The organism is Vibrio satsumensis (assembly GCF_050337435.1).
Taxonomy (GTDB): Bacteria; Pseudomonadota; Gammaproteobacteria; order Enterobacterales; family Vibrionaceae; genus Vibrio; species Vibrio satsumensis.
In genome coordinates this window covers 1-57,671 of the sequence record NZ_JAKJSX010000010.1, presented here as the reverse complement: position 1 = coordinate 57,671, position 57,671 = coordinate 1, and the positions used below count along the sequence as shown (strand labels likewise).

Below are 57,671 nucleotides of genomic sequence, written 5' to 3'. Positions count from 1 at the left end.
TTCGTGTCGGCAGTTGTGGTGCAGTGAGCGAAGATATCAAAGTGCGTGATGTGGTAATCGGCATGGGCGCATGTACTGACTCTAAAGTGAACCGTATTCGCTTTAAAGGTCATGACTTTGCAGCTATTGCGGATTACAAGATGGTGCGCGCGGCAGAAGATGCAGCCAAAGCTCGCGGTGTCGGCGTAAAAGTCGGTAACCTGTTCTCGGCTGAGTTGTTCTACACGCCAGATCCAGAGATGTTCGAAGTAATGGACAAATACGGCATTGTTGGCGTAGAGATGGAAGCTGCAGGTATCTATGGTGTATGTGCTGAATATGGCGCCAAAGCTCTAACGATTTGTACTGTTTCTGATCACATCAAGACCGGTGAGCAAACCACATCAGATGAACGTCAAACGACTTTCAACGACATGATGGTTATCGCATTAGACTCAGTGTTGCTTGGTGACCAAGAATAATATTTATTTGTCTTAGCTTGGTAAGTTAACAGATAAAAAAAAGCCCCGTTGCTGCCTGAGCTTCGGGGCTTTTTATTGTATTTAGCACTAACGTCATTGGCTGTTGTTAACTCAACCGAGAACTCCGTCGAATTTCTCACATTGCTAGCAGCTTGCTATACAGAGTCCTTTTTCTGCTGAATCGAGATGTCTATGAGCTAGCATTTTTGAGCAGCAAATTCTCACCAGTTTTAGTCTTCCTTCTACGAATGAGCATGACAAACAGCACACCACTTACAAAACCCATCAGCACCATACCGATCATGTAGCGATCACTTTTGCGATAATGGTGATCAGAAATTGCAGTCATCTTACCCGTTTCGAAGGTCACTCGAATAAAGCCAATGATCGTCTTCTCTGGTGAATAAATAGGTTCAACTAATTGTTGTCTACCGATACTTGCTGTTGAAAGTGGCGTATCTAAGCCAAGAACCTCGCGTACGGAGAGAGCTTTTTCGCTCGAAGCCAGTCGAATACCCTCTGCATCATAGATGGTGGTATCAAACACCAGTCGGTCTTGAGATAGCTGATTAGTAAGATCAAGCAATCGCTCTTGGTCTTGTTGCGTGATCATCTTGCTGGCTGAAAGTGATGCCTGAGAGATAAGCAGCTTGGTAAGAGTTTCCAACTGTTTCGCTTGGATCTTCTCGTTACCTTTACTGATCACGACCGTATTTTTAATCGTTACAACGAACATGGTAGCCAGCAAAATGAGGGCTAGCATTCGTAAAGCGTTACGTATTGAGAACAATGATTCATTCATGTTTCACGAAGCCTGAAATAAACAAATGTTATGATTAAGACATATTGAGACTTGCGTTTTCAAATTGCAATAGGTTAACGTTTAGCATAGTTAATTAGGAATCATACACATGGACGCTCAGAAATATCTGCCGATAAAAAGGCATACCACATTATTAACTCGACTCCCTGAGACTCGTTTCGCTTCTCAACTCGCTAAATCCAAAGCCAATTGGATTGTGTTCGGTGAGTATCTATCTCCACAATCATTCGATGACATCGACTTCTTCACTGGCACTTACAACACCATCCTCGATACGTGGAAGGTAGGGCATTATGAAGTGGCTCTGATGTCAGGCAATCTAACACCAGCACACGAAGAAATCCTCCAAGCGTTAAAGCTTGATTATGCTTGCCTTAGCGAGGTCCCAGACTTATCTAAGCCAGGTTTGATCGTCATGGATATGGATTCTACAGCGATTCAAATTGAATGCATCGATGAGATTGCCAAGCTGGCTGGAGTGGGAGAGTTAGTCTCTGAAATCACAGAACGAGCAATGCAAGGCGAGCTCGATTTTGAACAGAGCCTACGCCAACGAGTAGGAGCACTCAAAGGTGCGGATGAGTCGATATTAGAGCAAGTGCGTCAGTCATTGCCATTCATGCCAGATTTGGTCGGGCTGGTGAATACTCTGAATAAACTTGGCTGGAAAACAGCGATTGCATCAGGCGGTTTTACTTACTTCTCTGATTACCTGAAAGATACCCTTGATCTTGACCATGCTCAGTCAAACACGCTTGAGATTGTCAATGGTAAGTTGACGGGTGAAGTCTTAGGAGATGTTGTTTCGGCGCAGACCAAAGCGGATATCTTGGTAGAGTTAGCTGAAGAATACGAATTGGAACTGCACAATACCGTTGCCGTTGGTGATGGTGCTAATGACTTGGTTATGATGGGTTCTGCAGGTTTAGGTATTGCCTATCACGCGAAACCGAAAGTAGAGCAACAAGCTCAAACCGCTGTGCGTTATGCAGGTTTAGGCGGGGTGCTGTGCATCTTGTCGGGTGTATTGGCTAAGCAGCAGAAGATCAGTTGGCAAGCGAAACCTTAGGGGTCCTATCTAAGTGCTATTGGCTATGTATCTTATTGGCAATAGTGACTCAGAAAAAAAGCAGGTGATGAGCCTGCTTTTTCTATTTTCAAACCCAGCAAATTGATGCTGACCTAACGAGTCAGCTCCAATCGAATCAACACTTCATCAGTAATATCTTCTATCTCGCCATAACCGATAAATGCAGTAACTTCATTCTCTAGCTTCTTAGCTTGATGCATACTGATGCGTGAAAGCTCTTCTAAATCCGACTGGAATAAACTCGTCAACGGATTAAAGATAGGTGCAGTCGTGACTCGTAATATATACACGTCACCTAAATGCTGCGCTTTCTTAATGAATAAGATGCGTTCCTTTGCTGAGGCGAAGTCTTTGACCAACTTGGTGTGTACCGATTGGATCTTGTCGCCAAACTTTACCGCGGCAATGTATACGTCATGGTGTTTCGGCTCTGCACCTTCAATTCTTTTCAGTGGCTCAGCTAACAGTGAATTAGAGTGCCCTTTGAAAATCGGCTCGAGTGAGAACTTTTGATTATGGCCAAGCTTAGCAAGTAACGTTAGGTGCTTATTTAATGGAAAATTCACACCAATGATCTTACAGCGCAGCGTTGAACCTGGCTTATCAATGAATATTGGGTTGCTGACCATCTTGCTTAACAAAATGTTGTGCAGAGATTCGAGCAGCGAATGTGTTGGCAGTATCTCTTGCTTCTTAATCAGCTTGCTTTGATTCTGATCGATAAGTCCATTAAGGAAAGCGATGGTACGCATCGTCTTGGCGTTCTCGGCAATAACCAGTTGCACGTTGCGGCCATTCGGGCTCACTCGAATCACCTGGTAAGGCACGGTGCTCAGTGGCAGGTTCTTGTCATAAAGCTGTAGTTCATTAAAGTTCACCAATACAGGATCATTAATCTTGAGGACCATTGGGTGTTCAAGGTTAATGCTCAGTCCACGCTTAGATATATCTAAGGTGTGTCCGTTCGCCGCTGCGCCATCTTGTGATGTAAGCTGCAGCGGTGACTTAAATTGGTATCTCGGCTCTTTACGACGGGTCTGAGAGTCAAAGTAGATGCTTTGAATATTGCCGACGACAGTACGTGGGTGACGGAAGCGGTTTAATTCACTGCTTGGAATACGTGGTTTTTCACTCAGAAGATAGTCAGCTGCACTTTCGTGATCGCCGATCTCTTGCAAGATTCCGCAATGCGTCAGTTGAGCTGAGCTTTGTGCCAGCGTATCCGAGTGCTTAGCTAATGCTTGTCGCTCGGTGTCTGAAAGTTCGAAAACCGAGAACTTGAACGCTTTCCAACTTTTACGTTTACCACCGATGTGCCAGAACAACTGTCTTTGTTCACGAGAGGCTTCAGGTAGCATCATTGAATAGAATAAGGTCTTGTTTTGGTGTTCATGGGTAAAAGAGTAGATAACGTTACTGGTTCCCTTCACTCCTGGCTTAGCCAGCAGGTTCATACGTTGCTCGTTGAACAGGGTGCCTAGCGCTTGTTGATTTCGCTCGTCGTGCCAGTATTGCCATAACGGATGGTTGTTATCCGTCAGTAGGGCAAGCTTTAATTCGCTGCCGCTGAAGAACAGCGGAAGGTTACAAGTATGCTTTAGATAGGTGTGTTCGATTCCTCGTGTACGAGTTCGAATGATCCTATCTTGGTTCTCATGGCTGGTTTTCTTACTGGTGCTATTTAAAGACTCATCGAGTAAGCGAGCCACAACATTGTTGTCGCTTACCTTGATGGTTCTTAGAAATTTGACCGCGTTGTTCTCATAGGATTCGTCGATACCCAAAACACGAAATTCAACCGCTTGGTTAACATCATTTTCTTGGGACTTTTCGATAAGCTCTGTGAACTTAACGCTGATGATCTCGCCGAGGTTATATCTAAAGGTGCTCGGCACCTTGAACTTTGCACCTGACGGAGAGATATCAACCGTTACACCATGTAGGCTTTGCCCTTTCGATGTGGTGATCTCAACCTGCGAGCTAATCTTGAGTCTGTTCTCTTGGCGCTTTAAGTCGTAACCTAGGTTAATCGCTTCCGCTTCATACGGACTGTTGGCGCTAGTAATGTCGTGGTTACCTTGAGAAGATGTTTTAACTACGCTCATTGGCTGAGTTCGCGGAGTCATTACTAACTCCCATGCGCCTTCTGTGTAACCTTTAAACTTTTTAGTGCCACGTTGATACGCGTTTAAGGCGATATCATCGAGCCAGTGCTTACGGCCGTCTAACGTGAACTGACGACATTCATTATCAATGCGCCCACGTAAATCAATGCTCTTTGTACACGGAGCCATGATACGATTCAGTTCCATTTTAACCAGCAGTTTTAGAGACGGAGATTCGCCTTCTGTCATTTGAGAAAGAAGGAATTCGAAATCTTCGGCGTGGTAGGCCGGGATAAGACGCTCTGCTACAGATAGAATTTCAGATTGCTGCATACTTTTCTTGTTAGAATGGACGGTGCATTTATGTTATCGACTAGTTTAAATCGATCTTTAAGTATAAGTGGTATGACTGCAACGTTTATTTTCACCCGTACGGTCAAATAAGTCACAAATTGACAACATCATTGTGTAACTGATTAAATTATTGAGGTTTTATGGCTAAGGCAAAGCGAGCTTATGTGTGTAATGACTGTGGTGCTGACTTTCCACGCTGGCAGGGGCAGTGCAACGCATGTGGTGCTTGGAACACGATTACAGAAGTTAGGTTAGCCGCTTCACCTCAGGTAGCGCGTAATGAACGATTGAGTGGTTATGCTGGTGGTGCAACCGAGTCATCAGTTCAAACGTTGTCGGAAATCGACTTACAAGAAGTGCCACGCTTTAGCAGTGGCTTCAAAGAACTCGACCGCGTACTCGGTGGCGGTGTTGTACCAGGCGCTGCAATCCTGATTGGTGGTAACCCAGGGGCTGGTAAATCAACCTTGTTGTTGCAAACCATGTGTCAGCTTTCTTCTCAATTACCGACACTCTATGTCACAGGTGAAGAATCGTTGCAGCAGGTTGCGATGCGCGCTTCTCGACTTGGATTACCAAAGGAGCACTTAAAAATGCTCTCTGAAACCAACGTTGATAAAATCTGTCAGGTTGCGGAAAAAGAACAGCCAAAGATCATGGTTATCGATTCAATCCAAGTTATGCATGTCGCGGATGTTCAATCTTCACCGGGCAGTGTCGCTCAGGTTCGTGAATCGGCAACTGCACTAACGCGCTACGCAAAACAAAATAATGTTGCTGTGTTCTTAGTGGGACACGTAACTAAAGACGGCACCTTAGCCGGGCCAAAAGTGCTTGAGCACATAATTGACTGCTCAGTTCTATTGGATGGCGGAACCGATAGCCGCTTTAGAACATTGCGCAGCCACAAAAACCGTTTTGGTGCGGTCAATGAACTCGGTGTGTTTGCTATGACAGGCCAAGGACTAAAAGAAGTCAGCAACCCATCAGCGATTTTCTTGTCTCGTGGTGAAGAAGAAACCTCGGGCAGTTCGGTTATGGTTGTGTGGGAAGGTACTCGTCCACTGCTTGTTGAAATCCAAGCACTTGTGGACTATTCCCAGCTGGCTAACCCGCGTCGTGTCGCTGTCGGCCTAGAACAAAACAGGCTTTCGTTGTTATTAGCGGTGCTGCATAAACACGGCGGTTTACAAATGGCTGATCAAGATGTGTTTGTGAATGTCGTCGGTGGTGTTAAAGTAACCGAAACCAGTGCTGATCTTGCGTTGGTGATGGCTCTACTTTCAAGTTTCAGAGACCGTGCATTACCAAAAGATGTAGTGGTTTTTGGCGAAGTGGGCCTAGCGGGTGAGATTCGACCGGTACCGAGTGGGCAAGAGCGCCTTAATGAGGCATTTAAACACGGCTTTAAGAAAGCGATCGTACCGGCAGCAAACATGCCTAAAGGAGGCATTCCTGGAATGCAGATCCACGGTGTGAAAAAATTATCGGAAGCAATTAATGCTTTTGATGAGTTGTAATTGAGCTCACTTCAGCTACTCTATACAGCAGAAATTCAGTCTAACTTGAGCGCTATGTACGCTTTAGGTTAGCACTAAACTTAACAGTCACTTAGATTGTTTCTATAGATTGCCTTTTTCTATATGTTAGAAAAAGGCAAAGTTTTTTAGTCCCAAATGCATGCAAAGCTATCAGTCTTCACAGATTGTGATATACTCTGCGCGCATTTTATATCCTATTAACAGAGTAAGACAATGGCAGATTTATCGAAATACAGAAACATTGGTATTTTCGCGCACGTTGATGCGGGTAAAACAACTACCACTGAGCGTATCCTTAAGCTAACTGGTCAAATCCACAAGACTGGTGAAGTACATGATGGCGAATCAACGACTGACTTCATGGAACAGGAAGCTGAGCGCGGTATTACTATCCAATCAGCAGCTGTAAGCTGTTTTTGGAACGATCACCGTCTAAACGTTATCGATACTCCTGGACACGTTGACTTCACAGTTGAAGTATACCGTTCTCTTAAAGTTCTTGATGGCGGTATCGGTGTATTCTGTGGTTCTGGTGGTGTTGAACCTCAATCAGAAACCAACTGGCGCTACGCTAACGAATCAGAAGTATCTCGTCTGATCTTCGTTAACAAACTAGACCGTATGGGTGCAGATTTCTACAACGTTGTTGACCAAGTTAAAAACGTTCTAGGTGCTACTCCTCTAGTTATGGTTCTACCAATTGGTCGTGAAGACGAATTCGTTGGTGTTGTAGACCTACTAAGCCGTAAAGCATACGTTTGGGATGACACTGGTCTTCCTGAAAACTACGAAATCACAGATGTTCCTGCGGACATGGTTGATGACGTTGAGCAATACCGTGAAGAGCTAATCGAAACTGCTGTAGAGCAAGACGATGACCTAATGGAAGCTTACATGGAAGGTGAAGAGCCTTCTATCGAAGACATCAAGCGTTGTATCCGTAAAGGTACTCGTGATATCGCATTCTTCCCTACGTTCTGTGGTTCTGCGTTCAAGAACAAAGGTATGCAACTTATCCTTGATGCTGTAGTAGATTACCTACCAGCACCAACTGAAGTTGATCCTCAACCTCTAATGGATGAGAACGGCGAAGAAACTGGCGAACACGCTATCGTTTCTACAGATGAAACTTTCAAAGCGCTTGCATTCAAAATCATGGATGACCGCTTCGGTGCTCTAACTTTCGTTCGTATTTACTCTGGTAAACTGAACAAAGGTGACACGATTCTTAACTCATTCACTGGCAAGACAGAACGTGTTGGCCGTATGGTTGAGATGCAAGCTGATGACCGTAACGAACTAACTAGCGCACAAGCTGGTGACATCATTGCGATCGTTGGTATGAAGAACGTGCAAACTGGTCACACTCTATGTGATCCTAAGCACCAAGTAACGCTTGAGCCAATGGTATTCCCAACTCCAGTAATCTCAATCGCTGTATCTCCAAAAGATAAAGGCGGTTCTGAGAAAATGGGTATCGCGATCGGTAAAATGGTTGCAGAAGATCCATCTTTCCAAGTTGAGACTGACGAAGAGACTGGCGAAACTATCCTGAAAGGTATGGGTGAGCTTCACCTAGACATCAAGGTAGATATCCTTAAGCGTACATACGGCGTTGACCTAACTGTAGGTGCTCCTCAAGTTGCTTACCGTGAAACTATCACTCAAGCAATTGAAGATAGCTACACGCACAAGAAGCAATCTGGTGGTTCTGGTCAATTCGGTAAGATCGATTACCGTATCAAACCAGGCGAAGCAGGTTCTGGCTTCAAGTTCAACTCTGTAGTTGTGGGCGGTAACGTTCCTAAAGAATTCTGGCCTGCAGTTGAGAAAGGCTTCGCATCTATGATGGAAAACGGCGTACTAGCTGGCTTCCCAACTCTAGACGTTGAAGTTGAACTGTTCGATGGTGGCTTCCACGCAGTCGATTCATCTGCTATCGCATTTGAAATCGCAGCGAAAGGTGCATTCCGTCAATCTATGCCTAAAGCTGGCGCGCAACTTCTTGAGCCTATCATGAACGTTGACGTGTTCACTCCAGACGATCACGTTGGTGATGTTATCGGTGACCTTAACCGTCGTCGTGGCATGATCAAAGATCAACAAGCTGGCGTTACTGGTGTTCGTATTAAAGCTGACGTACCTCTTTCTGAGATGTTCGGCTACATCGGTCACCTACGTACTATCACTTCTGGTCGTGGCCAATTCTCTATGGAATTCGCACAATACGCACCATGTCCAACTAACGTTGCTGACGAAGTGATTGCAAAAGTTAAAGCAGAAAAAGAAGCTGGTAAGTAATTAGCCTTTTTCTCAATTAGCTAAAAAAGCCCCGCAAGTGAAAGCTTGCGGGGCTTTTTATTGCTTGTAACATACTGCGTGAGATGCGTGAGATGCGTGAGATGCGTGAGATGCGTGAGATGCGTGAGATGCGTGAGATGCGTGAGATAAAGTGGCCCCGCACCTAATAGATACGGGACAGATTTAGATAGGGCGGGAGAAGAGGGGACTAGCGTTTTAAATCAATGTAGATCTGCTCTACTTTGGTACGAGCCCAGTCGGTTTTACGCAAAAACTTTAGGCTAGATTTAATACTCGGGTCTTTTTTGAAACAGTTGATGTTGACCATGTAACTCAACTCTTCCCAACCGTAATGTTCAACCAATTCAGTCAGTAGCTTCTGTAGAGTGATACCATGAAGTGGGTTGTTTTCTTGTGTCATGAGGATGTTCTCGCCATTTATTTGAGCTAAGTATACCAGTTTCGCTTTATGAATTATCAGACCATTTCAGCTTGTAGTCAGTATCGATAATAGAAAGTTCTTCCCGCCCTCTACTCCCAAACAGCCGAACCTGACTTTGCATCCATGCTTCAAAACGTTTTATCTTATCGCGACGAAAATAACCAGCAGGTGCGCATAAAAAGTAATTGTACCTAGGCTTTAACGCTATGTTTCCGATTCGCACCAATTTCTTTTCTTGTAGATAGCGGTATACCAAGCTGTGCTTAACGAGTGCGACACCTTGAACGGATAGCGCACCTTCTAAAACAAAATGTGAGCCGTCAAATTGCAGTGACGAACGGCCTGCTTTCGCCCCAACAACGTCTAACCATAGATTCCAGTCCATATCAGGCCAACGGTCTTCAATTAACTCTGCTTTATGCAGATCGCTGATGTCATAGATTCCATATTTTTCTTGATAGATAGGATGGCAGACAGGGTAAACCACTTCGTCCATTAACCAACGTGATTCAATGTTTGGGTAGTTACCATGACCATATCGAACACAGACATCGACAGCCGAGTCTTCAAAGGTAACCAGTTTGTTGGTCGGTTCTATTAACATCGATAAATCTGGATGACGGTCGCGGAAGTCGCCAATTCTAGGTACTAACCAATGTTGTGCAAAAGAGGGCACGGTCGAAATCGACAATTGAGTGGGGTTGGGGTCTTGGTTTATTCGTCTTACTCCATCTTGAATATGAGCAAAGCCTTTCTTAGCTTGCAGGTAAAGCACTTCACCTTCATGAGTGAGTACTATTTTTCGGTGCTGACGAATAAACAGGTCTGCGCCTAACCATTCTTCAAGTTGGCGAATTTGTTGGCTGACTGCTGCAGCCGTGACAAATAGCTTTTCTGCTGCAAGCTTAAAACTGCCTGTTTCAGCCGCAGTATAAAAATAGTATATCCCTTGGAAAGGTGGGGTGCGCTCTCTCACATTAGTTTTCCTTAACTGAATGCCAGTATCTATCGTTTGTCGATGTTGCTCTATTGGTCGATTATTGACCATAACAAAGCGAAAGATCAACAGGAGAAAGGCTATGAATACGATTACAGCAACCGCAAATACCAACCATTCATTTTTGTCATCATTATCAATTAAGAAATTCTATTCTAAATTAGGCATGTACTTTCAAAATCGTAGAACCAGAAAGCAGCTGTCTGAGCTACCAGAGTATTTGTTGAGAGATGTAGGGATTACACAGGAACAAGTTGATAAGGAACTGAAGAAATCGTTTTGGGAGTGAATCAGGGCAACATAGCTTTGTCGGCGAGGAAGAGTTACGTTGCTATTCTGTATTTAGTTATTGGGGAACTGTTTATTTCAGAAGCTGATAGGCAGAGCTAGCTCTCCAATACCTCGTTTACTTCTTCATGTAACCAATGAGTAAACGCAGTCACTCGCTCTTTTCTTGGAGAGCTAGGATCAAAGCATAGGTTGACCTGAACACCTGGCGTCATCCCAATATTGAATGGCTTAACGAGTAGACCGCGTTCGATAAAATCACCAGCCAAGCTATCCGTAGCAAGGCAGACCCCATGTCCAGCCATGACAGTTGTTAACCCCATATCAAAGGTACCTACTTTCATCCACTGTATTGCTTTGCCTTGAGTGGATATGTTGGCTTGTTTGAACCACTCTTCCCAAGGGAAGCATCCGCTATTAAATTGAATTAACCAACATTTGAGTAATTGTTCTGGTGACGTGAACTTTAAAGAGTTGGCCAGTTCAGGTGAACAAAAAGGATAGATGGGTTCGTTGATTAGCATCTCAAGACTCAAGCCTTCCTCAACACAAAGGTCTTCACCTTGTCGAATAGCGACGTCAATTTCTCCATGCTTTAAGTTTGGTGTGTCGCAGCCTGTAAGGATCTTGATTGGGATCTCAGGGTGTTTGACTGAGAATTTCCAAAGCCTCGGCAGCAGCCAGCGGGAAGCAAATGAAGGAGGGCTGCTAACAACAAGAACGCCTTGAAGGGGCTCTGATTGGATCTTATTTAATCCTACGATTACCTCTTCGAACCCGTCCGAGACATGCTTAAAAAGGGTGCGTCCTTCTTGTGTTAAGGCCATTACGCGTCCTTTACGAATAAAAAGCTTACATTCAAGCTGTTCTTCTAGCTGGCGGATCTTTTGGCTGACGGCTGCTTGGCTAACAAACAGTTCTTCAGCAGCTTTACTGTAGCTATTTAAGCGCGCTGCAACTTCAAAATAACGGAGACCAGAAAGGTGGCGCAGTCTATTGTCCATAATCTCAGCTTATAGTCCTTGTTAACAATGGTTGTTCGCTTATCGAACAGGTTATTTCCATAATAGCGACAAATAAACAAGGAATACAAGAGAGATAAAATGAAAACAATAACCTGTTGGGTCGGCAGATTTGTTAATCAGGTGCTTAAAGTTAATGATAAAACCAAGATGAGTAAGACGGCTAAATCGAGACAAGTTATTAGTTCGGAATCGCTGAGCAGTCGAATGAGGGAGGACATCGGTCTGGACAATGGGAGCAATGATGCGGCTGATTACACTAAATACCTATAAGTTGAGCTTACAAAAAAGGAGCCGTAATGGCTCCCTCTCGATTTTGATTACTCTTCCCAAACTACCAATTTATCTTTCGGCCAGTTATGACCGACTTCGTGGTACTTCTGCTCAAGGATATGTCGTTTGATCTTAAGAGTAGGAGTTAACACGCCATTCTCAATACTCCACGGTTCCTTAATCATCAATACACCTTTGATCTTCTCATGTGAGGCGAGTTGTTCGTTCATTTTTTCGATAACACGCTTGGTGGTTTTCTCATAACGGGCTCGATCAAAATTAGGGAAGTCGTGTGGAACGACAAGCAAAATAGGACCAGGTAAGCCTAAACCGATCAAACACATCATTTCTACGCGGCTGTATTCAAAGAGTTTGTTCTCGATAGGTACAGGAGCAACAAACTTACCTTTCGCTGTTTTAAAGGTATCTTTTTTACGTCCACGAATAGTTAGGTAGCCTTCGCTGTCGATATCACCAATATCACCAGTATGCAGCCAGCCATCAGAGTTGAAAGACTCTTGGGTTGCAATGTCATTTTTGTAATAACCAGAGAACATGCCTTTGCTTCGAACCAAAATCTCTTCGTCCTCTGCAATTTTGAGTTCGATCCCCGGGCCTGCGTTACCTACAGTACCAATTTTGTCAGCTCTAAAAGGGTGATTAATCGTGCTGTAGGCGAAAGACTCTGTCATTCCCCATGCCTCGGTAATGTGCAGACCAACACTTTCATACCATGCGAGTAAAGCCGGTGATACTGGCGCTGAACCACAACCAAGAACGCGAGCTTGGTCTAAACCCAGACCGTCAGCCAGTTTCTTCTTAATGATGTTATTCACAAATGGAATTTTAAGTAAGAAGTTCAGTTTTTTCTGTGGCAACTTATCTTGGATTCGTTGTTGGAATAGAGTCCATAAACGAGGAACTGAGATAAACAAAGTTGGACGGTGCATTTTTACATCGTCAATAAACGTGTCTAAAGATTCTGGGAAAGCAGTGACTACACCACCCATTACGGACGAACCAAAGATGTATACTCGTTCTGTTATATGGGCAAGCGGCAGATAAGAAAACAGGCGATCACCAGGTTGGATACCAATGTGGTCGATTAATCTCTGAACTGACCATGTAAAGGCACCATACGTGAGCATTGCGCCTTTAGGTAACCCAGATGTACCCGATGTATACACTAATGACATTAGCTTGTCGTCGTGATGTTGAGGACGTTTGGTGGATGGTTCATGCGTATCGATCAGCTGTTCAAACGTGTGTTGGCATTTGGCTGCCGTATCGTATGGTAGAGAGATGCTGATTAAGTCCGGATTGTCATCCAATACCTTTTGGGTAGCAGCAGGATCATCTAGCTTACCTGCAATCACTATTTTACTTTCACTGTGCTCAATACAGTATTGGATGGTATCTGCACCAGCTGTTGGAAAGATTGGGACGCTGACAAAATCTCCTAACATCATGGCAAGATCGCAGATAAACCACTCTGCACAGTTTTTCGAGACGAGAGCTATTCGATCGCCTGATTGGGCTCCGAGTCCTTCTAATGCTGACGCCAGTTTCAGTGCTTTATCGGCCACTTCTTGATAAGTAAATTCGACAAATTGGCGGTTAATAATTTGTTTTAAATAGACCTCATTTGGGCGTTCTTCTGCCCATTTTAGGATCATTTCATTTGGTGTTGGGAGAGCTGTTGCGTTTTCTTGGCTAAACTCGTTAGGCTGAATCATTGTCTAACTCCATGTTTTTCGCTAAGTTATTTTTGTTAAAATCATGTTAAATGTACCATGATTTTTTCTTTTAGGGAGTAAAATTAGCGTTTTCTGTTATCTGTGCAGGCACGTCTGTAACTTGCAGGTGTTACTCCGGTCCTTTTCTTAAAAATTCTCGAAAAATATGACACGTCCTTGTATCCACATTGATAGGCAATTACGGCAATTTTTGATTCGGTATCCGCTTCAATCAATTTTTTGGCGAGTAGAATGCGTTTATCACAAACAAAGTCTCTAAAGCTTACCCCAAAGTGTAGATGAAACTTTTTCGAAAAGTAGGTTGTAGAACAATGACACTTCTCAGCGATCTCTGTTTCTCTAATTTCTTTGTTGATATTGTCCATGACAAAGTTAACGACTTCTGAAGTAAACAACTTTGCAGGTAGTTGATTATTGTTATTTATGTTTCTGTCGAGATCGAAGTGGGATTCGAAGATATGCTGTGTTTTACTCTTAAGCTCTTCGAATGTACTGGTCAGATGATTACTGTTTGTTTCGATAATGAAAAATATATTCTTATGATTTCGAATGATATTAGGTAACGAATCTGAACAAATAATGACAATTCTCTTGTTCAAGTTTTCACAAATAGATAATGCCATTGTAAGTAGTTGAAGTTTGTCAGGTCTATTCAATATAAAAAATACCAGTCTTACATCTAAGTTACTGATTACAGATATATCTTGCTTACAATTCTTAATGGGGAAGTAGTGGCTTATTTTATTGATAATAACAGCATTAAATTCACTGTCTTTATCTGATAATAAAGGTGTGACTACTTTCATATAGATACCAACTCTATTTCATATTAAATTGTGAGTTAAAAAATAGACAAATTACGAAGCATAATAATTAGATTAGAAGTACCACAAAAAAGTGCAAGTAAATGGCAAGAAAATCCTAACCTAATATATCTCTCACCTCTAGATTTAGTTTACAGGTAAACAAAGCCTGATACGCAAATCAAGGAGAGGTTCTCATGGATAAGTTTTTGAATAATTGTAAAGAATTCATGAAAGATGAAGAAGGGTTAACTGTTATCGAGTATGTAATCGGTGCAGCATTATTAGTATTGGGTTTAACAACCGTATTTTCTGGTTTAGGGAATACTCTGGCAACCAAATTGAATACCATTGTTTCGAATGTTGGTAATGGTAGTTAACTAGCTATGAGTATTAAGAGAGTGAAAAATCAGGCTGGGTTGACTACGGTCGAATACGTGATAGGCGCAGCCGCGTTGGTTCTTTTTGTTGGGTTAGTATTTTCTGGGATGGCGTCAGCCTTGTTAAGTAAAATCCAGAGCGTTATATCAAGTGTATGAATTGAATATATGATTAATGAGCCTTCAGTTTTTTGGGCATTACTAATTGCAGTTTCGGTATACGATGTTGAGAAGCATCGTATACCAAATAAAATATTGATATTGTTTTTGTTTATGTACTTTTTATCAATGTTTAACAGCAATTATAATTTTGATGTTTTTTTAACGTCCTTAGTTGGATTCGTGGTGTTTTTTTGTTTTGGATTACTCTTATACTTTGTAAGAGCTATGTCTGCAGGAGATGTAAAGCTATTAGGTATAGTAGGAATGTATCTTGGGTGGGGACAATTACTTGATGCTTCATACTTTATATTACTTTCTTCTGGGGTGATCGGGACTTTCTACCTGCTATATAACTTTTCCAACTCGAACAGTCTTACTATCAAAGGCTATTTTCAAAATAAGCTAATTGTGCTCGGTGGAGTAGCACCGGTTTTAGATGAAAGTGTTAGTTTGCACGCTAGATACTCAAATAAAGTGACGATGCCTTTTGCACCCTCTGTTGTTATGGGGTTAGCGATGTATAGCTACTTTACTTAAACCTGTTGTTGGTTAGCTTTGTGGAGAGGAATAATATATGGATATTATAGGGCGAACTGCTCCAACAACTTTGAAACCTCAAATTTCAGCTCCAATCGTTCCTACATCTCTTGATATGTTGGGTGTTCCTGAAGTTGTTATTGAAAACCTCGTACTTAAGCACTTGTCGGCTTATCCTAAATCGGATGTTTTAGAACTCTCTAACTATTTATGTGTTGTTACCCATATTGTGGAAAGTGCTCTGGCCGTTTTAAGGAAAAAGTCGTTAATTGAGGTATTTCAACCTACATCAGATCTTTCTCTCTCATCAGTGTCCCATAGTCATGTCCGTTACTCCCTTTCTGAGAAAGGACTTGAAGAAGCTGATCTTGCTTTTAAACGTGATGCTTATTTAGGTCCTGCACCTGTTTCACTTACTCAATATAGTGAGGTGGTAAAACAACAAGACTTGAGAGCTGAGCTAGTAACTCGACCACATGTCGAAGCGGCACTGAGTGATGTATATGGTGTCGATAAAATGATTTCAGTGTTGGGGCCTGCAATCAATTCGGGACGTGCTTTATTGCTATATGGGCATGCCGGGACGGGTAAAACATTCGTCGCGAGCCGTATTGTGAATGCTCTGCACACCTCTGTATTTATTCCTTATGCAGTCTATGCATTGGGTAACATTATCAAGGTGTTCTCGGCGCAACATCATAAACCGTTGGACAATAACGGCAGCGATCAAAGTATTTCCCTCAAAGATCAATACGACAAGCGATGGCTTAATTGTGAAAGGCCAAATATCCAGGTAGGGGGAGAATTGACCATGGATATGCTTGAAGTCAATCATTCAGAAAATAGTCGAGTCTGGTTAGCACCGGTACAGATGATGGCAAACAACGGGATCTTTATCATTGATGACCTTGGTCGTCAGCCCATGCCTGTGGATGCGCTTCTTAATCGTTGGATTGTACCGATGGAGTACTCATTCGACTATTTGTCGCTGCCTAATGGTCAGCAGATAACGATGCCATTTGTATTAACGCTTGCCTTCTCTACCAATCTAAATCCTAAGAAAATAAGCGACCCTGCATTTTTACGTCGCTTAGGGTACAAAATTGAATTCAAGCCACTTAACCAGCGAGACTATGAAGCTTTATGGATGAGCGTCGCTGCTGATAGAGAAGTAGAGCTTCAAGACGGCTTCTTTGAGCGTTTGTCTCAAATGCACACGCTGCTTAAGGTACCACTTTTCCCATGTTTACCGAAAGATCTCGTTGGTATAAGCAAAGATATTCTTTCGTTTGAGCAGCTACCACCTGTTATCACATTCGATATTCTTTCCATGGCATGGGAAGTTTATTTTACCTCTGATGGACACGAGGAAGAGAATAATGAATAAGAGTCAAGTTTTCCTACTGTTTTTACTGTCCGTAGTATTTGGCTTAGCGGCCGTATTTTTTGCTAAGCAGTGGATGGATGATCAAGTTCAACCAACAGTTGAAGTCGAGACTGTGGAGCGTCATCCGGTAGTGGTGGCATCACAAGAAATTGAAGCTGGAACCATCATTGAAGACCAGTTCTTAACCACCAAACTTATGGAAGTTGATTGGATTAATGAAAATAACTATTCCGATGTATCTGAGCTGGTTGGCAAAGTGGTTGCTAACACTGTCTATGCCGGAGAAGTGCTTCATAAAATGCGCTTTACCGCCCCTGGAGAGGGCTCAACGTTAGCGGCGTTAATTCCTGAAAATAAGCGTGCGGTAACTATACGTGTTGATGATGTCATTGGTGTAGCGGGTTTCTTATTACCGGGTAATAAAGTAGATATCCTTAATACCGTTTCTTATGGAAAGAATTCAGCTTCAACTCGGACTGTACTCAAAGACATTAAAGTACTGGCGGTCGACCAAACGGCTAAAACGAAAGAAAACAGCCCTATTATTGTGCGTGCTGTAACGTTAGAAGTATCCCCTAAAGATGCTGAAAAGTTACTGACAGCAAAGAGTAAAGGCAGTATTCAGCTGACTTTGAGAAACCCTCATGAAGTTGAGGAGAAAGTTGTTCGTCGATACGTACCTAGACCGAGTGTAACAATTATCAAAGGTACTCAAGCATCCAGCGTTCGCGTCAAGGATTGAGGTGAGATATGAAAACAATAATAACGTATATTTTGAGCCTAGTTTGTTTTTCTACGCTGAGCTTTGCGGCTCTACAAACGGGGAAAACCGTAACAGTTCCTCATCATAAATCGACGCACGTAGTTTTATCCGGTAAAGCTAGCAAGGTGTCACTAGGAGATCCTGATGTTCTAGATATTGTGATGCTTAAGTCCAACGAGCTGTTCTTGATTGGTAATAAATTAGGTGCGACCAATCTAATGGCATGGGATTCAAGAGGTCAGTTGATTGAATCAATCAACATTGAAGTGACTCATGATCTTAATAGTTTAAAGGCGAAGTTATATGAGTTCCTTCCTGACGAAACTATCGAAGTCCACAGCGCACAGAACCGTTTATTATTGAGCGGCCAGGTGAGCAATCAACAACAAATGAATGTGGCGATGCGCATCGCAGAGACGTATTCATCTGGAAAAACCGTTGACAAGTCAAATGCAAGTGGTAGTGAGCAAGCTACAGAGACAGGCGTTATTAATTTGATGTCAATTGGCGGTGCTCAACAAGTCATGTTAGAGGTGACGGTTGCCGAGGTTCAACGAAGCTTAGTGAGAAAGTTTGACGCTAATTTTCATTTCTTCCAAACCAGTGGGTCGAATTTTTCTTGGGGAGCGTCTTCAGTACCTGCGGGTGTGTTAGGGGCAACTCCCATCTTCAATATCCCAACCTCTACAGATTACGGCATTTTAGGGTCATTTATAGACAGTAATACTCTATTTACCTTCGCTTTGGATGTAGCTAAGCAAAACGGTGTCGCAAAAGTTCTGGCTGAACCTAACTTAACTGCGTTAAGTGGTTCGAAGGCAGAGTTTTTAGCTGGTGGTGAATTCCCAATTCCAGTCCCTGATGAAGATGGCATTACGATTGAATATAAAGAATATGGTGTGGGATTGAAGTTCATCCCAACCGTGCTCAGTGATAAAAAGATTAATCTAAATTTGGCTGTTGATGTCAGTGAAATTGCAAATAGCAGTTCGTTAACGATTGATCCTGGTACTACAAATGCGACCTACTTTATCCCTCCAATTACTAGAAGAAGTGCATCGTCGACGCTTGAATTAGCCGACGGACAGACTATCGGTATTGCCGGTTTACTCAGTGAGAATGTCAGGGATATCAGTAACAAAATGCCGGGCATTGGTGATGTTCCTATCTTAGGTCAACTCTTTAATAGTCAAGAGTACGTATCTGGAGAAACAGAGCTGGTCATCCTGGTCACTCCTCGACTTGCTAAACCTATCGACCGAAGCAAAGTGACCTTGCCTACCGACGCTTTTGTTGATCCAAATGACTTGGAATATTACTTGCTAGGTCGAAGCGCTTACATAGCGGAGCCGTCTGAGTCGGATTCTGAGCAATCTCAAGCTTCACAGGATATACCACCGACAGATGGTGGTAGCGAAGGCTCATTTGGACATGATTTATAAGGAGATAGATATGATTAGAATAATGATGGTCTTTCTCGTGATGGTGTTAGTTGGCTGTGCTAATGATGCTCGGTTGGGGCATTCGGTAGCGCTAGTGAAAACAGAGCAAACGTATAACCCTAATGCGACCCAAGAGAATTTACTCGAAGTACCTGATGGTACTGGGGAGCGGATGCAGACTGGTTACGATAGATATGTAGGCAGAAGTGAAAACGATCTGTCCGGAACTAGTAGCCAGATCTTAGAAGAGTTTAACTAAATCTGGAGGTACTCACATGTTGTATCGAGTATCACAAAGCCCTAAAAAACAACAAGGCTTAGTTGCGGTAATGATTACTGCTGCCTTGTTGGTTTTTCTAGCTGTCTCAGCGCTAGCTGTAGACATAAACCATATGGTTGTAAATAAAACGCGCTTACAAAATGCAGTTGATTCTGCAGCGCTGGCTGCCGCAACCATATTAGACAACAGCAAAGACAAAGACGCGGTAGACGCGGAAGTCGGTACGGCACTCAATGCCATGGCGGCTTCAACAGGGAACCAAGAAATTGATTTTTCGACCGCTTCTATAAGCATTGATTATTCGAATGACCCACAGGATTTTACTGGCACGGCGACGTTCGATGCAAGTGATGATGTTTATGTGCGAGTTCGCGTAGATGCACTAGAGATGGATGAATTTTTCATTCATATGTTTGGTTTTGATAAGGAAGTATCGGCAAGTGCCGTTGCTGGGCCAAGCTCTGGGCAAGAAGTAGTTAATAACGTTGTACCCATTGGTGTATGTATTGGTGATGGCACTTCGGATAACGATATTGATCCAGAAGATGGCTATCACGATGTGACAGGTGAAGAGATAGTTAATGTATTTGGCTATGAAGTCGGCACCGTTCATGCTCTTAAGGTAGGAGATAACAAACTATCTGAAATGGGTAATGGTAATTATCACCTATTGGATTTCGGCTCTGGTGGTAAAGCAGTTAAAGAAGGTTTAGGTGGTAGCTATGACCAGCCCGTCAAAATAGGTGAAGACATTACGACGAAACCTGGTGGTACGGTTGGCCCTACAGGCGATGGTTTGAATACTCGTTTTGGAGATTATGGCGGTGGCTTATCGGCATCCGATTACCCTTCAGATTATGTAACCACAGAACCTACCAATGAAATCACGATTGATGCAAGTACCGGAGAGATCGATTCTGACGGAAGTTATACCTATGCTCAATATGAGTCAGATACCAACGCCTGTATAGCAAACGGTGGTTCTGGATGTGTAGCTAATGGTGTTGCTTGGCGTCGTATTTTACCGATTCCTATGGTTGATTGCTCAGGTAAAAGTGGTGGCGCAACTGACTTTACCGTACACAAAATTGGCTGCTTTTTCTTGTTGCAAAAAGCACCAACTAACAACTCAGGTACACCCGCCGTTTTTGGTGAGTTTATCCACTCTTGCAGTGTTGCTGGTGGATCTGGTAGTACAACGTCGACAACGGAAGGGACTTATAAGATTGTTCTGTATAAGGACCCCGATAGTGGGGAATCTTGATCATGAAACAATTTAATCAATTTCAACAGGGGTTTGCTGCCGTAGAGATGGTCATCGCGACTCCCGTTTTACTGTTTTTTCTAGTCTTAGTTCTAGAGCTTGGCAATATTCTTGTTCACTACAATGTGATATCGAAGTCAGTGCAAAATGGCGCTCGTTATGCGGTTAGTGAAGTGTATGGAACCATTGGTGGAACCATCGCACCGACGTCTGAAATTCAGAATGTCGTGGTCTATGGTCAGAACAGCGCGGGGACAGCTGTACTATCTTCATTGACGACATCGGATGTGACCGTAACCCCTCCTTCAGGCGATAGTTATGTACGAGTTAGTGTGACGTATGATTATGTTCCACTTTTCTTGTCTATTCCTTTTTCGAATGAGAGTTTTGCTGTTCCATTAAGTGTGACTTCCGTGATGAGGGTGCTGTGATGATAAGGCTTAAAAGACGAACCAAAGGGCTTGCCATTGTTGAGTTCACTTTGGTCTCATCATTAATTTTTCTACTGCTCTTTCTTATTTTAGCGTTGGGTGCCTATATATTTTCGCTGCAAATGGTCAGTGAAGTGACTAGGAAGGCTGCTAGGTTAGCGACGGTCTGTTACGTCTTAGATAGAGATAATATTGCGGGAATGGTGGTGGATGATATTCCTCTTGTTGGGTTTACTAATGCGAACTTAGAAGTGGCTTACTTAGACGCGAGCGGGGTAGAGATTGCTTCTGATTTTGAAGCGAACTTCGGTGATATTAAATTTGTGCGTGCTAGGGCTACGGGTTATGGCATTCAGCTAATCAGTAACCTAAGCTTTTTAGGAAATAGTGGTTTTTTAGCCGCCCCTGCGTTTGAAACAATACTGCCAGCAGAAAGTTTGGGAGTGGTGAGGCCTGAAACTGAAACTAGCACTAACATATGGAATAGATGCCCATAAGCGGTTATTTAAAAGGAGATGAATATATGGGGGAAGCGATCAAAATAACGCCGAATGAAAACGATAAGGATATGGCGCGTTTAAGAACGAATCTAAAGGTTTGGTTAGTCTACAGCACTGACGCCTTTCATTCGCATATGAGTCAAGAACTAAAAAAATGCCGAAATGTTCATGTGACGTCGTTTTCTCTTGCGGCAATGAGTGAGGAATACTTAAAAAATGCAGATGTCCCAGAGCTTATTTTCGTTGAAGCTAATGGGAATTGGGCGCAAAAAATGGTTGAGTTGCAAGGGTATGATTTGTCTTTAGAGGACAAGGATTTGTCTTTAGTTGTACTTGGTGATGAAAGTGATAATGGGTCACTAAAAATCGCGCTTCGCTTAGGGGCATCAGATTTTTTGTCTCACAATGTGACCCTTTCAGATTTACTCCCATTACTGAAGAAAACCGCTTCCGAAAAGCTTGAGAACTCCAGTTACGGAGAGTTTATCTTGTTTTTGAATACCAAAGGAGGGATGGGAGCAACCACCTTGGCGTTAAATACTGCCATTGAGATGGCGACTCAACATCCTAATGAAGTTCTTTTACTCGATATCGATCTTCAATTTGGCGTGATTCCAGACTATTTGAACATAACACCGACTTATAGCGTTTCTGATGCGATCAACAGTTCTAATGATTTGGATGAAATGTCTTTGGGCTCTTTGGTAAATAAACACGAATCGGGTCTGCATGTTCTAAGCTTTAAACATGAAAATAACGCTGATGATTTCGAGCAGGCTCAGAAAATTGGCAGATTACTTCCAATTCTGCGTCGTTTCTACCCTTATGTGATCATTGACCTGTCTAGAGGCTTAGATCACGTGTTTGCATCAGCAATATCACCTGCGACTAAAGTACTTTTGGTTTTGCAACAGAGCTTAGTGTCAGTAAAAAACACAAGCCGACTAATTAAATCTCTGAAGTTTGAGTACGGCTTACAAAGTGACTCGATAGAGGTCATTCTCAACCGTTATGAAAAGCGACATTCAATTAAGTTAAAAGATATAGAGCAGGCAGTGGGCAATCATGACATACACCTTATGCCAAATGATTTTAAAGTCGCGCTAGAGAGTGCCAACTTGGGGCAACCGTTAGTTCAGTCGAGAAAAAAAAGCTCTATTACTCGCTCTATCATCGACTTATCTCATGTTCTTTCACCACCGGAGCAGGAAGAGAAAGGGTGGCTGAAAAAGTTGTTTTCATAATGAGTTGATGAAAAGTAAACACGAGGGATTGTGATGTTCTTTAAACGAAAAAATGTAAATCCAGAGTTTGAAAAAAAAGTAGAACAGATTTCGCATGATTCAGAAGATGCCAATCCTGTTGAACGTTTATCAAGTGTTGATACGTCCAGTAACTCTCGGACAGAAGCGAGCGTTGAAAAGGAGAAAGCGATCGATGAAGCTCGAAAAGTACTGGAGCAAGAATTATCAATCAAACACTTCTTTCACAAGCAGTTGCTTGAAACGTTAGACTTAGGATTACTTTCTAGCTTGGAGAAAGAGCGCGCCAAGCTAGATTTGCATGAAGCTATCGTTCAGTTGATGGCTGATGATGGTAGTCATGCACTCAGCGCAGAGGGGCGTAAACGGGTCATCAAACAGATAGAAGATGAAGTTTTTGGCCTTGGTCCGTTGGAGCCCCTATTAGCCGATCAAACTGTGTCGGATATATTGGTCAACGGCCCTAAAAGTGTTTACGTTGAGCGAAGGGGTAAACTCGAAAAAACGCCTTATACTTTTCTTGATGATCGCCATCTGAGAAACATTATTGACCGTATCGTCAGTCAAGTTGGTCGTCGTATCGATGAAGCATCACCTATGGTCGATGCCCGCTTAGTTGATGGTTCCCGTGTTAATGCGATTATCCCGCCTCTCGCACTCGATGGCCCTTCAGTTTCGATCCGTCGTTTTGCTGTTGACCGTTTGACTATGGATAACTTGATTGACTATGACTCAGTCTCACCTCAGATGGCTAAATTTGTAGAGGCTGCGGTGAAAGGCGAACTGAATATATTGATTTCAGGAGGGACGGGCTCTGGGAAAACAACCACACTGAATATCTTTTCTGGTTTCATTCCGCGAGACCAACGAATTATTACCATAGAAGACTCGGCAGAATTACAACTGCAACAACCGCATGTTATTCGTCTCGAAACCCGCCCTGCTAACCTAGAGGGGAAGGGAGAAATCAGCCAGCGCGAATTGGTTAAAAATACCTTGCGTATGCGACCAGATAGAATCGTGGTTGGGGAGGTACGTGGTAGCGAAGCCGTTGACATGCTAGCTGCGATGAATACCGGTCATGATGGATCTCTTGCTACTATTCACGCGAATACCCCTCGTGATGCCTTAAGTCGTGTCGAAAATATGTTCTCGATGGCAGGGTGGAACATATCAACCAAAAACTTACGTGCTCAAATTGCTTCGGCTATCCACCTTGTTGTTCAAATGGAGCGACAAGAGGATGGTAAGCGCCGCATGGTGAGCATTCAAGAGATCAACGGCATGGAAGGCGAGGTGATTACGATGTCAGAGATCTTCCGTTTTCAGCGTAAAGGTATTGATGAAGACGGCAATATTATCGGCTATTTCACTGCTACCGGGGTAGTGCCTCAATATCATGATCAGTTAGTCAAACGTGGACTCGACCTGCCTTTCGAGCTCTTTACTGAGACTCACGGTTAAGGAGAGGTTATGGACAATGTAAGCGTTTCATTAGGCCTATTATTCATCGCTGTGCTTTTTATCTCTCAAGCTTTGCTATTACCTGCCGCGGGGAAAAAAGCGAAACATAAAGAGTTATCTCGACGCTTGAAAGAGACACAACGTAATATCGATGAAGAGAGTCTGTCTTTATTAAAAGAGCACTATAACAAAGATTTATCTCCTATAGACCGTAAGTTAATCGTCATACCATATTTTGCTGGCTTGAAAAAAATGCTGGAGCTGGCTGGCTTCAAATTAGCATTAAGCCGCTTCTTACTTATCGTTTCTCTTTGTGGTGTTTTGCTAACATTTGTATCAATAATGACTAATCAAGAATGGTTTATTAGCGTAGCGGCATTCCTTTCTGTGTGGGTTATATCTTATCTGTATGTGCAAAATCGAGTGACCTATCGAATGGCTCGATTTGAAGAACAACTCCCTGAAGCTTTAGATATTATTCGACGAGCATTGCAAGCTGGGCAACCCCTCGTTCAATCATTCAATGAAGTGGGTGAAGAGCTTCCTGAGCCCATCGGCGCCGAATTTAAAAATACCTATAACCTACTTAACTATGGTTATGACTTACGTTTGGCTATTTTACAGATGGCAGAACGAGTACCCACTGTCTCAATGTTGGCCTTTTCTAGTGCTGTGATGTTGCAAAAAGAGACCGGGGGGAATTTATCGGAGAACCTGCAAAAGGTATCTGAAGTACTCAGAGCTCGTTTTAAGCTTGAAAGGAAAGTGAAAACACTTTCTGCTGAAAGTAGGATGTCTGCATGGATCTTAACGTTATCGCCTTTTGGTTTGTTTTTTGCCCTGAGGGTGGCCAGTCCGGAATACATTGAACCACTCTATAAAGATCCGCGTGGTTTATCGATGGTGAGTGTCGGTATTGTTCTTTTGGCTATTGGAGCCTTGTGGATTAAAAAGATCATCAGCATAGAGATTTAACTTATGGAATTACTAAATATTGAAGTCTGGAAGCAGATGTTAGAAGAGTTTGGAGTTAGCTCTCAGGTCGTTATCTATGCAATGATTTTGCTGACTACTGTCTTACTAACATTGACCCTTGGGTTCTTGTTTTTAGGTGCCCGCTCTCCTTTAGATAAGAAGTTAAGACAGATATCTGAAGAGGGAAGTGCTGGTGGCCGAAAGCCCTATAATTTCTCTAATACTTTAGAGTCATTAAGCCCTTTTATTAGTAAAGGCAATAAAAGGGATAATGAAACTTACTCAGAAAAATTGATGCACGCTGGATTCCATGAGAAGAGTGCATTATCGGTTTTCTATGCGTTGAAGGTCTTGTCTAGCTTGATCGGTATTGTCGCTGCTTTTATGGTTTATTACATAGCGTTGGGTGGAGACTACAATAATTTACTCATCATGACCTGTGTTTTTCTAGGAACATTCACGCCAAATATTATCTTGAGTAAGTTACAAAAAGAGCGCCAGAAAAAAATTAGAAATGGTGTTCCAGATGCACTCGATCTTCTCGTGGTGTGTACTGAGTCAGGGCTTGGTTTTAATGCCGCCCTTGGGCGCGTAGCATCTGAACTTTATGTCTCTCAGCCTGAGCTTGCTGATGAACTAGAGACTGTGTTTGCCAAAATCCAAGCCGGTGTCACTATGCCAGATGCGCTTAGGCAGCTTATTGAGCGAACTGGCTTGGTCGAATTAGAAGGCTTGGTTTCTTTGCTTTCCCATGCATCGAGAATGGGAGGAAGCTTAGCGCAAACACTTCGTGATTATACTGAAGACTTTAGAGATAAACGTCAGCAAGCCGCTGAAGAAATTGCGGCGAAAATACCGACTAAAATGTTATTCCCTATGTTGATATTTATTTGGCCTTGCTTTTTCATTGTCGCACTTGGCCCTGGACTCTTGATCGTAATGGACGCATTAACTGCGCCGGGAGCAAGTTTATGATGTTATACAATAAGTTTCTTCTACTATTATTGCCAATTTTACTACTTGGTTGCGCTTCTTCCGATGAGCCAACCAACCAATTTGATGCCGAGTTGTATTCGGGTAAGCCAATTGACACTCTATCCAGTGACGATCCACCCGTCAGTGAAAAAGAAGCAATCATGCGTGGTGATGTCGCTTTGAGAGACAACAACATCGATTTAGCTCTTTATGAGTACATCCGATCTCTGTCTTTTCCTGAACAAGAATTTCACGATAAAACTTTGTTCACTATTGGCCAAATACATTCATCTCGCGGCAACTATGCGTTGGCCGAGAAAGCTTACCTAGCAGCGCTAGATTTTAATCCAGCCCACACTGAAGTATTGGAGCAGTTAGGAGTCTTGTATACCAAGCAGCGTCGTACAGATGAAGGTCGAAGCTATTTCTTTAAAGCGATTAATGCAGACCAAGTTCGTTTAAAAAGTAGTGAGACGATTAAAAACTATCAAGCATTGAATCAAAGTGAAGTGGCCAGTTTGAAGGTCGACAGCATGTCTCCAGCATTAGCTTATATGGGAATTGGTGTACTGGAAGATGTTGACGGAAAGCACCAGATCGCACAAGAGTACTTCAAAAAGTCACTGACGATAGATAAAAGCTCAGTCAAAGCTTTGTTGAATATGGGCTACTCCCACTACATGTATGGTAACTACAAGGAAGCGTATCAATACACGCGTTCAGCCTTAGAGTTAGATCCTAATAATGAAAAAGCTCAGAATAATCTGGCGCTTATTTATTTAGCCTCTGGTGATATTAAGAAAGCAACCAACGTGTTCATGAGGCACATGGACGCCCCGGAAGCGTTGAATAATGTTGGCTACTTCCTGATCTTACAAGGAAAACCTGATCAGGCGGTTCCATATTTACAGCAAGCTATTGATAAAAAATCATCTTATTACAAAGTAGCAAATGAAAACTTAAACAGAGCACTAGCGGAAGTGAGAGAGATGGAACAGTAGTGATTTAATTTTGGCTTAATGAAAAGGATATTCATATTGCCTAAAAGTGAAAGTTTTAAAAAAGACATCATAGCTATTTCTGTAATTTGGTTCGTATGTGCCATTGTTATATTTATTTATAAGTGGGAAAGTATTTCAATACTCAACCTGAATGATAATGATGATTATATGCGTTTTGTTCAGTTTCAGGAGTGGATGAAAAGTGGTCATTGGTATCTTGAACCGATGAGTAATTTCAATGTTGATGATGGCTTGATTATTCATTGGTCTCGGTTTCCGGACTTAATGTTATCGTTGGTCGCTTTTCCATTGTTATTTATTTTTGATGATAGTCTTACTTATACTATCTCGATTTCTATTGTTCCTTTGCTTTATTTATGGATCTTTGCATTATCATGTTTCTACTTGTGTGAGTGTTATTTTGGAGATAAGTATCGTTTTGTAAGCATGATGTTTTCTATCTCTTCACCTGCCATTATACATTTTCTGCCTGGTTCGATTGACCACCATAACATCCAACTTATTTTAGCAACGCTTTTCTTATCAGTAACACCGACTTCTATCAACAATCTGAGGCAATCATGGCGGGTATATGCTCAGGCCGTTTTTTTGTCTCTATCCCTATGGACAGGGATGGATAATGTATTATTGTTTATGATTTTCTTTATTATTTATACAATCTATTACTGTTTCGTTCGTGACGAGTGGTTTAATTATATCTCTAAACTATACGCGACTTGTACGATTTTTGGAGCCTGTGCGGTTTTATTAAATAGACCTTACGATGAGTTTTTTGTTTTTAAATATGATGAAATTTCACTTATTCTAATCATTCTTTTTTTTAGTGGGTGGGTCTTTGTTAATATTTACAAACAATTAATTAGTGTTGAAAATAAATTAAAGGGAAAGTTATTTGTATTTGTTTTTATTGGTTTGTTATGTTTACTACCAATTTTTGTTCTTTACCCATCACTAACCAGTGCATTATTTATGGATTATCCTCCAGTACTTAAATTCTATTGGCTTGATCAAGTTACCGAAGCTAAATCTGTCGCAAAATACATAGAAATTAATGGTTTTTTTTCTGTAAATAACTATGCATTGTTATTGGTTCCCGCAATTATATACCCACTTTTCAGACTTAAGAACCACCACTGTACAATCCTGTATCTCATTTTTATGTTCAATTTAGTCCTTGCGATATTTTGGCAGATTAGGGTGATGAGGTTGTGTTTTGTTTTAGCGGCACCTTTCCAAGCATATTTTGTTATTAAGGTGTCTGAATACGTTAGGTATTCACTACTGAAAGTGCTGGTTATTATCTCAGGTGCTCCATTGGCATTAGCGTTTGTCATTCTCGCTTTGTCTCCAGAAGAGGAAGTGACTACCAAACTTGATGAGACCGATAAGTTACCGGTCATCTTTAAGGTGCTAAAAGATAACGGTATCAACTCTCATACAATTCTTTCAGGAATAGAAACGGGCGCACCTGTATTGGCTAAAACGAACAACAGTATAATCGCCGCACCTTATCATAGAAATATTGTGGGTAACCGATTTTTAATCGAAGTGATGTTAGAAGAGGACATGCTTCTAGCAAGAAACAAAATAGTCGATAAAAAGGTTGATTATATATTGATCGGTAATGACCCTCATTTAACTCTCCTAAAGGATTCTGGAAGCGAAGACTCTTTAGTTAGAAGACTTCATGGGGATAATATTCCGGCTTGGTTAGACGTTACATATGATGGAATTGAGGATGGTTATCGAGTTTTTAAAGTAAGGAGTGAGCATGAATAAACAGAAAGTCGCAGTATTACTCCCATGTTATAACGAAGCCGGAGCCATTGGTGAAACGGTCACATCTTTTCAACAAGCCTTACCTGATGCATCCATTTATGTTTATGACAATAATTCAACCGACAACACGGTCAACGAGGCGTTACAAGCAGGGGCGATTGTGCGACATGAGCCGCGCCAAGGTAAAGGGGAGGTTGTGAGACGGATGTTCTCTGATATCGACGCCGATATCTATGTGATGGCTGATGGTGATGACACCTATGACGCTGCAATATGCCCCGAACTGATCGACCAACTAAATAATGAAAAGCTCGATATGATCATTGGCAGTCGCGATCGAACTTCAATGGCTTACCCTAAAGGACATATCCTTGGGAATAAGATGTTTTCATCTCTGATTAACTTGGCATTCAATGCGCAATTGAATGATGTGTTTTCTGGCTATCGAATTATGAGCCATAGATTTGTCAAAACCGCACCTATCTTCAGCGATGGTTTCCAGATAGAAACAGAACTTACCGTGCATGCGTTACACCATAATATGTCAATCAAAGAAGTCTCGACTCAATACCAATCTAGACCTGAAGGGACTACCAGCAAACTGAACACCTTGAGCGATGGCATCAAAATTCTTAACTTTATTTTGTTCTTATTGAGAGATGTAAAGCCGATGTTTTTCTTTGGAGTACTCTCGATATTGCTTGGTCTTATTTCATTGATCTTGGGTATTCCCGTCATTGTTGATTTTGTTGATACTGGGTTGGTTGAAAGGCTACCTACAGCTGTTTTGTCTAGCTCAATAGCTTTGATCGCGGTGATGTCTTTTTTCTGCGGTTTGATACTCGATAACGTATCACGAGGTAGGCGAGAGATGAGAATACTCTCTATTTTAAGATTTAAGGACGATGAATGACTTAGCTGAGATATTTGGCTAAGAGATCAATACTCGATAGCATGAGCTTTGAGATGGAATTACTAATTATATAGCGGGTGCTAGGTAGATTAAATTATGAAAGACGAAAGTAAGAAGCAAGCGATTCGCTTACTTCTTACCTTAAACCTATTAGACCGCCAGTTCTGTCATTGCGCCAAAGACCATGAACAACCCTACCAATCCAACAATAGGTAGCTTCACGGTTTTCAATAACCACACACCTACAATGATCAGAGCGAAATCTAAGCCACTACTCACTGCACTTGTGAAGATGGGTTGATATAGCGCTGCCAATAACAAACCTACAACCGCCGCATTCACACCTGTAAGTGCCCCGGCCACTAAAGGTTTGCTTGCAATCGCCTGCCAGTTCTTCAGTACACCCAGTAGCAATAAGAAGCCCGGTAAGAACACAGCAATCGTTGCGAGTAGGGCGCCGGTGATCGGTGCTGATGGCATCAACACATAACCTAGATAAGTGGCTAACGTAAACATCGGGCCTGGTACTGCTTGCGCCGCTGCATAACCTGTTAGGAAGGCATCTTGAGACAGTTGGTCGCCAATACCATTTTGTAGCAGCGGAAGTACCACATGGCCGCCACCAAATACTAGGCTGCCTGCTTGATAGAACAGGCCAAACACTTCAATGCCTTGAGAGTAAGCACTGAATAGAGGCACGCCAACCAGTAAAGCAACAAAAATCACGAGAGGCGTTACCGATATTTTTTGTGTTGAAGATATCGTTTTTAGCTCTTGTGAGGTTAAGAACTTACTGCCAACCATAGCTGCAAATATTAGAACCAACACTTGAGGCCAGATCCCTGGAATCAAAAGCAAAATAATGGCGGTAATGACACACAGCGCGGTTGCGATTTTCGATTGGCAAAAGTTTTTGTACATACCGAAAGTGGCATCAGCAACAACCACAACGGCAAGTAATTTAAGCCCGTGAATGATTGAGATGAACAGCGGAGCTTCCAACAACTGGTTACTCACTAGAGCCAATATCAGCATTAGAATGACAGATGGAGAAGTGAACCCCACAAATGCTGCAATCGCACCAGTTAAGCCACCTTTTTTGTATCCGACAGCGAAGCCAACTTGACTTGAGCCTGGGCCCGGAAGAAATTGACTGAGGGCGACAATTTGCCCGTACTCTTCGTCGGACAACCAATTCAGTTTCTCAACAAATGTCTTACGGAAGTAGCCAATGTGTGCTGCAGGTCCACCGAAGCTAATCCAGCCAAGCCAGAAAAAGGTTTTAAAAATTGAAAGCATGATCGATTCCAGATAAATGTTTAGCGTAATTTAGGTGGAGTTGAACTATGATTCAAATTAATTGTTTTAATTATAATTATGAATGATATGGGTTTTGTTTTATGGCTGATTTTAACTGGAAAGGGATTGACCTTAACTTGTTGATTGCACTGCAGGCGTTGTATAAAACCAACAGCGTTAGCAAGGCCGCTGAACGCTGTTATATCAGCCAATCCGCGATGAGTCATAGCTTACAAAGGCTCCGGAAGTTGTTTGATGACCCTTTGTTTGAGCGTGTGGGTAGCAAGATGGAGGCGACAGACCGAGCCATCGAATTATCCAGTACCGTCGAAGCACTACTAAATACCATCCAGTCAGAGGTACTGCTGTCTAAATCGTTTGATGCAGAGACTTATAAAGGGACTTGGAAGATAGGTCTCACTGATTATGCCGAGCAGATGTTCGCTCCAATATTGTTTGATCTTATTAAGCAATCCTCTCCTTACTCCCAAGTAGCGTTGTTCAATGTAAACCGGAGTAACTACCAGCAAGTCTTTGAAGATGCCAAGCTTGATATGACGATAGGCAGCTTTGGTGAGGTACCAAAGCAATATCGAACAAAGCATTTGTATACGGAGCAGCATGTTTGTTTACTTGATCAATCGATTCTATCTATTGACGACCCGATGTCGCTAGAACAATTTGTTGCTGTCGAGCACGCACTCGTTTCTCCTGCCGGAGCTTTAACAACGGGAGTTGATATTCGTTTGGCTGAATTAGGACTTAGCCGGAAAGTGGCTGTAGCTTCCAGTAACTTTTTAACAGTAAAACGGCTCATTCGTGGTAGAGAATTACTTTGTATTGTTCCCAAGCTTGTCGCGCGTAAGGATATTGATAGTGAAGAAACCTTGTTGGCTGTGAAACCACCGATTGATGTTCCAGATTTTGATATCCAGCTTGTTTATAGGAAAGCTAAGCATTTAGATGATAAAAATAAGCTACTTAGAAAATTGATTACTAATACGGTCTCATCTGTGGTTTCCGAATAGTTTATCGTGCCGGTTAGTTGCCAATTTTATATGAATTAACTTGAGAAAAATCCGGCTTATTATAAGAACCCGACTATACTTAATTTACGACTTAAAGCAGTCGTAAAGAATAGACTTTTTGATTTACCTAAGTAAAAGAATGGTTATATCCTCATGATGTAGCTGAAAAAACTGCCAGGCTAAACGGACTTAGTTGGTCTTAAAAGCGCTAGCTCCCCCTAGCGCTTTTCTCTTTTGGTCGAGATAAATTTAGGCGTATCAACAACAACCTAAAAAGAGAATCGAGTCCATTTCTTCGCTCGCCAGCGATAAGCCATGATGACTCCACGGAACCACTCGTCCATCGCGATTGCCATCCAAGCGCCAAATACCCCATACCCCCAATGCACACCAAGTAAATAGCTCATGGCAACCCCAATGCCCCACATGCTGAGAATGCCCATTTTGATCGGGAATTTAATGTCGCCAGCTGCCTTTAGACAAGAGATAAAGATCAGGTTAAATACTCGGCCAGCCTCAAGAATGATGGAGCCCGCAATCAGTGCGGCAGCCAGCGCAATGATCTCTGGATCTTGCGTGAACAGATCGAGAATGTCGAAACGGAACACATAAACAATGCTGGTAATCGTCGTTGAAGCGATAAAACCAACCACAAAGTAACGTTGCACGCGGTTGGTAATCTCGTCGATCCAGCCCTTACCAATGTAATAACCAGTTTGGATTTGGCTACCTTGACCAATTGCCAGTGCAAATGCAAAAGAGAGGCGAGCGATGTTTTGTGCGTAAGTAAACGCAGCCAGTGAAGACGTACCCATCTGCACGACAAAGAAGGTAATGCTGATCTGAGCCATATTATAAGAGAGCACTTCTCCTGCGTTCATCGAGCCGATCTTAATGATTTTTTGATAGATGGCTTTAGGCACAGATTTAAACTGCTTCACTGGTAGGTCAATGCCTTTGCTTCTAACCACACCAATCAAGATCAACATCCCGATCACTTGGCTAATTACGGTCGCGGTCGCAACCCCTTGCACGCCGTATACAGGCAAACCAAAAGGTTGATATAGGGCACAGTAGTTACCGATTACATTGATGACACCTGCAATCATGTTGATCACCATCGGTGACTTTGAATAGCCATGGCTTCTTAGAATTGTGGTGAGAACCACACCTATGGTTACATTGAAAGTGAGAGCACCACTGATGAACAGGTATTCTTGCGCGTACTGTTCGACTTGAGGCTCGAGTTGATAGAGCGGGATAAAATATTCAGCAACAAGAACTGCAATAACACTCAGTAGCACACCGGCAATAATGGCCAGAATGATGCTCGCTACACCCACGTGAGCGCTCTCTTGAGTGCGAGAGGCACCGTTGTATTGCGCGATTAAAATCCCCGTACCACTGCTGACCATGGTCGAGACAATGATCAGAAAAAAGGATATCTGAGAAATAACACCAACGGCAGACACTGCTTTGTCTGAGTATCCCGATAACATGAAGACATCACTGGTGTTGAGTGCAGTTCTTAGAAGAACTTCGATAAAAATTGGCCAGGTGAGCGCAACGATTCCCATACGTTTATTTAGGGTGGAACCAGCATTAGGCATTTAGGTTTTCTCAAAAAAGGGGTAGGCGACACTATAGTTTAGCGATTATTTAGTAAACGCATATCAAATTAATGTCCGGAAGACTAATAAGGATAAATAAAATTCGAATAAGTCTTCAGAGCCCAATGTTTCTGTGTGAGTGATAAAATTTTTGAGAGGAGTTTTATAGCAAGAGTACTCTTTGTTTTTAGTGAATAAAAGCTTGTCTGTGCTTGCGGAGTACAGCGAACAGAGTAAAAGGATCATAGTAGGCCAAATAGTTTAAGAACTTGTTTGTTCGATTATTTGGCTTCAGGTGTAAAAAAGGCACTCAGCGAGATACTGAGTGCCAAAGCCTGAAATTTATGAGGTTATCTTTTCATTGAATTTCAGAAGACAGGTATAGATTTGGTTTACTCTGCGTCGGTAAAGAAATCGTTGTACAGCATGTATAGGTGAGCCGCACTCCAAGAGAAGTTTGGTGCGCCTTGTTGTTCACCGTTCAATGGGTTGTAGTTCTCACGAATTGGCCCGTCTTGTACCAAACCATCAGCATGGTCGAAGAATGCACCTGCCATTTCAATCGCATCGTCACGGTAGCCGTAGCTGTCCATGCCTTTTAGGCCGAAGTAGAACTGATCTACCCATACACGTCCACGCCAGTAAATATCTGGGCCAAATGCTGGGCTCGATAGTGCTGCAGTACCCAATGGAACGTAGGTGTTGAACTCAGAGGTATCTTTCATCACTGAGACAACAGCATCAGCGTGATCTTGAGTCGCTGCACCGTTGAACAGTGGTGACCAACCTTCAGGGCCTTTGCCTCGCTCTACAATCGGTTTACCCGCACAGCCGTTCGCCAATGGTTTGTCTTCAATGCGAATGTCGTAGAAGAAGTTTGTGCTCTCATCGAACATACAAGTGTTGATGTAGTTCGATAGATGTTCAGCTTTTTCACGGAACTCTTTCGCTTCGGCATCTTTGCCCAAAATGTCAGCCATTTCCGCTAGGTACTTGTTATCGCTGTACATGTAGCTTGCTTGGTCAACCGACTCTTGCAGCAGTGAGTAGCCTAGTAGCGTGCCGTCTTCAGCGCGGTTTTGAGCGAACTCAACATCCCAATCACTGCGCTTGCCGCCGTTAGCAACGTATGCGTCTAGCTGATCTTTATCGATGAAACCAAAAGCGGCTGCATCATCACGACCTGATTCCCAAGACGCTGCCGTTTGAGCTGGGCTTTCGATGTAATCGTAGTTACCTTCAGCGACGACTTTATCTAGTGCTGCTTGGCCTACGACGGTTTCATGTTTGTCGCCACGAACCACGGTGAAGTACATTTCGCCTTCAGGTGTGTTGTGTGCTTTGTCGCGCGCTGCGCCATATTCTGGAACACCGTTGCCGTTGTTATCACGGTTGCGTAGCCACCAATCATGGTATGCCACTAGCTTTGGATACATCTCTTCAAGCCAAGCTTCGTCGCTGGTGGTCTTGTAGACCTCCATTACTGCCCAAGCCGCTAAGCTTGGTTTGGTGTTACGTTCGTTCCAGTTGCCACCATCCCCGCCACGCTCTGGGCTAAGGTTGTACGCCAGTAGGTCTGGCACGTAGCCTTCATCCCAAGGGCGAACAGGGTCGTCAGCCTGAATCTGGTAAGCGAACATCGCGCGGATGTTATCTTTCGCCACGTCTGGATTAAAGTGAGCCATTGCATAGGCTTGTTTCCATGTGTCCCATGGCCATGTTTGGTTGCCTGAGAACCAGCGCGCTGTTACCGAAGGTGTCACAGAGTCAAATTCCATCGCACCGGCTGCACCACGCCAGTTACCGTTTAGAGTTTCCATCGCTTTTACCGCAACACGCTCTTGCTCAGGCGTCGCATTCGGGTTGGTTAAGCCCATCTCTAGGTAACCTTCCCAGCGCGCTTCAGATGCAGCTAAGAAATCGGTAGGGTTTGCCATGATCTTTTTGATCTCAGGCTGTTCCGCTTTCGCTTCTTCTGCCGTTAACACGTGCGAGTATGTGGTGTAGATGGTGGTTGATTCTTCAATGCTTGCGGTTGAAGTAAACGTTAGGCCATCGATCTTGGTTTGGGTTGGAATAGACTTATGAACTTGGTACTCAGACTCACCTGAGGTTAGTAGATCCCACGTTGAACGCACTTTACCGAAAGTGACCTTTAGGCCGTCGTCGGTTGCAACGATTTGGCGGTTGTAGTTAGGGTAAGTCTCGGCAATGGTTTTGTCGGTTTGCGCTACGCCTTCTTTAGCGTGTGTTTTTTCAAGCAGTTCACCGTCCCACACTAACTCAACTGGTGAGTCAGTGGTGATTTTCGTTTCTAGCAGAGAAGTACGGTTAGACGCGAAACGCATCGTCATTTCTACCGTAATATCGTCAGCTTTCAGCGTCTGAACTAATGCGCCCGGCAGGCTGTAAGCTTCCATGGTGAAAGCCACTTTTTTGCCATCTTTGAACACGCTTAGGCGGTCAAAGTTATCAGCCATGAAGTTGATGTATTCTTCGGTAAGCAGTGCAGTACCTGGGAAGCCGCCCATACCTTCAGCAGTATCTGGTAGTAGGTGACCGTGCCATGCGCCAAGGTCGAAGAATGGGTTAAAACGTTGGTGGTCATCGAAGTCGTAGTCACGCATGTATTCTGGTGAGCCAGTGCGGTCGATAACATTCTTAAATTCGTTAGCTTGCAGTTGTTCTGAGCCAGAGTTTGATGCACAACCAGTAACAACAAGTACTGCACCGATAGCGAGAGCTGCGAATGATTTATTCAGTTTCATGATGAGTTCCTGTTATTACCAGTAGAAGTATTGCATTGCGAACACTTGCGCGTCGCCGATTTCAGTATCGCTGCCTACGCCAAAGCGGCTATCGAAGGCAGTCGCAAATGCGCCGTTGCCGTATTCGTACCAAACGCCAGCATTGATGTAAGAGGTGATTTCTTTTTCACCGTTGTCGCCGTCGAAGTTTGCGTAGTTGTAGGCTGCTGATAGGTATACGCCTTGTGCTGCCTCGTACCATGCACTGGTTTGAATGCCAGACTCACTACCGAAAGACTCTTGGTTACCCTTGTCTGTATCGTGCCAAACACGTGCAGCAACATTTTTGTATTCAGCACCCAATAGAAATAGCTCTCCGCCATCGTTATTACGGACTTCACCGCCACCCATTAATGTTAGGTCATCAGTGAGGTCATATTGTAAGTAACCATTGACCATGGCGTTCTTGTCTTTCCATTGGTCTGCAAAGCTATCGTATTTACCGAAATGGATAAGAGCGTCATCTTCAGAGAAGTCAGACTCAGGAGCGAAAGAAACGCTGTAGCGAAGCTTGCCTTCTAAGTTTTGAATTTTGACCCCTACGTTTACATCGCGAGTGTTAGAGATTGCATAACCGTATTCGACGGTTGCATCGCCCCACCATTGAACGTCATCCAGTGAAGAGTCCATACGACCAACAATAAACTCTGTTTTGTTATCTGTGCGGTAGCCAGCGTAGAAGCGGTTAAAACCACCTTCAAAGCCACCCCAACCATGACCCGTTGCCCATGCATTGCCTTCATCGTCGGCTTGTACTGTCCAACCTTCCATATATGCAAGACCAAACCAGTTGCCATGCTCGATAGCGAGACCTACTTCGATGTATGTACCGTCCGCGTAGCGACCCTTGTCATCACCTTCTAATGCAACGTGACCACCTAGACCAAGCTCACCATAAAAGTTAAATAGAGTTTGTGAGGCAGCTTCAGGGGGCTGAGTGTCACTATGATTTGCCGCTGATTCTTCAGCGTTTGCATTAGCAGTTAAGGCAGCAAGAATACAACTTGTAATAAGAGTGTTTTTAGTAAAACTAAATTTCATTTTATTCACTTCTATGTCGGGTTAATAAATGAAGGCTCGTAGGCAGTCTTGACTTATAATATGGGGTGCTCTTAAGGCGTATTGGTCAGGTTACTTACGATCGCAAAACCGATATTAATGATAATTTTGATGTTTAAAATTAATTAGGGTCAAAAGTGTGATCTATTTTTAGTAAATGTTTACCTTGTTTTCGTTTTGACTTTAAGTTGAATTTGCAGAGGCATGGTTGGGGTTGCAGGTATTCAGGTTGTGAATCATTTTATGGGTGGTTAGATTGCTGACTCGAATATCTTCTTTCTTGAATGGCTTTGGTGAAAATGGGGGATTGAGTGGAAATGTACCCACAAATAAAAAGGCACTCGCCAAATGGGAGTGCCTTAAGTTTCAATCAGAATGTGGGGTCAAACTAAGCATTCGCCGCTTCAGGTTTTGCTTCTAGTTTCTTCTCTTCTGGAGATAAGCTTTTCTCGTATTGACCGTACTTCCACCATGCGTAGCCAAGGAAGATCACAATCCCGCCCACGTTGTAGAAGATGATGGTCATGATGTCTGCGCCCGTTGGGAAGGTTGATGCAAAGAAACCAACCGTAAAGATAGCGATAAGAATCGACACTGCGGTGATACCTACTCGGCGAGAACCCATACGGAAGTCACGAGGTAGATGGTCAAGTTTTACACGTAGGTGCAGGTAAGCAATCATGATGAACAGTGGTGGCAACATAGAGGCTGCGGCTGTCATATTGATGATGGTGCTCATTAAGTCTTGTACTGTGTCCGACGCCAGTGTTGGGATGAACATCAGTGGAATTACGATGAAGAACTGAACCCAAGCCGCACGCTCTGGAACGCCTTGTTTGTTAAGTGCGACGGTTTTCTCGCCGAAGATGCCTTTAGGGATTTCAGAGAAGAAAATCTTAACTGGTGTTGCTGTCCACATCAGTAGAGAACCCAGCATAGCTGTGAATGAAACCACACCAACGAAACGGTTCATCAAGATTTCAGACAGTCCAAAGTGTCTTGCTAGACCTTCAAAAACTTGAACTGAGCCGCCAGTAAATTTAAGTTCTTCACGAGCAACAAATACGTTTGCTAACACAGATCCTACCGAGTAAAGCGCACCAATGAAGATACCCGCGATGATGATAACTTTAACAAAAGATTTGTGACCGCCTTTGATGTCGTTAACGTAAACCGCTACCGATTCTGCACCGCCTGCCGCCATGAAGATCCAAGTGATTACACCAAGGAACGCCCAGTTAAAACTTGGTGTCATGGCTTCGATGGTGATTGGGTCTGCTGGCTCGATACCGCCTACCAAAGCACCACCAGATAGCAAGATGTAAGACATTGTTAGTAGCAGCATCAGTGATGATGTTAGTGATGTGATAGGGCCCAGTAATTTCGCACCGTTGTTAGAAATATGAGTCGCGACCGCAAACAAAATGGTACTTAGAATTGCGGTGGTCATTGGCGTGAATATGTATTCAAAACCTAAGAACGCATACGACGCATAAGCGATGATTCTAGGTAGCAGAGAGGTGAAGAAGAACAGGTTAACAAACCAGTATGTGTAAGCCGATATAAACGCCCAGCGGCCGCCTAGCGAGCTTTTAACCCAAGAATAAACACCCGCTTCAGAGTCTTTATTCAGTGACACAAACTCTGCAACGATCAAACAAAATGGCACAAAGTAAAAGATGGTTGCTAGAAAGAACATCGGAGCCGAAGAAAGGCCGATCTCGATGTTGTTATTAATGATGTTATTGAAGCTATATACCGCCGCGAAGGTCATAGACAGTAGGGCAAATTTGCCTATCGTACTGCGTTTATTTTCGGACATGATGTTCTCCGGTGAATCACGTTGATGATCGTTATAACTTGGTCCTAGAGAGGGAAGCTCTAGACCGCACTTTTATTGTTATGTTGGTTTGGCAAACACCCGCTTTGTTTTGTCAGGGTTGGCTCATTGTTGTTTTTATAGATTTACGATCGGACTTCTTTGGGCTTTTTCTCTCTGGCGTTTCAGTAAAGTTATTACCAAAACAAAGAATTAAAGATTAAGGCGTCCATTGAAGAGATTGCTTGTTTCATAATCGACGATTTATAAGGCTTGTAGGGGCTTTGTGTCGCTTTTTTTATATTAATTAGTTTGTCTCTTCAGCAAGAAGATTAAAGATTAAGCGGCGGGAAGTTAATCGAAATTGATCAAATATGTGACCTTGGGTAAATAAATTTAGTTAATGTTTTACCTTTGTTTTTATTCGAGTTTTATTACCTATTCATTGGTGTTTTTCGTGAACTGAAATCTTGACGGAATGCCGTTTTTATTTCTTTGGTTTGTTATTTAATTATCTGATTTAAAACAAAAAAAGCGCCTTGCTAGGCGCTTTAAAAGTTGGGGGTAATGCAGAGTGCTACGATTGCTTAGCTGTTGCTAGCTTTGCCTCTTTACCAGCTTGCTTCTTTTCAAAGCGAGAGATCCACCACCATGCAATACCAGAGAATACCGCTGTCATGAATACGTTGATGAAGAAGGCTTGAACAAGGTCAACACCAGTCGGGAATGCCGATGCTGTCATGCTCACAACGAAGATACCAATAAGTACCGATACAACAGCCATACCTTGAACTCGAGTACCCATACGGAAATCACGTGGTGTGTCGTCGTGTTTCAAGCGGAACACAAAGTAAGCCACCATGATGAAGATTGGCGGTAACATTGCGGTACCTGCTGTTAGGTTGATTGCTGTGTTCATCATGTCTTGTACTGATTCAGAGCCGAAGCCGTTAACCACAAGCATCACGAATACAAACGCGAACTGCCACCAAGCAGCACGTACTGGCACGCCGTGTTCGTTAAGCTCTGTTGTCTTCTCGCCGTAAACACCTTTAGGAATTTCAGAGAAGTGAATTTTTACTGGAGCTGCTGTCCACATCATCATCGAACCGAACATAGCAACGAATAGGATAATACCGACGAAGCGACCCGTTAGAGATTGTGAAATGTCGAAGTAGTTTGCCATACCTGTGAAGATTTCAACCATGCCGCCAGCGTAGGTCAATTCATCACGAGCAACGAATACGTTTACTAGAAGAGAGCCAACTGCGTACATTGCGCCGATTGCGATACCCGCACCAATGATAACCTTGATGAAAGACTTGTGACCGCCCTTAACATCGTTTAGGTAAGCGGCTGCGGTTTCTGCACCACCGGCTGCTTGGAAGATCCAACACATGATACCTAGCGTTGCCCAGTTGATGGTCGGTGTCATTGCTTCAAGCGTGATTGGTTCTACTGGTTCATGGTTGCCGCCGAGTGCCATTAGTGCACCGATAACGTAGATTGCAAATAGAGCGAATACACCGTATGCCACGATCTCGGCAATTTTACCTAACCAGCTCGCGCCTTTGGTTGAGATGTGTGTCGCTGCTGCAAACAGAGCAATCGAGATGGCCGATGTCACGACTGGCGAGAAGGCGTATTCATAGCCCAACATCGCGTAAGACGCATATGCAATTACGTTTGGTAGTAGAGATACAAACCAGAAAAGGTTTACGAACCAATATAGGAACGAACCTAGGTAGGCAGCTTTTGAGCCTAGCGGTTTTTTAAGCCAGTCATACATGCCTGACTCAGAGTTTTTATTTGCGGATACGAATTCAGCAATGATGAACACGAATGGAATAAAGTAAATAAGGGTAGCGAGCAAAAAGATAGGGGCTGAACTCAATCCCAATTCGATGTTGTTGTTTACAATGTTGCGAACGTTAAATACCGCTGCAAATGTCATGGAGAGTAGGGCAAATTTGCCTAACTTACCGCGTACAGATTCAGACATAGTGTCCTCCAAGGGTCACGTAATTATAGTCGTTATATCTTTAAGCTTCCTTGTAGGGAAGAAGCATAAAGGCGTTTGCAGTGTGACTGAGTCTTGAACGGCAAGCCTCGGTCACACTGTGAATAGATCTTGTTGTTGCTACTTTCAGCTGTTTGGCTTCGGTAGCTTGTTTTCGGCTACTTACTTATTAAGGAAGTAACCGTCTTCAATGGTTACTTTCAGCACTACTTTGCGAACTCGGTTATCACCGTGAAAGCGGTAAGCTTTGCTGTTATCAAAGATCGCAACTTGACCTTCAACCAATTCGCGAGTCTCACCGTTACCCAGTAGGTGTTCACGGTCGGTTTCATCGCTGTAAGCTTGGGTTTGTTCAAGTTGAGACTTAGCTGCAAACTCAACGGTTTCACGACCTTCCAAGTAGTAATGAACATCGAAATAACGTCGGTTTCCGGTGAAGTTTTCTGTGTTACGAGCCACGCCGTCTTCAATCATGTAAGCCAGTGAGTCACCAATGGAATACATCACGCCATCTTTGATGTTGCCGATGTTTTCAATCGCTTCTACGCAGCGCTGCCATTTACGACCGTCGCGGTAAACGACTTTAAATTGCTCTAGGTTGTCTAAAACGATCATCGTTTATGCCTCGTTCTGTTGTGGTTGAGTTGTTGGCGTATTCGCCGTGAAGAACTCGTCACCAAAGTTATGATTGATAAGTGCTTGTGCATTACAGTCACCTGCTTGGAATGGCACTAGCGTTAGACCGTAGCGGAACTCATCCATGTATACGCGGTAAGAATCCAACACTTCACTACCCCAAGAGTTTGAGCCTAAGCCCATCACTTGGTGGTCTAGATTTAGCGTGATGTAGCCACTCTTCTCTAGTTCAATCGTGTGTTGTGCTTGATGCAGGTTTTGGTTGGTGTAGAACCATGCGCTGAAGTTGATTTCTTGCTGTGGTTTTACCGCAATACCATTACCCGCGCGGCTTGAAAGCGCAGCCCAACGAACATGCTGGCGGTTGCCGTTGTTTTGCGGGAAGGGATAGTTCTCGAACATGTCTGCAACCGTTGATTGGTACACATCAATCATGTTGGCTTGCTTGCTGTCTTGGTAGTTCTCTTCAGGGCCGCGGCCGTAGTATTGAACCTGGTCAAAGTCGCCATTAATGCCCATATCGAAACCAATGACTGGAATCACGTGTGGGTAATCACCGTATCGTTCACCGCTCAGTTCAACGTTTAGTTGACCTTCAGCACTGATTTGGTAGCGATATTCACAACGCATGCCGAAATCAAATACTGGTGGAGCAATGATGCTAGTGGTGGTGACTTCTACCTTGCCATTGACCTGTTCAACGTTAAGTGTGCGGAAGTGCTCCTGCATGATCTGTAGGTGTGCTGGCTCCCAGTAACCATCGTGCTCTTGCTTATGGTTATCGATCATTGGCTTGAAGAAGTTGAGTCTTGGTTCTGACTTAATTAGCTCTTCGCCATTCACTAACCATGACGTCAGCTTGCCGTTCACTTTCGAGAAGTTCAGTGCAAAGTTGTGGCCTTTGATTAGGTAAGCGAGGCGAGACTCTTCAACATTCAGTGCCGTTGCATTGTTGTTGGTGAAGGCTTCTAGTTGCGCCGTGTTCTCTTTTACTTGGAATTGGTAAACCGCGATATCGTGGTTCGCTTCGCTGTAGGGCGTGCGAGAATCCTTGCGAACAGTAAAGTTCACAAACACTTCGCGCTCATCAAGCTGTGGCAAGTTAAGTGTTAGTTCACGGCTAGAGTTTTCTGCAAGCTCTTCAACCTTGATGTGTTGCACAGCAATGGTTTCACCTTCAGCGCGAATTTCTGCAGTGATGGTGTAGTCATCAATGTTTGAGAACCACAGTTTGTTATCAACGGTGAAGGTGCCAGTTTTCGCATCGAAATCGCGAAGCTTCACTGGGGCAATCACTTGCTTGTACTCTTTCAAACCTGGGCCAGGTGTTTGGTCTGGGTAGATCAAACCGTCCATGCAGAAGTTGTAGTTGTTCGGGTAGTCACCGTAGTCACCACCGTACTTGTAGAACTCTGTACCTGCTTCATCACGTGCGAGAATGCCGTGGTCACACCATTCCCAAACATAGTGACCTTGAATCGAATCGTGCTTGTAGAACACGTTCTGGTACTCGGTTAAACCGCCCGGGCCGTTACCCATTGCGTGTGCGTATTCACAGATGATGCGTGGTTTTTCGTGAGGGAATTCACCGAAGGCATTCATCAATTGAGCACGTGAGTACATGGTTGAAATGATGTCTACCACCTCAGCATCACGGTCTTCTTCATAGTGAACCAGACGTGTGTCATCAATCGCTTTAGCTGCATCGTACATAGAACGAATGTTGCAACCGTAGCCAGATTCGTTACCTAAAGACCACATGATGATAGAAGGGTGGTTCTTTTGAGCGTGGATATGACGTTCGATACGTTCAACAAACACCGCTTCCCATGCCGCATCGTTAGTGATGCGGCTTAGGTCGCCAACGTTAGCAAAGCCGTGTGTTTCGACATCGGTTTCGCCCATCACGAATAGACCGTAGATATCACATAGCTCGTAGAAGCGCGGGTCGTTCGGGTAGTGCGCAGTGCGTACTGAGTTGATGTTGTGTTGTTTCATCAACACTAAGTCTTTCTCAACGCGATCCATGCCAACCGCACGGCCTTTTAGATGATCGTTATCGTGACGGTTTACGCCATGCAGCATCACGTATTTGTTGTTGATGTAAAACAGACCATCGCGAACTTTAATATCACGGAAACCAACACGTTGTGGAATCACTTCTAGCACTTTGCCATCGGCGTCTTTTAGCGTCAGCAATAGTTGGTAAAGGTATGGGGTTTCAGCGTTCCATTGAACAGGGTTCACTACATCGATAGAGAATTGAGTATTCGCATTGCCGCCAGTCTGTTGGTTAGGAACAGTTAGGTTATCTACTGAGCCTTGCGAGATAACTTGGCTGCCATCAAGCAATGCGTACTCAAGGTTTGCGTTCGCCGCTGCGGCTAGGTTTTCTAATACAACGTTGCACGATAGGGTAGCGCTTTGGTAAGCATCATCGAAGTCAGTGCGAACCGTTAGATCTTGAACGTGCAGTTGCTCTTTACCGACAAGGTAAACATCACGGAAGATACCGCCTGTCCACCACATGTCTTGGTCTTCAATGTAAGTGGAATCGGCCCACTGCATCACGCGGATAGACAGTAGGTTGTTGCCTGCTTTTACGTGGCTAGAGATATCGAATTCAGCCGTTAGGCGACTGCCTTTGCTGAAGCCAACATATTCGCCGTTTACGTAAACTTCGAAGTAAGTTTCAACGCCATCAAATTTGATGATGGTTTGTTTCTCGTCCCAGCTTTCGCCAAGGAAGAAAGAGCGTTGGTAAGCGCCTGTTGGGTTGTCTGATGGTACGAAAGGTACATCAATTGGGAATGGGAAACCTTCATCTGTGTATTGAAGATCGCCGTGGCCTTCCATTTGCCACATGTTTGGAACCGTGATGTTGCCCCAGTCGCTCATTTCCTGAGAATAAAACTCTTCAGGAACCAATAGCGGGTTGGTGAAATAGCTGAAACTCCATTGGCCACTCAATAGTTGGAAATGGCTGCTAAGTTCACGCTGAAACGTTTTTGCATTTTTTTCTGATGCGTACGAGAAGAAGTATGCACGCGGTGCCATACGGTTCTCATGTAAGTTCAGGAAGTTTTCCCAGTTGTTCACGTTGCCTCTCTCTCGGTCTGAATGCAGTTTGCTGACCGACGTTCTTATGCGTAATTGGGTCGTAGTGAATACGAGTATTTTTGGACTGAGGTAATTATTAGTAAAACTTTTACTAAATGAAATTAGTGAAAACGTTTTACTTTAACTCCATCACGTTTTTTAAGGTCTTTTTACGGTGCTGTGTGATCCACTTAAAAGAATGCTATTAGCTGATTTATGAAGCAGGTTAAACTGGGGAATATGTGTACATTGATGTATCTGATAGGCACAAAAAAGGCCACCTTTAGTAAAGGTGGCCTTAATGTATTTATTTGATATTACTGACTATTTTGTTGTATCGCGCAGCTTGAGTTTGCTTGGTACATAGACGCGTAATGGGATAGTGCGACCGTCGCGTACTTTCTCGATCAGCAGGTTAACGCCTTGAATTCCCATGAGTTCAGAGTGAATACGAACAGTCGATAAAGATGGGAAGGTAAATTTAGCTGTTGGGATGTCGTTTACACTAATCAGCGCAATATCTTCAGGAATGTTTAATCCGTGCTCATGAACTGCTCGTAAAACGCCAATTGCGATGGAATCTGACGCAATAAACATGGCTTTAGGGTAGTCGCCAGTCGCGAGCATCTGTTTTGCAAGTTTGTAACCTGAAGAGCTAGAGAAGTCACCACGGTAGATGTCTTGCTCACTGACAACGTTCTTGAGGCTGCCATATTCAGCAAAGGCCACTTCACGAATATCAGGGGTGTCGACGTCGTCTTGTCCACCGATAAAGCCGATGCGCTCATAGCCTTGGTTGATAAAGAAGTTGGTGATCTCTTTGCTGATCAAAGCCAGGTCGATATCGACAGAGTCATAAGGTTCTGAGTGATCGGTAAAATCGACATAACAGATATTATCGCTCAGCTTTTTGGCTTGTTCGATAACCTCTGGTGTCATTCTTCCTACCAACAAAACACCTGTAATTGGCGCTGAGTTCATTTGTATTTTACTTTCATAACAGTTGGTTAGCTTAACCTCCATCTTTTCACATTGGGTTTCAATCCCGTGGCGAATCGATAGATAGTAAGGGTCGTTAACTTCCGCTTCTTGCTTGTAGTTATACAAGGCAAGGAAGTGATGGGTCTGCTTCTTACTGCTAACGGTTTTTCGTGAGCTGCTGGTTTTGTATTCCAACTTCTCTGCAATTTCAAAGATACGCCTTTTGGTCTCTTCCTTGACGCTTAATGTTGGATCTTCATTGAGAACCCTTGAAACTGTAGCCAATGATACATTCGCTTCAGTCGCGATATCTTTTAACGTTGCCATACTCACTTCCTGTTATTGGAACATTGCGCTGCTTTGAAATTGATGTTTAGTAAAAAAGCAATGCACCTCTTTATTCTACAGACCTATTGTAATCAAACTGGAAGTCATTGCATTAACTTTTAGTAAAATAAATGCTCAACTCATCTGTGATGTCTCAAATCTAACTATCTATAATTATCTTATTAAAATTCAATGGATTAGAGGTTAACGGTTATACATTTCATCTATGCCATGATCAGTATTAATGATTAAAGTGAGTGTAAACGTTTACACTTCGTGGTTTTGATCACAGAATTATAGTCAAAATGGCTGCTACTATTTCTGGCATACGGTGCTACTGAGCTGAATGTCAGTTCGAGTTAGCCCACGAATGACGACAAAGAGAGGTTGATTGTGAAAGTACTGGTTACGGGCGGCATGGGTTACATCGGAAGTCATACATGCATTCAAATGATACAGGCAGGTATGGATCCGATCATTGTTGATAACCTTTGCAACAGCAAAGAGCTAGTGCTGGAACGAATCGAATCGTTAACTGGCAAGCGCCCAACGTTTTATCTTGGCGACATTCGTGACCAATCTTTTCTAGATAGCGTGTTTTCGGAAAACGATATCCAAGCGGTGATTCACTTTGCTGGCCTGAAAGCGGTAGGGGAGTCGGTGGCTAAGCCTTTGGAGTACTACGATAACAACGTCAATGGTTCACTAGTGTTAGCTCGATGCATGAAGAAAGCGGGTGTGAAAAGCATCGTATTTAGCTCTTCGGCTACTGTTTATGGTGATCCAGAAGTTGTGCCAATTACTGAAACTTCACCAACTGGCGCGACCACCAACCCTTATGGTCGCAGCAAGTATATGGTGGAAGAGTGCTTAAGCGATCTATTCAACGCGGAGAACGATTGGAGCGTGACTTTATTGCGTTACTTCAACCCAGTAGGCGCACATCCATCGGGCACCATGGGTGAAGATCCACAAGGTATCCCAAATAATTTAATGCCGTTTATTGCTCAAGTAGCTGTTGGTCGTCGTGAAAAACTGGCTGTTTTTGGAAACGATTACCCAACAGTCGATGGCACAGGCGTTCGTGACTACATTCACGTGATGGATTTAGCGGATGGCCACGTAGCTGCATTGAAAGTGGTTGGCGAGAGGGCTGGCCTACATATTTACAACCTAGGTACGGGCAAAGGCTCAAGTGTACTTGAGATGGTTGAAGCCTTCGCACAGGCATCGGGTAAGCCTGTTCCTTATGAACTTTGCCCACGCCGCGCTGGTGACATTGCCGAATGTTGGGCAAGCACAGAAAAAGCGGAGCGCGAACTTGGCTGGAAGGCGACGCGTAGCGTGATGGAAATGACGGCGGATACGTGGAACTGGCAGTCGAATAACCCCAATGGTTACTAGCCTGGGTAATCGAAGTTGCCTAGCTGCAACTCCAATTTCTTTGGGGAATGCAGATGAAGAGAGATTCCAGATATCTCGTCCTCGATTCAGGAATGACGAATTTTAAAACTCCGATTTCTGAGCGTCATTCCCTACAGCGAGGAACGAGCGTAATAGGGAATCTCCTTGTAGAAGAATTATTCGTCTTGGTGAATTGACCAAGACACAAAAATTAAGAGCAATGTAAGTATGTCAAAAGTTGAATTTAACCCAGTAGACCATCCGCACCGTCGTTATAACCCATTAACGGGTCAGTGGATCTTAGTATCACCGCACCGAGCAAAACGCCCTTGGAGTGGGCAAGACGAAAAACCATCGACAGCGCAGCTTCCTGCGTACGAGAAAGAGTGTTTCTTGTGCCCAACCAATACGCGTATTTCGGGCGACGAAAATCCAGATTACGACGGCACTTATGTATTTAGTAACGATTTCGCGGCGTTGATGCCTGACTCGCCTGACGCTCCAGAGTCTGACAATCCTCTATTTAAGACTCAAGGTGTTCGAGGGCTGAGCCGCGTTATCTGCTTCTCGCCAGACCACAGCAAAACACTGCCGGAACTACCGGTGAACAAAATTCGTGGTGTGATTGATACCTGGAATGAGCAGATAGAAGAGTTAGGTAAAGAGTACCTATGGGTTCAAGCATTTGAAAACAAGGGCGAGACCATGGGCTGCTCTCAGCCTCACCCACACGGCCAAATTTGGGCGAACAGTTTTTTACCAAACGAGATTGAACGTAAAGAAAAGCTTCTAAAAGAATATTTCGAGCAACAGGGCTCAAACCTATTAGTGGATTACGTTGAAGCTGAAATGAAAGACGGCTCTCGCACTGTGGTTGAAACGGAACATTGGATTGCCGTAGTGCCTTACTGGGCAGCGTGGCCATTCGAAACTATGTTGCTGCCAAAAACGCACATTCGCCGTATGAGTGAACTGACTGACGAGCAGCGTGATGACTTGGCACTGGCGATCAAGAAGTTGACGAGCCGTTACGACAACTTGTTCCAGTGTTCATTCCCTTACTCAATGGGTTGGCACTATGCGCCGTTCTTTGAAGAAGGCACCGACATCGACCATTGGCAACTGCACGCGCTTTTCTACCCGCCGCTACTTCGCAGTGCATCAGTTCGTAAGTTCATGGTGGGCTACGAAATGCTGGCGGAATCGCAACGCGATTTAACCGCAGAACAAGCGGCACAGCGTCTTCGCGACTTGAGTGATGTGCATTACAAAGAGCAGTAATACGCTGCTTAGTAAATAACAAGCAAGATTCCCGATATCTCGTCCCTCGATTCTGGAATGACGACAGATGAGAAGCCCACAAGTGTAAGAGCTTAGAAGCTTAAAAGTTTAGTCGCAGATGTTGTCATTTCCTACCTGAGGTGCGAATGAGATAGGGAATCTAAAAGAATTAAAGTGGTGCCGTAAAAGGGGCCATAACCAATTGAACAAAGAGTTTAACCAGAGAGTTTACTTATGTCTGACCTAATCCAAAACGTGAAAGCATCTTTTGAGCAAGTCCTTGGTTACCAAGCGACTCATATTATCCAAGCACCAGGTCGTGTGAACCTGATCGGCGAGCACACCGACTACAACGATGGTTTTGTTCTACCGTGTGCCATTAACTACCAAACGGTAGTTGCAGCGGCTAAACGTGACGACAACATTGTACGAGTAGTATCAGTGGACTACGGTAATGCAGTAGATGAATTCGACCTAACTCAAGAGATCACATTCCAACAAGACAAGATGTGGGCTAACTACATTCGTGGTGTGGTGAAGTGCTTAAAAGGTCGCGGCTTTGAATTTACAGGTGCAGACATCTCTGTAACGGGTAACGTGCCTCAAGGTGCAGGTTTAAGTTCTTCTGCGGCACTGGAAGTGGTTATTGGTCAAACATTTAAGGTGCTTTATAACCTAGAGATCAGCCAAGCTGAAGTGGCGCTAAATGGTCAGCAAGCCGAAAACGAATTTGTGGGCTGTAACTGCGGCATCATGGACCAAATGATCTCGGCAGAAGGTCGCGCAAACCATGCGATGCTTTTGGATTGTCGTAGTCTAGAAACTCAAGCGGTTTCAATGCCAGAAGATATGGCTGTGGTTATCATCAACTCAAACAAGAAACGCGGCTTGGTCGACAGCGAATACAATACGCGTCGTGAGCAGTGTGAAGAAGCGGCGCGTATCTTTGGTGTTCCGGCACTTCGTGATGTGACCATTGAGCAGTTCAAAGCGAAAGAGTCTGAATTGGATGAAATGGTCGCGAAACGTGCTCGTCACGTGATTACTGAAAATGACCGTACTGTTGAAGCGGCTCAAGCTCTGCGCACTCATGATATGAAACGCATGGGTGAGTTGATGGCTGAATCGCATGCATCAATGCGTGATGATTTTGAAATCACGGTGAAAGAAATCGATACGCTGGTTGATATGGTCAAAGAAGTGATCGGTGAGCAAGGTGGCGTACGTATGACGGGCGGTGGTTTCGGTGGTTGTATTGTGGCATTGGTTCCACCTGCATTGGTTGATGAAATCAAAACAACCGTTGAGCAGAAATATCAGGCAGCGACGGGCCTAAAAGAATCGATTTATGTGTGCCAAGCGAAAGACGGCGCGGGCTTAGTTGAAGTAATCTAGCTGTTTCGAGACTTAATATAGAGCTTACCAACGAAAAAGATCATGGTAGGCCAAATACTAAAGCCTTTACCTCAACGTAGAGGCTTTTTACTGGCAGTAGAAGGAATTTAGAATGACACAAGCGCAGAACCTGCATCAATCCATGACAGAAACTGCAGCCTATGATGGCCAACCTGCTCAGCTTGTCACGCTGTCGAATGCACACGGCATGGAAGTGACATTCATGGATATTGGCGCAACGTGGTTGAGCTGTATCTTGCCAGTAAAAGGAAACAGACGAGAAGTGCTATTGGGTGTTAATTCAATGGATAACTTCGAGAAGCAAGCCAGTTATATGGGGGCCACAGTTGGCCGTTATGCTAACCGCATTGCTAATGGTCGTTTCAAAATTGATGGTCAGACTTACAAGCTGGAAACCAACCAAGCGGGCAATACCTTGCATGGTGGCCCGAACGGATTTGATAAACGCCGTTGGAATATTGCCGAGCAAACCGAAGCGTCAGTGGTGTTTACCCTAGAGTCTGCTAATGGCGACCAAGGATTCCCGGGGAATTTGAATGTGTCGGTGCGTTATGACATCACCGAAGACAATCGAGTTTCCATTAATTACTCTGCAACCACAGACAAGCCAACTGTGGTCAACCTAACGAATCATGCGTACTTCAATTTACTTGGCGCTGAAGCTGGACACGACTGTTTGTCACACATTGTCAGTATCAATGCTAATCAGTTCTTACCGACCAATTCTGTGGGTATTCCGTTAGGTAACCTTAAATCGGTGAAATCGACCAGCTTTGACTTCAATCAGCCTATGATGATCTCAGAGCGTTTGTTGGGCGATGAACAGCAGAAAGCAGCAAAGGGTTACGACCACTCTTTCTTATTGGCTGATGGCTGCAAACGCACTCAATGTGCCGCGACCGTAACCTCACCAGATGCGCTCGTCACACTAAAAGTATTTTCAACCAAACCTGCAATGCAGCTATACACCGGAAACTGGCTTGGTGGCACACCAAACCGAAGTGGTGGCAGCTATGAAGATTACGCTGGTTTGGCGCTAGAAACCCAGTTCTTACCTGACTCTCCTAACCACCCAGAGTGGAAGCAGGACAGTTGTATTCTCAAGCCTGAACAAGAATATAACTACAGTACCTGTTACCAGTTTGAATTTTCGGGGGATTCTTCAAACTAGTACGCTCTAGCTCAAAGCGGTTACGCCAATGTCTTTTGCTTGTGAATAGGACGATGTGAATTATCGCGTTGTTCTTGGGGGATGAGCAAAAGTGGCGCTCAACAAGAGTGCGGTTTATTAAGCGCGATTGTTGAGTATCTGAGTAAGGTAGGAAAGCCCTAACAGAAGCGATTCTGTTAGGGCTTTTTTTGTTTATTGCTTGATGAGTCGACCAGAACTTAGACTTTCTCTACCGAATTGCGGCGTACCAGAGTTGGAGAGAACATCATTGGTTCAGTAGAGGTGTTTTCACCTTTGGCTAAGTGCAACGCGAGTCGTGTCGCTTTCTCTGCCATCATCTGAATCGGGTAGCGAATAGTGGTGAGCTTTGGATGAACATAGCGGGCAATCAAGCCATCATCGAAGCCGATGATCGACATTTTGTCTGGCGCTTGAATACCGTTTTCATCAAGGACAGACAAAGCACCTGCTGCCATGTAATCGTTGTACGCCACAATACCTGTGATTGGCAGTGATTTAGTCAAAAGGTTAGTCATGGCGTATTCGCCACCGTCACTGGTGGGCGCTGAGTATTCAATATAGCTGTCAGAGAGCGCTATTTTGTAATCTGAGAGTGCCGCTAAGTAACCTTGGATACGCTCATCGGCATCTTCAATGTTATGCGATGAGGCGATACAGGCAATGTTCTGATGGCCATGGCGGATCAGATATTCCGTCGCAAGATACGCGCCTTTCTTGTTGTCCAAGAAAATACAACGGTTGGCAATCTCAGCAATATAACGGTTGATCAGCACTAAGCCTTTGACTTCTTTCGCATAGGCAATCAGTTCTTCGTCGGTCAGGCCTTTCGAGTGGATCACCAGGGCGTCGCAACGGCTGTTAATCAGCAACTCAATCGCTTGTCTCTCTTCTTCACGATCGTGTGAGCCATTACCGACAAGGATATGTTTTCCGTTCTCACGAGCGACATTATCGACAGCCTTAACCAGCGTGCCAAAAAAGGGATCGGAGATGTCACCGACCAATACACCAACAGTGTTCGTGCTTTGGCTTACCAGCGCTCGAGCATTGGCATTCGGGCGATAGCCGAGTTTAGACATCGCTTTAGTTACAGACTCTACCGAGCTTGTACTCGCCTTGGGAGACTTGTTGATCACTCGAGATACGGTTGCAACAGAAACACCAGCTTCCTTTGCTACATCTTTAATTGTTGCCATTTTTAACCTCTATACATTGCTGCATCTATTTAACACCGACAATGATAGTAAGGCAACGAAACTCTCATTTTACTTCCAGTAATGAGATCTTTACCGCTTGTAATTATTAGGCTTAATGCTAGTGTAAACATTTACATTTTACTTAATTTTAGTAAATGATTTAATGAGTGAAAACAAATCAATATAGGAAGTGAGAAATGGATACTGTCTCTTATGGTGACTTTGCTAAGTTAGAAATGCGTGTGGGTAAGATCATTGAGGTTGTTCGTCATGAAAACGCCGACAAGCTGTACATCGTGCAAGTGGATGTTGGTGACAAGACGCTACAAACGGTGACCAGCCTAGTTCCTTACTACACAGAAGAGGAGTTGATGGGTAAGCAAGTTGTTGTTTTGTGCAATCTAGCGAAGGCGAAGATGAGAGGCCACACTTCTGAGTGCATGTTGCTATGTGCAGAAACGGAAGATGAATCTGAAAGTGTATTGCTAACCCCTGAACGTGCGATGCCAGCAGGTATTCGTGTCGTTTAAGCTCGCTTTAGGTTGGTGAGCCTATGTGTTCACCAACCTAAATCAACTAGCTGCGTACAGTTAGTATCAAGCCATCAATCACACTGTGATGGTGATCGGAAACCCCAGCAAGGTTGCCGTATTTAGGCTGGTGGCGATCATTTTCTAATGGGTGATGCCAACCTTGTGTGTGTTTAACGAAGTGCGCCGCAAAGCTTTCAGACACCTCTAAACATCCTGCCAATACTGTATCGACATAGGTTTGAACGATAGGGCTGTTTTCGCAAGGAGCTTCAATCTCGTCTTTGATGTAAACCCAGATCGATTGATCCTGTTTGAACTCATCTTGGCTTTTTATCTGAGAGGCCTTTAATTCGATTCGGTGATAACCACGCTCACGGCGATCAAATTCAGCCAGTGCAATATCATCCACCTCAAGCAACACACCATTCACTTGTCCCTCGCCAAGATTGACGATCAAAGGTGATAACACATAGCTGTCATCGATCTTGCTCCAATGGCGAATTAAGCCATGAACAATCGCAGGGATCGCTTGCCCTGTCTGACCGGTAAGCTGGCGTGAAGATGAGTTGATTAAACTGCCATAACCAAAAATATACATCGCATTCCTTGTCTGAGTTGTTCCATTTAAGTCTAGTCTTACTATATGTGGCGAGATACCAAAAGTCAGTAAGTTTCTATTTATACATCTATATGTCTTTATGACTCTTTTGGTTGTGTTTTTTTGACTTGTTTATTGGCTATTGAATCTCGTGAGTCGCTGTTTTTACTGGTTTTATCTAATTGGCGCGTTTCATGCAATGTGATCTGCATATGGCATCGGATTTGATGCACACAAAATTTGGTTTAGGTAATACCTTGGCCGCTTATCTGAGAATTAGGAGCGAGTTTGTTAAATATCACAGATAAAAGTGTAGAAGACGCGATTCCAGCCTACCTGCGTTTAGGCTTTCGACCTTTCTTCTTTTTAGGCAGTCTCTATGCCGTGATTGCGATTGTAGCTTGGGTCATCATGTTCCAAAACGGTCAGCCTGAGGTTTTAAATGTTCCCGCATTGTGGTGGCACGTGCATGAGATGCTGTTTGGTTTTTCGATGGCGATTGTTGTCGGTTTTGTGCTCACTGCCGTGCAAACTTGGACGGGGGTCAATGGCACCAAACACTATCGATTAGCGGTGTTAGTTGGTTTGTGGTTGGCGCCTCGTATTCTGTTTTGGACACCGGCTCCGTTGTGGCTAATCTCTTCGATTGAAGCGCTGTTCTTAATCTTCGCGGCTTACGAGATCGGTTTCCGTGTCGTGAAGTCGAAAGGTTGGAAGAACCTATTCTTCGTACCGCTGTTTATATTGGCTATCGTGGCGAACTTTGCGAGCTACGCGACCATTAAAGGTATGCCTCCATTTCCTTCATCAGCGGTATGGCAAGCGATGTTGTGGTGGTTTACGTTATTGCTGTCTGTAATGGGCGGACGAGTGATTCCATTCTTTACCGCTCGTCGCTTCGACTTTGAGAAAGCGCAGCCATTGGTCTGGTTGGAATGGTTGGCAAACTTGCCTTTGGTTGGGCTGTTTGTTTTGAGCTTCTTCCCACTCACCTTTGCTCAGGTAGGTAATGAGCTAATGGTGTTTGCTGGCGTGACTCAGTTAGTTCGCTTTATCCGTTGGAAGCCTTGGACGACGTTATCTGAGCCTTTGGTGTGGTCACTGCACGCGGCTTACTTGTGTATCCCTTTAAGCTTGCTGTTACGCGGTTTATTAGACAACCCGTTTGCGAGCCATAATATGCTGCACTTGTTTGCGATTGGTGGCTTGAGCGGTTTGATTCTGGCGATGATTACGCGCGTGACAATGGGACACACTGGTCGTGCGATTTACAAAGGACCAAGCATGGCGCTAGCCTTTTCAGCGATATTTATTGCCGCGCTGGTTCGTAGCTTAGGTGTGATTTTCTTCCCTGCTTACTTGTTTGAGATGGTTAACATCAGCGCGGGTTTATGGACATTGGCGTTTGGTCTGTTTATCTGGAAATTCGGCATGATGCTGTTAACACCACGAGTAGATGGCCATCCGGGCTAATTTAATCTCAGCCTATTGATTAATAAAGGGAAGCGTTGAGCTTCCCTTTTTTGATCGAAATAAACTGTTATGAACTTATTGAGTATTCGCTACCAAGTATTGGCGTACCTGTGTCATGAGGTCTTCTTTGGCATGAGGGGAGATGAAACTGGCTTCGATGGCATTAATACTGAACTGGGCTAATTCTTGATGAGTGAGCGGGTGTGCATTGGCAACCGCTAGGAAGTTATCATTCATGTAGCCACCGAAGTAAGCGGGATCATCGGAATTGATGGTGACACAGAGTCCTTTTCTCAGCAGTTCAACAATGTTGTGTTGTTGCATGGTATCAAATACCTTGAGCTTGGTGTTCGACAACGGGCAGACCGTCAGTGGTGTGCGTTTAGCGATTAACTGTTCCATCAGCTCTTCATCTTCAACACAGCGAACACCATGATCAATTCGGGTAATGCCTAATAAGCTCAGTGCATCGATAATATTTTGTGCGGGGCCTTCTTCTCCTGCGTGTGCGACAGTTAGGAACCCTTGGTTGAGCGCTTCTTGGAAGACATGTTTAAACTTCTCAGGCGGATTGCCTTGCTCGGATGAATCTAGCCCAACGGCAATGATTTTGTCTTTGTAAGGTAAGGCCTGTTTGAGTGTCTCGAACGCGCTGTCTTCATCGAGATGACGCAGAAAACACATGATAAGTTGGCTGCTGATCCCGAGTTCCTGTGTGGCTTGCTCTAGTGCTTGGGTAATGCCACCTACAATCGTATCAAAACTGATGCCGCGTTCCGTGTGAGTCTGTGGGTCGAAGAATATCTCAGTGTGAACCACGTTATCTTGTTGGCATTTTAATAGATAAGCCCACGTCAGATCGTAGAAATCCTGCTGGTGGAGCAGCACGTTTGCGCCTTGATAATAGATGTCGAGAAAGGACTGAAGATTGTGGAATTGGTACGCGTCTCGTACTTGGTCTGGGTTTTCAAAGGGAATCGATACGTTATTACGCTTGGCGAGCTCGAACATCAGCTCTGGTTCTAATGTGCCTTCTATGTGTAAGTGCAGCTCAACCTTCGGTAAATTTTTGATGAAGCTATCCATAGCAACTCCTTAGCTATTTTAATTATGGGCGGAGTAGGTGAGATGTTTGTGCCTATCAATAGAAGTCTTAGGCGATTCATTTATCTCTGTTTGAGCATAGTTCATTTCATTGTGGTCGATAAAACAGTGCCGAAATTGGTGGTGAATAGAGGCGTGCCAAGGAATTGAAATGAGCCGCAAACGATTTGCAGCATAGGAGTGTGATCCGCTGCAAATATTTGCAGCAATATTCATTGATTTGTGCTCTAATACCGCGCTTACCAAGGGATGGTGTTAAAAGATGCTCACTTAGATGGAGTTATCAAAGTTGACCGATCCCTTAATGATCTCCCTTAGGAAAAAATAGAACATGTCTAAGAACAAAAAATTTGATATCCGCCTTACAGAAAAACGCAACGGTTGGTGTGCAGAGATTACTCGTCAAGTAACGTCTCGCAGCACAACAGTATCTAAGCGTGAGTCTGGTTTCGAAACTGAAGCTCTTGCACAAGAGTGGGCAGAGAAAGAGCTAGCATCTTTCATCGCAAACCAAGCTGAACGTAACGAGCGTAAATCAGAACAGCGTAAAGAGCGTGACGAACTACGTCACACTAAAGAGCTTAAAGCTGAGCAAGCACGTGAAGCACGCGCTAAAGCTCGTGCAGAAGAGCAAGAAGACGCTGAGTAATTCAGTGCATGATTAATTTATAGATCCCTTAATTTTAAGATAAGGGACTGACCCGTCCTGATATGGGTTGACACTTGATTGACTAAAACGCTCGATGTATTTCATCGGGCGTTTTGTATTTTAGAGCTGTGTGAGGCCTATATTCATTATAGATTTTTACTGATTCAGCGACCATTTTCTTTGCTTCATCTAAATCATTCGGTTTATTCAACAGATACTCCATCTTCAATATTCCGTTGATCCTCTCTGCCAACGCATTCTGATAACAGTCATAGCCATCAGTCATTGAGCAAGATACATCATACTGCCGATGCAACTCTTGGTATTCCACAGAGCAGTATTGAACA

General features: G+C 43.7%; 49 protein-coding genes (1 of these 49 running past the window's edge). 29 read left to right on the top strand and 20 right to left on the bottom strand.

The window, feature by feature from the left end; translation table 11 throughout:
• Nucleotides 1-461, top strand: the 3' portion of a protein-coding gene (gene deoD, locus L4C44_RS13910) for a purine-nucleoside phosphorylase (protein ID WP_017066980.1). Its footprint begins 259 nt before the window's first position; 461 of the gene's 720 nt are visible here — the last part of the coding sequence; its start codon lies off the left edge, out of view; the stop codon is at nucleotides 459-461.
• 190 nt (nucleotides 462-651) lie between these two features.
• Here deoD and L4C44_RS13905 read toward each other — a convergent pair whose 3' ends face one another.
• Nucleotides 652-1,263, bottom strand: coding sequence for a YtjB family periplasmic protein (locus tag L4C44_RS13905; protein ID WP_081090108.1), 612 nt, complete (start codon nucleotides 1,261-1,263; stop codon nucleotides 652-654).
• A 109-nt stretch (nucleotides 1,264-1,372) separates the two neighbouring features.
• Between L4C44_RS13905 and serB the strand changes: the two genes are divergently transcribed.
• The gene (gene serB / locus L4C44_RS13900; RefSeq protein WP_017058828.1) at nucleotides 1,373-2,353 is read left to right on the top strand and encodes a phosphoserine phosphatase; all 981 of its coding nucleotides are present in this window, start codon (nucleotides 1,373-1,375) and stop codon (nucleotides 2,351-2,353) included.
• Between the two features lie 113 nt (nucleotides 2,354-2,466).
• Here the strand turns inward: serB and L4C44_RS13895 are convergent, their stop codons facing one another.
• A complete protein-coding gene (locus L4C44_RS13895; protein WP_428805265.1) occupies nucleotides 2,467-4,812 on the bottom strand; it encodes a PilZ domain-containing protein in 2,346 nt (781 codons plus the stop codon).
• A 161-nt stretch (nucleotides 4,813-4,973) separates the two neighbouring features.
• Between L4C44_RS13895 and radA the strand changes: the two genes are divergently transcribed.
• Both radA and fusA read left to right on the top strand, forming a co-directional pair.
• A complete protein-coding gene (gene radA, locus L4C44_RS13890) occupies nucleotides 4,974-6,353 on the top strand; it encodes a DNA repair protein RadA (RefSeq protein ID WP_017063288.1) in 1,380 nt (459 codons plus the stop codon).
• Between the two features lie 234 nt (nucleotides 6,354-6,587).
• Nucleotides 6,588-8,675, top strand: coding sequence for an elongation factor G (fusA, locus tag L4C44_RS13885; RefSeq protein WP_019819832.1), 2,088 nt, complete (start codon nucleotides 6,588-6,590; stop codon nucleotides 8,673-8,675).
• 208 nt (nucleotides 8,676-8,883) lie between these two features.
• Here fusA and L4C44_RS13880 read toward each other — a convergent pair whose 3' ends face one another.
• On the bottom strand, nucleotides 8,884-9,096 hold the full coding sequence (locus L4C44_RS13880; RefSeq protein ID WP_017106559.1) for a VF530 family protein: 213 nt from the start codon (nucleotides 9,094-9,096) through the stop codon (nucleotides 8,884-8,886).
• Nucleotides 9,097-9,142: 46 nt separating this feature from the next.
• Nucleotides 9,143-10,093, bottom strand: a complete 951-nt coding sequence (locus tag L4C44_RS13875) for a LysR substrate-binding domain-containing protein (protein WP_428805264.1) — start codon at nucleotides 10,091-10,093, stop codon at nucleotides 9,143-9,145.
• Nucleotides 10,094-10,196: 103 nt separating this feature from the next.
• Between L4C44_RS13875 and L4C44_RS13870 the strand changes: the two genes are divergently transcribed.
• Entirely contained in the window at nucleotides 10,197-10,403 is a 207-nt protein-coding gene (locus L4C44_RS13870; RefSeq protein WP_048658140.1) for a DUF1127 domain-containing protein, read from the top strand.
• 97 nt (nucleotides 10,404-10,500) lie between these two features.
• On the opposite strand, the gene L4C44_RS13865 is transcribed toward L4C44_RS13870, so the two are convergent.
• The 3 genes from L4C44_RS13865 to L4C44_RS13855 form a co-directional block, all read right to left on the bottom strand.
• A complete protein-coding gene (locus L4C44_RS13865) occupies nucleotides 10,501-11,406 on the bottom strand; it encodes a LysR substrate-binding domain-containing protein (RefSeq protein ID WP_428805263.1) in 906 nt (301 codons plus the stop codon).
• A gap of 338 nt (nucleotides 11,407-11,744) precedes the next feature.
• Nucleotides 11,745-13,433, bottom strand: a complete 1,689-nt coding sequence (locus L4C44_RS13860) for an AMP-binding protein (protein ID WP_428805262.1) — start codon at nucleotides 13,431-13,433, stop codon at nucleotides 11,745-11,747.
• Between the two features lie 83 nt (nucleotides 13,434-13,516).
• Nucleotides 13,517-14,260, bottom strand: a complete 744-nt coding sequence (locus L4C44_RS13855) for a helix-turn-helix domain-containing protein (RefSeq protein WP_327783555.1) — start codon at nucleotides 14,258-14,260, stop codon at nucleotides 13,517-13,519.
• Nucleotides 14,261-14,454: 194 nt separating this feature from the next.
• Here L4C44_RS13855 and L4C44_RS13850 point away from each other — a divergent pair, with 194 nt between their 5' ends.
• From L4C44_RS13850 to L4C44_RS13775, 16 genes are all read left to right on the top strand, one after another.
• Nucleotides 14,455-14,637 carry a Flp family type IVb pilin gene (locus L4C44_RS13850; protein ID WP_428805261.1) on the top strand — a complete coding sequence of 61 codons (183 nt, stop codon included), beginning with the start codon at nucleotides 14,455-14,457 and terminating at the stop codon, nucleotides 14,635-14,637.
• A 168-nt stretch (nucleotides 14,638-14,805) separates the two neighbouring features.
• Nucleotides 14,806-15,336 carry an A24 family peptidase gene (locus L4C44_RS13845; protein WP_428805260.1) on the top strand — a complete coding sequence of 177 codons (531 nt, stop codon included), beginning with the start codon at nucleotides 14,806-14,808 and terminating at the stop codon, nucleotides 15,334-15,336.
• Between the two features lie 37 nt (nucleotides 15,337-15,373).
• Complete coding sequence (locus L4C44_RS13840; RefSeq protein ID WP_086715344.1) at nucleotides 15,374-16,723, top strand: DUF8689 domain-containing protein; 1,350 nt, start codon at nucleotides 15,374-15,376, stop codon at nucleotides 16,721-16,723.
• Entirely contained in the window at nucleotides 16,716-17,465 is a 750-nt protein-coding gene (gene cpaB, locus L4C44_RS13835; RefSeq protein WP_086715342.1) for a Flp pilus assembly protein CpaB, read from the top strand. The genes L4C44_RS13840 and cpaB overlap by 8 nt, the downstream gene beginning before the upstream one ends.
• A gap of 8 nt (nucleotides 17,466-17,473) precedes the next feature.
• Nucleotides 17,474-18,928: a type II and III secretion system protein family protein gene (locus tag L4C44_RS13830; RefSeq protein ID WP_428805259.1), complete on the top strand. Its 1,455-nt coding sequence runs from the start codon at nucleotides 17,474-17,476 to the stop codon at nucleotides 18,926-18,928.
• Entirely contained in the window at nucleotides 18,918-19,187 is a 270-nt protein-coding gene (locus L4C44_RS13825; RefSeq protein ID WP_428805258.1) for a hypothetical protein, read from the top strand. The genes L4C44_RS13830 and L4C44_RS13825 overlap by 11 nt, the downstream gene beginning before the upstream one ends.
• A 16-nt stretch (nucleotides 19,188-19,203) precedes the next feature.
• Nucleotides 19,204-20,472, top strand: a complete 1,269-nt coding sequence (locus L4C44_RS13820) for a pilus assembly protein TadG-related protein (RefSeq protein WP_428805257.1) — start codon at nucleotides 19,204-19,206, stop codon at nucleotides 20,470-20,472.
• A gap of 2 nt (nucleotides 20,473-20,474) precedes the next feature.
• Nucleotides 20,475-20,903 carry a TadE/TadG family type IV pilus assembly protein gene (locus L4C44_RS13815; RefSeq protein ID WP_372243664.1) on the top strand — a complete coding sequence of 143 codons (429 nt, stop codon included), beginning with the start codon at nucleotides 20,475-20,477 and terminating at the stop codon, nucleotides 20,901-20,903.
• Nucleotides 20,900-21,400: a TadE/TadG family type IV pilus assembly protein gene (locus tag L4C44_RS13810; protein WP_428805256.1), complete on the top strand. Its 501-nt coding sequence runs from the start codon at nucleotides 20,900-20,902 to the stop codon at nucleotides 21,398-21,400. The genes L4C44_RS13815 and L4C44_RS13810 overlap by 4 nt, the downstream gene beginning before the upstream one ends.
• A 26-nt stretch (nucleotides 21,401-21,426) precedes the next feature.
• Nucleotides 21,427-22,647: a CpaE/TadZ family protein gene (locus L4C44_RS13805; RefSeq protein WP_102279490.1), complete on the top strand. Its 1,221-nt coding sequence runs from the start codon at nucleotides 21,427-21,429 to the stop codon at nucleotides 22,645-22,647.
• Between the two features lie 33 nt (nucleotides 22,648-22,680).
• The gene (locus L4C44_RS13800) at nucleotides 22,681-24,129 is read left to right on the top strand and encodes a TadA family conjugal transfer-associated ATPase (protein ID WP_428805255.1); all 1,449 of its coding nucleotides are present in this window, start codon (nucleotides 22,681-22,683) and stop codon (nucleotides 24,127-24,129) included.
• 9 nt (nucleotides 24,130-24,138) lie between these two features.
• On the top strand, nucleotides 24,139-25,104 hold the full coding sequence (locus L4C44_RS13795) for a type II secretion system F family protein (RefSeq protein ID WP_239716533.1): 966 nt from the start codon (nucleotides 24,139-24,141) through the stop codon (nucleotides 25,102-25,104).
• A gap of 3 nt (nucleotides 25,105-25,107) precedes the next feature.
• The gene (locus L4C44_RS13790; protein ID WP_239716531.1) at nucleotides 25,108-26,079 is read left to right on the top strand and encodes a type II secretion system F family protein; all 972 of its coding nucleotides are present in this window, start codon (nucleotides 25,108-25,110) and stop codon (nucleotides 26,077-26,079) included.
• Nucleotides 26,076-27,080, top strand: coding sequence for a tetratricopeptide repeat protein (locus tag L4C44_RS13785; protein WP_428805254.1), 1,005 nt, complete (start codon nucleotides 26,076-26,078; stop codon nucleotides 27,078-27,080). Before L4C44_RS13790 ends, L4C44_RS13785 begins: the two co-directional genes overlap by 4 nt.
• A gap of 18 nt (nucleotides 27,081-27,098) precedes the next feature.
• Nucleotides 27,099-28,880, top strand: a complete 1,782-nt coding sequence (locus L4C44_RS13780) for a hypothetical protein (RefSeq protein ID WP_428805253.1) — start codon at nucleotides 27,099-27,101, stop codon at nucleotides 28,878-28,880.
• The gene (locus L4C44_RS13775; protein ID WP_428805252.1) at nucleotides 28,873-29,793 is read left to right on the top strand and encodes a glycosyltransferase family 2 protein; all 921 of its coding nucleotides are present in this window, start codon (nucleotides 28,873-28,875) and stop codon (nucleotides 29,791-29,793) included. The genes L4C44_RS13780 and L4C44_RS13775 overlap by 8 nt, the downstream gene beginning before the upstream one ends.
• Nucleotides 29,794-29,943: 150 nt before the next feature.
• On the opposite strand, the gene chrA is transcribed toward L4C44_RS13775, so the two are convergent.
• On the bottom strand, nucleotides 29,944-31,092 hold the full coding sequence (chrA, locus tag L4C44_RS13770) for a chromate efflux transporter (protein ID WP_428805251.1): 1,149 nt from the start codon (nucleotides 31,090-31,092) through the stop codon (nucleotides 29,944-29,946).
• A 101-nt stretch (nucleotides 31,093-31,193) separates the two neighbouring features.
• On the opposite strand from chrA, the gene L4C44_RS13765 reads away from it, so the two are divergent.
• Nucleotides 31,194-32,120, top strand: a complete 927-nt coding sequence (locus tag L4C44_RS13765; protein ID WP_146492045.1) for a LysR family transcriptional regulator — start codon at nucleotides 31,194-31,196, stop codon at nucleotides 32,118-32,120.
• Between the two features lie 269 nt (nucleotides 32,121-32,389).
• Here the strand turns inward: L4C44_RS13765 and L4C44_RS13760 are convergent, their stop codons facing one another.
• From L4C44_RS13760 to ebgR, 8 genes are all read right to left on the bottom strand, one after another.
• The gene (locus L4C44_RS13760; protein ID WP_146492046.1) at nucleotides 32,390-33,730 is read right to left on the bottom strand and encodes an MATE family efflux transporter; all 1,341 of its coding nucleotides are present in this window, start codon (nucleotides 33,728-33,730) and stop codon (nucleotides 32,390-32,392) included.
• A 392-nt stretch (nucleotides 33,731-34,122) separates the two neighbouring features.
• The gene (gene ygjK, locus L4C44_RS13755) at nucleotides 34,123-36,498 is read right to left on the bottom strand and encodes an alpha-glucosidase (protein ID WP_428805250.1); all 2,376 of its coding nucleotides are present in this window, start codon (nucleotides 36,496-36,498) and stop codon (nucleotides 34,123-34,125) included.
• A 15-nt stretch (nucleotides 36,499-36,513) separates the two neighbouring features.
• Nucleotides 36,514-37,578 carry a protein YgjJ gene (gene ygjJ / locus L4C44_RS13750; protein WP_428805249.1) on the bottom strand — a complete coding sequence of 355 codons (1,065 nt, stop codon included), beginning with the start codon at nucleotides 37,576-37,578 and terminating at the stop codon, nucleotides 36,514-36,516.
• A 406-nt stretch (nucleotides 37,579-37,984) separates the two neighbouring features.
• Nucleotides 37,985-39,418 carry an amino acid permease gene (locus tag L4C44_RS13745; protein WP_086715307.1) on the bottom strand — a complete coding sequence of 478 codons (1,434 nt, stop codon included), beginning with the start codon at nucleotides 39,416-39,418 and terminating at the stop codon, nucleotides 37,985-37,987.
• A gap of 574 nt (nucleotides 39,419-39,992) precedes the next feature.
• Entirely contained in the window at nucleotides 39,993-41,417 is a 1,425-nt protein-coding gene (locus tag L4C44_RS13740) for an amino acid permease (RefSeq protein WP_146492049.1), read from the bottom strand.
• A 180-nt stretch (nucleotides 41,418-41,597) separates the two neighbouring features.
• Nucleotides 41,598-42,050, bottom strand: coding sequence for a beta-galactosidase subunit beta (locus L4C44_RS13735; protein ID WP_215404298.1), 453 nt, complete (start codon nucleotides 42,048-42,050; stop codon nucleotides 41,598-41,600).
• 3 nt (nucleotides 42,051-42,053) lie between these two features.
• Nucleotides 42,054-45,170 (bottom strand): beta-galactosidase subunit alpha, encoded by a 3,117-nt coding sequence (gene ebgA / locus L4C44_RS13730; protein ID WP_428805248.1) that lies wholly within the window; start codon nucleotides 45,168-45,170, stop codon nucleotides 42,054-42,056.
• 324 nt (nucleotides 45,171-45,494) lie between these two features.
• The gene (gene ebgR / locus L4C44_RS13725; RefSeq protein WP_428805247.1) at nucleotides 45,495-46,478 is read right to left on the bottom strand and encodes a transcriptional regulator EbgR; all 984 of its coding nucleotides are present in this window, start codon (nucleotides 46,476-46,478) and stop codon (nucleotides 45,495-45,497) included.
• 393 nt (nucleotides 46,479-46,871) lie between these two features.
• Between ebgR and galE the strand changes: the two genes are divergently transcribed.
• The 4 genes from galE (at nucleotide 46,872) to galM (ending at nucleotide 51,750) form a co-directional block, all read left to right on the top strand.
• Nucleotides 46,872-47,882: a UDP-glucose 4-epimerase GalE gene (gene galE, locus L4C44_RS13720; RefSeq protein WP_332411495.1), complete on the top strand. Its 1,011-nt coding sequence runs from the start codon at nucleotides 46,872-46,874 to the stop codon at nucleotides 47,880-47,882.
• 228 nt (nucleotides 47,883-48,110) lie between these two features.
• Nucleotides 48,111-49,163 (top strand): UDP-glucose--hexose-1-phosphate uridylyltransferase, encoded by a 1,053-nt coding sequence (locus L4C44_RS13715; protein WP_215404304.1) that lies wholly within the window; start codon nucleotides 48,111-48,113, stop codon nucleotides 49,161-49,163.
• A gap of 234 nt (nucleotides 49,164-49,397) precedes the next feature.
• A complete protein-coding gene (gene galK / locus L4C44_RS13710; protein WP_048612261.1) occupies nucleotides 49,398-50,558 on the top strand; it encodes a galactokinase in 1,161 nt (386 codons plus the stop codon).
• A 112-nt stretch (nucleotides 50,559-50,670) separates the two neighbouring features.
• A complete protein-coding gene (galM, locus tag L4C44_RS13705) occupies nucleotides 50,671-51,750 on the top strand; it encodes a galactose-1-epimerase (protein WP_428805246.1) in 1,080 nt (359 codons plus the stop codon).
• 218 nt (nucleotides 51,751-51,968) lie between these two features.
• On the opposite strand, the gene L4C44_RS13700 is transcribed toward galM, so the two are convergent.
• The gene (locus L4C44_RS13700; protein WP_428805245.1) at nucleotides 51,969-52,967 is read right to left on the bottom strand and encodes a substrate-binding domain-containing protein; all 999 of its coding nucleotides are present in this window, start codon (nucleotides 52,965-52,967) and stop codon (nucleotides 51,969-51,971) included.
• A gap of 197 nt (nucleotides 52,968-53,164) precedes the next feature.
• On the opposite strand from L4C44_RS13700, the gene L4C44_RS13695 reads away from it, so the two are divergent.
• A complete protein-coding gene (locus L4C44_RS13695) occupies nucleotides 53,165-53,497 on the top strand; it encodes a tRNA-binding protein (protein ID WP_017060796.1) in 333 nt (110 codons plus the stop codon).
• A 46-nt stretch (nucleotides 53,498-53,543) separates the two neighbouring features.
• Here the strand turns inward: L4C44_RS13695 and L4C44_RS13690 are convergent, their stop codons facing one another.
• Complete coding sequence (locus tag L4C44_RS13690; RefSeq protein WP_428805244.1) at nucleotides 53,544-54,098, bottom strand: gamma-glutamylcyclotransferase family protein; 555 nt, start codon at nucleotides 54,096-54,098, stop codon at nucleotides 53,544-53,546.
• 288 nt (nucleotides 54,099-54,386) lie between these two features.
• On the opposite strand from L4C44_RS13690, the gene L4C44_RS13685 reads away from it, so the two are divergent.
• The gene (locus L4C44_RS13685) at nucleotides 54,387-55,571 is read left to right on the top strand and encodes an NnrS family protein (RefSeq protein WP_285954288.1); all 1,185 of its coding nucleotides are present in this window, start codon (nucleotides 54,387-54,389) and stop codon (nucleotides 55,569-55,571) included.
• Between the two features lie 75 nt (nucleotides 55,572-55,646).
• Here L4C44_RS13685 and L4C44_RS13680 read toward each other — a convergent pair whose 3' ends face one another.
• Nucleotides 55,647-56,657, bottom strand: coding sequence for an adenosine deaminase (locus tag L4C44_RS13680; protein WP_428805243.1), 1,011 nt, complete (start codon nucleotides 56,655-56,657; stop codon nucleotides 55,647-55,649).
• Between the two features lie 349 nt (nucleotides 56,658-57,006).
• Between L4C44_RS13680 and L4C44_RS13675 the strand changes: the two genes are divergently transcribed.
• The gene (locus L4C44_RS13675) at nucleotides 57,007-57,324 is read left to right on the top strand and encodes a DUF3622 domain-containing protein (RefSeq protein ID WP_017056240.1); all 318 of its coding nucleotides are present in this window, start codon (nucleotides 57,007-57,009) and stop codon (nucleotides 57,322-57,324) included.
• A gap of 82 nt (nucleotides 57,325-57,406) precedes the next feature.
• On the opposite strand, the gene L4C44_RS13670 is transcribed toward L4C44_RS13675, so the two are convergent.
• Nucleotides 57,407-57,671: integrase core domain-containing protein (locus L4C44_RS13670; protein WP_428804342.1), on the bottom strand; the 265-nt coding region annotated here is incomplete at its 5' end.

Bases quoted from the DNA above. Each gene is read 5' to 3' on its own strand.
- L4C44_RS13795 (WP_239716533.1), top strand. From the start codon at position 24,139: ATGGACAATGTAAGCGTTTCATTAGGCCTATTATTCATCGCTGTGCTT.
- L4C44_RS13820 (WP_428805257.1), top strand. From the start codon at position 19,204: ATGTTGTATCGAGTATCACAAAGCCCTAAAAAACAACAAGGCTTAGTT.
- L4C44_RS13675 (WP_017056240.1), top strand. From the start codon at position 57,007: ATGTCTAAGAACAAAAAATTTGATATCCGCCTTACAGAAAAACGCAAC.
- L4C44_RS13850 (WP_428805261.1), top strand. From the start codon at position 14,455: ATGGATAAGTTTTTGAATAATTGTAAAGAATTCATGAAAGATGAAGAA.
- radA (WP_017063288.1), top strand. From the start codon at position 4,974: ATGGCTAAGGCAAAGCGAGCTTATGTGTGTAATGACTGTGGTGCTGAC.
- L4C44_RS13815 (WP_372243664.1), top strand. From the start codon at position 20,475: ATGAAACAATTTAATCAATTTCAACAGGGGTTTGCTGCCGTAGAGATG.
- ygjJ (WP_428805249.1), bottom strand. From the start codon at position 37,578: ATGAAATTTAGTTTTACTAAAAACACTCTTATTACAAGTTGTATTCTT.
- L4C44_RS13745 (WP_086715307.1), bottom strand. From the start codon at position 39,418: ATGTCCGAAAATAAACGCAGTACGATAGGCAAATTTGCCCTACTGTCT.
- L4C44_RS13880 (WP_017106559.1), bottom strand. From the start codon at position 9,096: ATGACACAAGAAAACAACCCACTTCATGGTATCACTCTACAGAAGCTA.
- L4C44_RS13775 (WP_428805252.1), top strand. From the start codon at position 28,873: ATGAATAAACAGAAAGTCGCAGTATTACTCCCATGTTATAACGAAGCC.
- L4C44_RS13830 (WP_428805259.1), top strand. From the start codon at position 17,474: ATGAAAACAATAATAACGTATATTTTGAGCCTAGTTTGTTTTTCTACG.
- ebgR (WP_428805247.1), bottom strand. From the start codon at position 46,478: ATGGCAACGTTAAAAGATATCGCGACTGAAGCGAATGTATCATTGGCT.
- L4C44_RS13780 (WP_428805253.1), top strand. From the start codon at position 27,099: ATGAAAAGGATATTCATATTGCCTAAAAGTGAAAGTTTTAAAAAAGAC.
- L4C44_RS13895 (WP_428805265.1), bottom strand. From the start codon at position 4,812: ATGCAGCAATCTGAAATTCTATCTGTAGCAGAGCGTCTTATCCCGGCC.
- L4C44_RS13905 (WP_081090108.1), bottom strand. From the start codon at position 1,263: ATGAATGAATCATTGTTCTCAATACGTAACGCTTTACGAATGCTAGCC.
- galK (WP_048612261.1), top strand. From the start codon at position 49,398: ATGTCTGACCTAATCCAAAACGTGAAAGCATCTTTTGAGCAAGTCCTT.
- fusA (WP_019819832.1), top strand. From the start codon at position 6,588: ATGGCAGATTTATCGAAATACAGAAACATTGGTATTTTCGCGCACGTT.
- L4C44_RS13865 (WP_428805263.1), bottom strand. From the start codon at position 11,406: ATGGACAATAGACTGCGCCACCTTTCTGGTCTCCGTTATTTTGAAGTT.
- L4C44_RS13870 (WP_048658140.1), top strand. From the start codon at position 10,197: ATGAATACGATTACAGCAACCGCAAATACCAACCATTCATTTTTGTCA.
- L4C44_RS13740 (WP_146492049.1), bottom strand. From the start codon at position 41,417: ATGTCTGAATCTGTACGCGGTAAGTTAGGCAAATTTGCCCTACTCTCC.
- L4C44_RS13690 (WP_428805244.1), bottom strand. From the start codon at position 54,098: ATGTATATTTTTGGTTATGGCAGTTTAATCAACTCATCTTCACGCCAG.
- L4C44_RS13855 (WP_327783555.1), bottom strand. From the start codon at position 14,260: ATGAAAGTAGTCACACCTTTATTATCAGATAAAGACAGTGAATTTAAT.
- serB (WP_017058828.1), top strand. From the start codon at position 1,373: ATGGACGCTCAGAAATATCTGCCGATAAAAAGGCATACCACATTATTA.
- L4C44_RS13790 (WP_239716531.1), top strand. From the start codon at position 25,108: ATGGAATTACTAAATATTGAAGTCTGGAAGCAGATGTTAGAAGAGTTT.
- L4C44_RS13715 (WP_215404304.1), top strand. From the start codon at position 48,111: ATGTCAAAAGTTGAATTTAACCCAGTAGACCATCCGCACCGTCGTTAT.
- ygjK (WP_428805250.1), bottom strand. From the start codon at position 36,498: ATGAAACTGAATAAATCATTCGCAGCTCTCGCTATCGGTGCAGTACTT.
- galM (WP_428805246.1), top strand. From the start codon at position 50,671: ATGACACAAGCGCAGAACCTGCATCAATCCATGACAGAAACTGCAGCC.
- L4C44_RS13680 (WP_428805243.1), bottom strand. From the start codon at position 56,657: ATGGATAGCTTCATCAAAAATTTACCGAAGGTTGAGCTGCACTTACAC.
- L4C44_RS13825 (WP_428805258.1), top strand. From the start codon at position 18,918: ATGATTTATAAGGAGATAGATATGATTAGAATAATGATGGTCTTTCTC.
- L4C44_RS13695 (WP_017060796.1), top strand. From the start codon at position 53,165: ATGGATACTGTCTCTTATGGTGACTTTGCTAAGTTAGAAATGCGTGTG.
- L4C44_RS13805 (WP_102279490.1), top strand. From the start codon at position 21,427: ATGGGGGAAGCGATCAAAATAACGCCGAATGAAAACGATAAGGATATG.
- L4C44_RS13760 (WP_146492046.1), bottom strand. From the start codon at position 33,730: ATGCCTAATGCTGGTTCCACCCTAAATAAACGTATGGGAATCGTTGCG.
- L4C44_RS13735 (WP_215404298.1), bottom strand. From the start codon at position 42,050: ATGATCGTTTTAGACAACCTAGAGCAATTTAAAGTCGTTTACCGCGAC.
- chrA (WP_428805251.1), bottom strand. From the start codon at position 31,092: ATGCTTTCAATTTTTAAAACCTTTTTCTGGCTTGGCTGGATTAGCTTC.
- L4C44_RS13840 (WP_086715344.1), top strand. From the start codon at position 15,374: ATGGATATTATAGGGCGAACTGCTCCAACAACTTTGAAACCTCAAATT.
- L4C44_RS13860 (WP_428805262.1), bottom strand. From the start codon at position 13,433: ATGATTCAGCCTAACGAGTTTAGCCAAGAAAACGCAACAGCTCTCCCA.
- cpaB (WP_086715342.1), top strand. From the start codon at position 16,716: ATGAATAAGAGTCAAGTTTTCCTACTGTTTTTACTGTCCGTAGTATTT.
- L4C44_RS13785 (WP_428805254.1), top strand. From the start codon at position 26,076: ATGATGTTATACAATAAGTTTCTTCTACTATTATTGCCAATTTTACTA.
- L4C44_RS13765 (WP_146492045.1), top strand. From the start codon at position 31,194: ATGGCTGATTTTAACTGGAAAGGGATTGACCTTAACTTGTTGATTGCA.
- L4C44_RS13800 (WP_428805255.1), top strand. From the start codon at position 22,681: ATGTTCTTTAAACGAAAAAATGTAAATCCAGAGTTTGAAAAAAAAGTA.
- L4C44_RS13845 (WP_428805260.1), top strand. From the start codon at position 14,806: ATGATTAATGAGCCTTCAGTTTTTTGGGCATTACTAATTGCAGTTTCG.
- L4C44_RS13700 (WP_428805245.1), bottom strand. From the start codon at position 52,967: ATGGCAACAATTAAAGATGTAGCAAAGGAAGCTGGTGTTTCTGTTGCA.